Below are 57671 nucleotides of genomic sequence, written 5' to 3' on the forward strand. Positions count from 1 at the left end.
GGCATCACCTTTGACCGATCAGTAACCGTCACTGGCAAGGCCAGTCCCAATCAGAAAGTCCGCTTGCTTGATGGCACCACTTCACTGGGGGAGCCTACCACCAATGGTTCGGGCATCTGGACTCAGGTCGTGAATGCAATGACCGTCAAGGCTTACAGCCTCAAGGCTTTGGCGCTGTATGGCGAAGGCGAAGAGTCCGCTCCACCGTTCACGTTTACCGTGGCGGTGGCGGTCAAACCAACCATTGACTCGGTCACCGATTCCAAAGGCCCGGTCGCCCAGGGCGGCATCACCTTTGACCGATCAGTAACCGTCACTGGCAAGGCCAGTCCCAATCAGAAAGTCCGCTTGCTCGATGGCACTACTTCACTGGGGGAACCTACCGCCAATGGCAGCGGCATCTGGACTCAGGTGGTAAGTGCATTGACCGTCAAGGCTTACAGCCTCAAGGCGCTGGCGCTGTATGGCGAAGGCGAAGAGTCCGCTCCACCGTTCACGTTTACCGTGGCGGCGGCGCTCAAACCGGCCATTGACTCGGTCACCGATTCCAAAGGCCCGGTCGCCCAGGGTGGCATCACCTTTGACCGATCAGTAACCGTCACTGGCAAGGCCAGTCCCAATCAGAAAGTCCGCTTGCTTGATGGCACCACGTCACTGGGGGAACCTACCGCCAATGGTTCGGGTGTCTGGACTCAGGTGGTAAGTGCATTGACCGTCAAGGCTTACAGCCTCAAGGCGCTGGCGCTGTATGGCGAAGGCGAAGAGTCCGCTCCACCGTTCACGTTTACCGTGGCGGTGGAGGTCAAACCGACCATTGATTCAGTCAAAGGCTCGCCAAGCGGGGTCGAAATTCCCAATGGCGGTACAACATTGGAGACCAGTGTGTCGCTGACCGGCACGGCCAGCAAAGGTCAGAAGGTCCAGGTACTCGACGGCACCATATCGAAGGGGGAGCCCACCGCCAGTACAACGACGGGAATCTGGTACTTGCTGGTGACAGGGTTGAGTGTGGCGTCTCACAGCTTCACCGCTAAAGCGTTGTATGGCAGTGGACAGTCCTCCACGCCAGCGCGTAGCCTCACAGTAGCAACACCATTAACAATTAATACTAGTCAGATGAACCTAAATGGGCTCTCAGTAAAAATCCCAAATTGGCCGAAAACTGGACAAGATTCTATTGGCAATACTGATGTTCGCCTGGCTCAAGGTGGAAAGACTCCCTATTATTATTATTCAAGTAATGAGGCCGTTGCCTCCGTGACACAAACGGGCAAAGTCACTGGCAACAGTATCGGCAATGCCACAATTTTCGTTCGAGACGCATCGCTTCAATTGGTAAGTTATCCAATATCAGTGAGAAACATATATCAACTGCGATCTAATGATTCATATTTAACGCACGCTCAGGCCGTTTCCTGGATGAGCTCCTTCGGCAATGCATTGCCGGCTGGCCAAGCCCTCAATGACATGCAACGAGTGTATGGCCAAAAATTACCTACCGCCCGAAATTATTGGCTTTGTGAAGTGGGTGGATGCCTTCCGGTTCAGGGTTATCAAACATACGCTTTCTACAATATAGATCATATGGATCAACGTTGCGCATCCGACGTCGACCAACGCTGGCGATTCGGGGCATGGTGTATTCAACCTTTATAGTCTTATAAACCTGACGAGTACAAAAGCGCACCTCATTAACTTCTTCCATCATGGGAGAGCGAATAAGGTTTTGAATGTGATAAGCGAAGGGGAAATATTTATTTCCACAATCGTGATTAAAGACTAGTTAAAGCGCCGAATCTATTTACGCGCCTTCACCTGCATGACTGATGTGAACTTAACCAGGATCAGGCGCGACTGGTCCTGATGAACGCTGTGTCGGGTCACCGCCGTTTCCGGAGTCACCACTCGACTCGAACCATCGGGCGGCGCTTCTCGGGGTGTGGCATGACAAGGTGCGCAGTTACGATGGAAGCTGGTGCGGGGCGGGCAGTCGATTACCCTGGCGCTACCGTTGTTGCTGAAGGTGAAGCGGATTGAGGATGGAGATTCGTGGTTGCCGAGACAGGTGATTGCCGGTCAGACGGGTCAATAAAAAACGCCGCTTACCCAATAGGAGAAGCGGCGTTTCAGTCTTGCAAGACTACTATTCCCTTACCAGTTAACCCTCACCCCAAAGTTAACCCCCCACGGCTTCTCAATGTGCTCGCCCTTTTCATAATCAAAATCAACGTGCGCCTGCATCCCCTCGGAGAAAGCCACTGCCAACCCCGCCCCGAAATCGGTACGGTAGCCCGACAGGTCGTTGTTAAACACATTGCTGTTCACTTGCACTTTGTTATTTTTGGCGAACTCGTAACCCGCCGCGGCACTGATATAAGGCTGTACCACCTTGCCGTTGCCGAAGTCGAAATTGCGCCCGAAGGTGCTGCCGACCTTGCCCAGCATCGAGCGGGCCCGATCACCGTTGGCGTCCATGCCGTTGTCCAGGTTGTAATGCTTGCCCTGGATCACGACAGACGAGAATCGGGTAAACGGTTCGATGAAGTAGCCATCGCCGAACTTGATGTGTCGGCCGAATTCGGCCCAGCCGCCGAGGCCGGAGTTGTCGTAGTCGCCTTTGGCACGGGAACCGTCGCTCAGGCCGACTTTTGACTCGTTGCGGAAGTGGTTGAACTTGAGCGCGGCATCGAAGTAGTAACCGGAATCGGCATCGAGCCAAGTTGCGTAAGGCCCGACGTAGTAGCTGTCGACGGTGCCGGAAGTGCCGTAATCAAGATTCAGCCTGGAATTGCTGTACCCCGCCATCACCCCCATAAACCATTGGCTCTCACCCAGTCTCGCATCAGCGCCCAGGGAAAAACCTTGCTGGGTTTGCTGATAAGCCACACCCGAGCCGTCAGCCACATTGTATTGGCTGCCGTAAGTACGCACCCAGGCACCCGACTTGCCGCCGTTGAATCGAAGCTCACCCATGCGACTGCGTAGGGATGCGTCTTCGCCGGTGGCCACAGTGATCGCTGTATTGAACAGGGCCAATACCGAACGCGCGCCCGGGCTGACGGTTTCGGTAGCAGGGTCCAGATACCAGTCGGTAGCCCCGCTTTCGTCCATCGTGCTTTTCAGCGAATAGGACCAGGTTCCCAGGTCCGCCCTGCCACTGATCAGCGAGAATTGCGCATCACCCGCCGCCGTATGCACGAGGTTCAATTGCCCGGGAGACACGGCATCCAGCCCAGAGGCCGCAACCAACAGACCGAACTGCCCAGTGGCCACACCGGTCACGTTCAGGAAATCGTGATGGCCGGTGGCAAAGTTGCCTTTCATCGCAAATACATTGGCGCCGGTGCCTGAGGCCGCAAGTGTTCCGACGTTCAACTGGTAGAACGTGTCCGGGGCATCGGGCGAACCGAAGCTGACTGTACCGCCATTCATGGCCAATGCGCCGACGGTGTCGTTGCGGGTCAGGGTCCAGTTGGAGCCGCTGTTGATGGTCACACCGTCGACCTTATCCAGGCTGCCGGTGAACCGTGAATTGTTTTGCAGGTTGACCGTGGCCGAGGAGGCGTCATCGACGAGCACGACATCACCGGTGAAATGGCCCTGATCGAAGGTGAGGTTCGCTACGCTGCTGCCATCTATATTCACGTTGCCTTGAAGCGCACTGTTGGCGACGGTCATGGCGGCGGTAGAGGCGCCTTGCACATCAAGCAGGATGTTGTTTCCGGCAAGCAGACTGGCACCGTTCGAGAGACGGATAGTGGCATTTGTGCCTCTCTCGACCAGAACCGCGGAGCCGTTGACACCCTGTACGATGGCATTATCCAGTGTAAGGGCACGAGCACCTACATTGGCGGAATCGTTGACCATCCGCACACCTGTCGCCTGCCCGGTGATATGCGTCCCGGCAGAGGCATCCACTTCACCGCCCAGAATGTTCACACCAATGCCGTCGCCTGCCGAGCCGGTGACTTGCGTATTGATCAACGACAATTTGCTCAGCCCCGTGACCTGGGCACCAGCTACTTCACCCTTGATCTGGCTATTGGAAACGGTCACGTCCGATCCGCCGGCCGCGACACTGGAACGGTTTACGGCCAGCCCGATGTCTTCGCTGGTCACATTGGCCCGATCGATAGTGCCTCGACTGCTGGTGACTACAACGCCTTCAGCGCCGCTACTGCCGACAATGCTCGCGCCGTTGATATTCAACGTTGAGCCAGATTGCACAGTGATCGATCGGGTACTGGCGCCATTGACGTTCAACACGCCATTGTTACGCACCAGATAGTCGATCGACGTTGTCGATGAGTCGATATCCAGTGTCGTTCCGTCGACGATGGTTGCCGCCTGTGCACCCGTGCCGGACAAAGAAAAGACCGGCATGAACACCAGTACGCCCAGCGCGCGTTTTCGAATAACCCTGACGGGGAGCTCGCCAAATACTTTCATAATTTATCCACCTCCAACTCATAATAAAAAGTGCGCAAATACATTTGCGTGAAAAAATTGAGCGCGGAAGGTAAAGGAACGCCCCCTAAAAAAATGTAGGAAATATCCGAAATCACATAGCGAATATTTCCATAACTTCCCTCACTAAAAAAAACCGGAAGGTTTTTACACCTTCCGGGCTTTTTCACTTAAATCGGACAAGGCGTTCCAGTCCCCCCTACCATATGCACTCTAACGAAGTGACTGGAAGTTACGTCCCGCCCATCGATCTTGACGACGTAACTGATTTCCCCCCATGCGCTCTGTGTTGCAAGAAGCTCCTGGTAGCGGACTTTTATAATAAAACCGTCGTCAACCTCCTGATCGCTCGGAGAATAGTTAAATTCGTACTTGGTACCCGGCTTTACTGTAGTCCCCGCAGAATCGCTATACCCTTGATAAGTACAGGCCAATGTTTTCCCCTTCAATTCCGGCTCTCCACCTGCGACCAGTGCTTCAGCACATTTGCCAAGCACTGCATCGGCTCGCAAAGATTGGCAATTGAGTAGAGTCAAATCTGGATCCATATGTTGAAACCTTACTTCGGGCGCAACACCCGGACGAATATAAACATCAACGTCCTGAGGCAACGAAAACTCCTCATTTTCGTTAAGGTCCGGATTGGTTAGTTTGTAACTTACCGGAAGCGGATTGCCATTTCCTCCTTCATCCACAACTTCCCACTCAACAGTCCATTCCAAATCATCCGTTTCCGTTCCATCCAGTTCAATGACGCCCCCCTGTGCTGCTGTCACCTCAACACCCTTCCAGATCAGTGTCGCAACGTCTCCGTCCTTGACGCCATCAAAAACCTGCGCAGTGACTGAAACCGTCTGATCTTTGTCGTCTTCTGTCAGTACATTCGGGCCATTACCTCCTTGTCCTTGAACAGTCACCAGATCAAGGTCCGGATTGGGATTCTCCTCCCCTTCACCGGGCCCCGGTCTGCGGAGGTCGACAACAATATTTTTTGTAAGTGGCGTTAATGGGTGACGAACCGTGCCGCGCTTTATCTGATAACTGGTTGTTATTGTTTTTTCGCCAAGGCTATCTTTAGCCAGCGCGCTATAGGGAACATTCACGTAGAAGGGAAAGCCGTTGATCCGCTGTGCGGGCAATAGAATGCCATCTACCGTCACTTCGATCTCATCACGATCCGCGATGTAATTATCGTACTCAGCCAATATCCCGATGCCCAAAGGCATCCGCGCATCGGCCAGATCCACCAGTTTAGGTAGCGTATCATCATCAAACAGCGGAATGTTGGGTGGCAATAATCCCTCTGGCGGATCCGTCAGTGATACGTTCGTTTTCTTGTACGCTGAGGGGAGACTCTTATTACCTTTCCGATCCATCAACGTATACCAGAGTTCTTTTTCACCCTCTTCGGTGCCAACCTGGGCAGCAGTCAAGTTGAAAGTAACCGGCACGGCGGTATCTGTAACAGTCACATTCCCTATCGAAATAGCTCCTGGCAAAGATATGCCAAAGAAAGCTTCGATTACATCCCCGATTTTTTTTGTGGCGTATTGAGGGACGGTAACAAGAACAAAACCGTTGGCATCCAGGTAAGGTTTGGTAATGCCGTCTCGCTCAACTTCTGCAGGAAGGGTCACCTCACCGTTCGGCAAGGGAGCCTGCGTATCGATATTAATTACCTCGTGCGCAACTTCATCAGGATTGCCACCATGACTCAGTATATAACTTAACTCATGCGATCCCGATGCATTAGTGAGACCTGCTGGCAACAGCAATTCAAACTCAGTGATGGCGGGATCAATTGGAGTCGTATAATTATATCGGGTACCAACACGACTGCCATTCCAGGTCAAGTTCAAAAACCCTGGTATAGCGTTTTCATCGCCCGCCTGAGCAAATCGGGGGATCAGCACTTTTAGCTGTGCGCCTTGAAGACTGGAATGCAACTGATTTGGCAAATCGTCCGCGGTATCGGGCAACAGGGGATTATCAGCGTGCAGGTAGGGGGGCGCTGCGTCCTCTGTAGGCATACTCTGCCGAACGACAAGATAACGCGCGCGATTCTGTGCGGGATCCAATGGTTTGAAACTGGTCATCTGTATCTTCCTTTCAATTGCTTGATTATCTGACAAAGGACACTACCAGCCCCCGTCAGGACACTTGGAAACTGACCACCCACGCGCGGACTTTAATTCTGATAATCCGACTTAAACAGCGGACAGTATTGCGCTCTTTTAATCGATCAATGTTTAGGCACGTCACTCACGAATGATTCTTCGCAAATATCATTATTCGGCCCGCACAATTGACCACTGGGCATCGTTCTATTGATAATCACAAACTCAGACTTCGACTCACCTTGTCCGCCGTTGCTCTTTCTCAAAAAATATCGGCAAAGTGCTGATCCGCGATCAACCATCGGCGCAACTAACCTTTCATAGTCTGTCACCGATATATCAAAACCATTGCGTGCCTGCTCAAGACTGAGTGTTGTTTCAAATGACTCAGTGACCCCCGGGATGGGGGATGTGCCATTGGGGCCGTAACACCCTTGCCAATGAAGCTCGACAATATCGTCTTTGTCGAACGCGTCGTTACCCTCGATATGCACCCGCACCTGCTCCCACAATCGAGGTCTGGCACAGCAATCAAGCAGGCCTTTTAGCCCGCCATCAGGGAACGTCGGCTCCGGCAAATTCCTGATGATGATGATTGCCACGTTTACCGGAGTCGCTCGGGCCAACTGCACGTTTACCTGGTTGTCGGTGGTGTACCACACCGGTAACGCCGGATTTTCCATGTCTTGCTCGATAGCCGTCCAAGGAATACTGAACTCAATATTTTGCCCGGCGCTGTCGCCATCCTTGACCTCGTATTCAGCGACTGGCGTGCTGATGGCGCCCCAGTACAGGAAGATCTTTTCTCCAGGCTGTGGATTGTCGTACAAGCGCAAGTACCCGTCGGCGGGCTGACCATGATCTATCGTCTGCAGCGTGTTCAGTTGTTTCGAAACAGCGCCATAGATCTCCAGATTCGCCAGCGTGAGGTTCAACATAGCGGGAGCGTCAGCGTGATCTGGACCGGCGACCGTCAAATTGACCGGCACCTGCGTTTCTGGAGCAGGCGGCGTCGGTGTCCCGCCACGACTGATGCGGTAGTCAACACGCGCATCCATCGGCCCGAGCCCGTCAGCCGTCAGTGTCGACCACGGTACAGTTTGGCTGAGCGGAAATTGGGTTGGGTCAACGTCCAGGGGGGCGAGAGCATGACTATTCCACTGGATCAGAACTTTGTCGGAGGCGTCCGGATTGTCATAGGCATCGATTTCGACGGTGACCGCTTTCTGATCGACCGCCCCTTCGCGAGCGTGTTCGCGGTCGATCAACCCTCGCACCGACAATGGCACCCGAGCTGGATCGAGATTGCCAGGGGCCGGCGTCAAGTCGACAAAAACCGGTAACAGGGTCGAGCGTGGCCCACGGTTGCCGGCCCAATCACGTAGCCGGTAATAAAAGTAGCGTTGACCGTGCCCACGGCCACGAATATCCGCCGCGTACACGGTAATGATGAGACGACGCTGGTCAATGTCCTGTTGACTGAACTCCTGCTCACGAATGCCAGATTCGGTATCCAGAGGATTGGGGTTGTCCGTCAAATAATAGATTGCGCGATCCCGGGCCTTTAAATCGACATAGAGCGGGACTTGTAATCTGACCTCTCCAAATCGTGTGAGGTAGTCATCGGTGATATCGCCGGGAACATCCAGCATCACCAGCGGCTTTGGCTCCTGACCATCATCCGGCGGCACTCTATCGACCGTGACGCGCTTGGAGAAGGACAGTTCTGCGTTCCCGCCGTAACTGAGTTGGTACGACAGGGAATAAATACCGTGATCCAGCTTGTCCCGAGGGACTTTCAAGGTCTTCTCCCCTGGGTCGGTGAACTCCTCCCTGTACACTTCGGTGAACGAACTGCCTTCCTTTACCCAACTGATAGAGATGATGTAGGGAAACGGATCGACGAGTGCCGTTCTCCAGTTCGGAACGATGACGACCAGGTCATCACTCACTGCACTTCTCGGCAACAGCCCCTCCGGACTCTCTTCGCCGTTCTCGTCCTTGAGGATGGCAGGCACCCTCGGTTGTTCCAGGGTTGGATCCGTTGGATCAGCCCGGTTTTGAGAAATCGGCATTGCTGACTTCCTCTCAAGACTTTGTCGACGTTCTCTCACGCTCAGTACGTATTCAGCGTGTCAGGTATTTGTTGCTCTGAAGTGATTTAACGGCACTGCGTACAGACTGGCTACTGTCAGAAATAACAGGTTTTGCTACCGTTCGTCGGCGATTGACACCTCGTAGGGGGGGCGCAGCTATTTATTTGGAGGAGGAAATAAACGGCGGTGTTTAAAAGACATTTCAAGACACTCACTCTGCCTACACATCCTTGCGTAGCTGCCTACGACTGCGCCAGAATCCGCCGGCTTGTGTGCCTTGTCCCCTCGCCCTATCGTTTCCGTGTCGTTGCAAATGCAGCGATCGGGTTTAGCAGCTCGGTCAATATCAAGGCACGCAATGTCACCTCTTGATCAGTCGGCTTTTTTGCCTCCTGATTGGCGTTTTGGTGACTGTGCGTGGGGCACTTCGGTGCGCCGGGTTCCTTGATGCCTGGTCTGCTAACCCGCGCACAGCCGCCACCCTTTCCGTTTAGCAGCGAGGGGTGACGACTCCAATCATCAAGGAGTTTCACCATGTTCAAGATCACACCCAACCCACCCGAAACCGACGACGTTTCCCCCTACGAATCCACCGATTCCAAAAAACTCAACGAAGCCGCCGACCGCGCCCTCGACTACTACCTCAAACCGGTCATCCCCGCAGACACTCCGCGTAAACCGAGCACCATCTATTCCATCGCTCCCGACACCAATGACGAAACGCTGCTGGTCAACGCCTGCGAAACCCTGGCGTCGGCGAGTGTGATGTTGAGTAATTTCGCGGGGTTGATGGAGGGTTCGCATCGCAATACGGTACTGGGGATTCAGCAGGTGGTGATGCTGGGGGAATTGGCGGTGAATCGGATGCTGGATAACTTCGTTCCGCAGGGTTAGCGAAAATCCTGGTGCGAACACTTTCCTGTGGCGAGGGAGCTTGCTCCCGCTCGGCTGCGCAGCAGTCGTAAAACCAGCGAAACGCTGTTTATCAGACACAATCGCGGTGAATGGTTTTGGGGCTGCTTCGCAAGCCAGCGGGAGCAAGTTCCCTCGCCACAACAGCGTGTCAGGCTGTGAGTTTTGTGGCGGTCTTTTGGGCCTCTTCGCGAGCAGCCTCGCTCCTACAGTTGATCCGGGTTGTTCGCCTGTTTTGTGTTCACTGAAGATCAAAGTGTCGGAGCGGGCTTGTTCCGGGCGGCGATCCGACGAAAGCGATCTCACAGACAACAAAAACCCGCCATTCCTTACCCAGGAATGGCGGGTTTTGTCGTTTCAGAGGTCAGCCTTCAGATCACACGGTATCCACCTTCAACGAATGGTCATTCAACATGCCATTGATGATGGTCGCGGTATCGTGCCCGCCCGCCACCACCCCGCCCGCTCCCGGCGTGACGCCGTAGTGGCTGGCCAGGTTGACGCCGGCCAGGTCGATGGTCTGGTTCGGTGCCGCGCCGGCCATGGCGCTGACGTCGATGCTGGTCAGGACCGAGGCGCCGCTGCCGATGACTTTGAAGTGCAGGTAGTCATCCAGCGATGCCGCGGTGCCGTTTTCGCCTTGCAGCAGTTGCGACAAGTCGAGTTTGTCGGTGCCTGGGGTGAAGTCGGTGACGAGGTCGTGGCCGCTGTTGCCTTTGAGCCACTGGAAGGTGTCGGCCCCTGCCCCGCCGGTCAGGGTGTTGTTGCCCAGGCCGCCGATCAGGAAGTCGTCACCGCCGCCGCCCTTGAGGATGTCATCGCCCAAACCGCCGGTGATGACGTTGCTCAGGTTGTCGCCCGTGAGCGAGTCGTTGAAGTTGGAGCCGGTGAGGTTTTCGATCGCGGTCAGGGTGTCGGTGCCGGCGCCGCCAGTGTTTTGCGCGGTGGCCACGCTCAGGTCGACCGTGACCCCGGCGGTGGCGTGGGCGTAACTCACGGTGTCGGTGCCGGTGCCGCCGTCGAGCAGGTCGTTGCCGGTGCCGCTGAACAGCAAATCATTGCCGGCGCCGCCATGCAGTTCGTTGTTGCCGGAGCCAGCAGTGAGCACATCGTTGCCGTCGCCGGCATTGAGGACGTTATTGCCGGTGCCCGCCACCAGCACATCGTCGCCGGCCGTGCCGGTGAGGGTATGTCCGTCCTGATAGCTGATGGTCACGCCCGCGCTGTCGCTGCCGCCGTGGTTGTCGTTGGCGGTGTAGGTGCCGTGGGCATCCGGGGCGATGTCGTGGCCCCCGGCGTAATCGAGGGTCATGGTCAGCTTGTAGTATTCCGCGTTGTTCACGCCGCTGCCGCTGGTGTTGGTGATGTTGGTGACGTGGATCTGATAGGTCCCGTCCGCCGCCGCAGTGAGGGTTTGCCCGTCCGCGAGGGCGATCCATGCCCCACCGTTGAGCGAATACTCCATGGCGATGTGACCGCCCGCCAGGTTGTGGTCCAGGTTGAGGGTTTCTCCCTGTTTGAGGTTGACGGTGATCCGGTCCTCATCATTGGCGTTACCGGCGGTTACCCCGCCCAGATATCCACTGACCACCAGCACCGCCGTCATGGTCGTCGCGTTCGCCGCAAAGGCGTTGCGCACGTTCGCCAGGACCTGGTTGGCGTTGTTGTTGCCGGTCGAGGAGAAGCTGATCGCCCCGGTGCCGGTGAAGTCGGCGCCTTTGGAAATCCAGCCGGTGTTGAAGTTGGTGGGTGAAGCCGTCAGCGGATCGCCATCGGCATCGGTGTCGTTGGCCAGCAGCAACTCGCCCGGCACCACAATGTTGCCCGAGAGCACGTTGGTGATGATGTGGTCATCGACCGCCACCGGCGCCGCGTTCGGGATGACTTTGACCGTCAGCGTGGAGCTGGCCAGGTCGCCGTCGTTGTCGCTGGCGGTGAAGCCGATGTTTTCGGTAATCACCACTGCCGTGGTTTTTTGCGAGGTGTAGGTGTACTCGCCGGTGTCGAGGTTCACCACCAACGTGCCGCCATTGTTGGTGGCGATGCTGATGCTGTTGTTCACCGTGTTGAAGGTGCCGTGGTTGGCGCCGCCACTGAAGTTCAACGAACCCTGATTGCTGTTGCCTTTAGGGTCGTAGGTGTACGTCGTGCCGTCGACCACGAGGGTTTTGATGAAGCCGCCATCGGCGCCGAAGGTGCCGCCCTCCATCAAGGTGCCCGTCACCGGCGCGCCGACCACCGTGCCCGAAAGCACCGAGTTGAGCTGGTTGAGATCGGTCACCACAACAGCGTTGGTGTTGGTGTGGGTGCTGCCGTCATAAGCCAGCGGATCGAGGTAGGCGTTGCTCACGCCGCTGCCCAGGCCGATCGCGTAGTTCTTGATGCCGTTGGCGTCGAGGAAGGCTTTGAGCGCGGCCTCATCTGCGCTGCCGATGTCGCCTTCGTTGGGTTTGCCGTCGGAGAAGAAGTAGCCGACGTTCTGCGCCCCGGTCAGTTTGCCCGAGGTGTTGAACGCCGTTTGCATCGTCGCGACAGCGGCGTCGTAGTTGGTGCCACCGCCGGCAGTCAGGCCGGAGATGATCGACTTGGCGGTCGCCACATCCACCCAGATCGATGTCTTGTCGGTGGCGTTGCTGCTGAAGGTGACGATCTGCACTTTCACATCGCCCAGGTCGTCGTATTTGTCGAGCAAGGCACTGATCGCCTGCTTGGCCAGTTCGAGGCGCGATAGCCCCGGTACACCGGAGGGGTCGACCATGCTGCCGGAGACGTCGATCACCAGCAGCAGGTTGGAATCGATCTCCACAGCCGCCACCGAACGCTCCGCGCCGACGACCTTGGGCACGTCATCGACGATGTTCACCACGATGGTGCTGGTGGTGCTGTTGCCCAGCGCATCGGTGGCTTTGTAGGTGAAGCTTTCGGTCAGGGTATTCGGGCCGTCGTTGGTGTTCGGCGAGGTTTTCGGCGCCGACGTCAGGGTGTAGGTGTAGGTACCGTTGGGGTTGAGCAGCATTTGCCCGTAGGCCCCGGTGGCGCTGCCGACCAGGGTGTAGGTGATGGCGCCACTCGCGCCAGTAACGGAGCCGACCAGGGTGCCGGTGGCCGTTTCGCCGGTGTTGCCGGGCTCGCTGCCCGTGACAGTACCGGCCGCCAGGTCCAGCCCGTCCTTGGTCAGGTCCAGCGCTTTCTCATAGACGGTGACATCGGTGTCGCTGACCGCTTTGATGCAGCTGTTGTACACATCGATGGTGATAGTGGTGGTGCTTTCATCGCCGTCGGCATCACGCACGGTGTAGGTGAAGGTGTCCGTCGCGCCCGCACCGCTCACGGCGTTTGGATTGCTGTGATAGACCGCGTTGCCGTTGGCATCCAGCGTCAGGTATCCGTAAGTGCCGGTGATGTTCGAACCGAGGCCGCCGATGGCCGAGGACGAAGTGTCCGAGCCTGCGCGCACGCCAATCACTGCGCCGCTGAGTGCCGGGCCATCTGCACCGCCGATGTCGTTGTCCAGCACGTTGCCGCTGACCGTACCGCCTTCGACCACGCTCGCCGTGTCCGCTTTGGCCGTCGGCAAATCATCGACGATGTTGACGTTGATCTGACCCGTCGCGGTGCTGCCGTCGGTGTCCGTCGCCACCACGTTGAAGTTCTCGGTGAGGCTGTTGGCGCCGTTGGCGTTCGGATGAGTTTCGTTGTCCGCCAGGGTGTAGCTGTAACTGACCACGCCGGTGGCCGGGTTGTAGCCGGTGATGGTCAGCGTGCTGCCGAGCGGTGTGACGATCGATTGCGGGAAGCCTGCCGCCACGCCGCCAGTGACCAGTGCAATGCCGCCGACGGTCAGGGTTTGCAGCCCGTCCAGCGCGGTCACGGTGAAGGTGCCGCTCTGGGTCAGGGCGGGCGCGTTCGGGGTGGTGCCGTCGCTGAGGTTTTTCTCGTAGACGGTCAGTTCACCGCCGTACACGTCGAGGCCATTGAGCGTGACCGGGTCGTTGTTGTTCTGGATGTTCAGCACCAGGTTGGCGGTGCTGGTATCGCCGTCGGCATCGGTAATGGTGTAGGCGAAAGTTTCGGTGCCCGTGCCGCCGCCGTGCAGGTTTTTGAAGTCGGCATCATTGGTGTTCAGCGTGTAGGTGTACGTGCCGTTGGCGTTGAGCACCAGGGTGCCGTAAGTCCCGGTAAAGGTGCCTGGGGTCACAGGCCCGACGTTCGGGCCGGTGGCGACACGGTCCGCGCCCTGGACGTCGTTGCTCAGGACATTGCCATTGAGCGTCAGCGCGGCCTCCGACGCTGTGCCGGTGTTGCTGTCGTTGAAGGCTTTTGGCACGTCATCGACGATTTTTACCACGATGGTGCTGGTGGTGCTGTTACCCAGGGAATCGGTCGCCTGGTAGGTGAAACTTTCGGTCAGCGAATTCGCGCCATCGTTGGCAGGCGGCGTGGTGGTCGCAGGCGAGGTCAGGGTGTAGGTGTACGTGCCGTTGGGGTTGAGCTGGATCTGGCCATAGTTGCCCGTGGCGCTGCCCACCAGCGTGTAAGTGATCGCGCCGATCGCACCGGTGACCGAGCCGACCAGCGTGCCCTTGGCGGTTTCGCCGGTGCTGGTCGGGTCGCTGCCGATGACCGTGCCGGCCGCCAGGTCTTGCCCGTCCTTGGTCAGGTCGAGGGCATTTTCGTAGACGGTCACGTCGGCATCGGTGGACGCGACAATGCTGCTGTTGGACACGTCGATGGTGATGGTGGTGGTGCTTTCGTCACCATCGGCATCACGCACGGTATAGGTGAACACATCGGTCGCGCCGGGGCCGTTCACCGCGTTGGGATTGCTGTGGTAGGTCGCATTGCCGTTGGCATCCAGCGTCAGGTAACCGTAGGTGCCGTTGATGTTGGTGCCCAGTCCACCGATGGCCGAGGTCGAGGTGTCCGAGCCTGCGCGCACGCCAATCACGGCGCCGCTGAGCGCCGGGCCATCGGCACCGCCGATGTCGTTATCCAGCACGTTGCCCGAGACGGTCGCGCCCTCGTCTACCGAAGCGTAATCAGGGTTGGCGGTGGGCAGGTCGTCGACGATGTTGACGTTGATCTGGCCCGACGCGGTGCTGCCGTCGGTGTCCGTCGCCACCACGTTGAAGTTCTCGGTGAGGCTGTTGGCATCGTTGGCATTCGGATGAGTTTCGTTGTCCGCCAGGGTGTAGCTGTAGCTGATGACACCGGTGGTCGGGTTGTAGCCGGTGATGGTCAGCGTGCTGCCGAGCGGTGTGACGATCGATTGCGGGAAGCCTGCGGCCACGCCACCGCTGACCACCGAAATGCCGCCGACCGTCAGGGTTTGCAGGCCATCGAGGGCGGTCACGGTGAAGGTGCCGCTCTGGGTCAGCGCGGGCGCGTTCGGGCTGGTGCCGTCGCTGAGGTTTTTCTCGTAGACAGTCAGTTCACCACCGGCCACGTCGAGGCCGTTGAGGGTCACCGGGTCATCGTTGTTTTGGATGTTCAGCACCAGATTGGCGGTGCTGGTGTCGCCATCGGCATCCGTCAGGGTGTAGGTGAAGGTTTCCGTGCCGCTGCCATTGCCGTGCAACGCTTTGAAGTCGGCATCGCTGGTGTTCAGGGTGTAGGTGTACGTGCCGTTGGCGTTCAGCACTAACGTGCCGTAAGTCCCGATGAAAGTGCCGGGGGTGATCGGGCCGGCGTTTTCGCCGACGGTCACGCGGTCGGCGCCTTGGGTGTCGTTGGTCAGCACATTGCCGTTGAGGGTCAGCAGGGTTTCCGAAGCGGTGCCGGCGTTGCTGTCGTCTACGGCCTGAGGTAGGTCATCGACGATGTTGACGTCGAGATTGCCATTGGCGGTGGTGCCGTTGTCATCGACCACGGTGACGGCGAATTGCTCGGAGATCCCGTTGGCACCGTTGGCCGTCGGATGCGCTTCGTTGTCGGCCAGGGTGTAGCTGTAACTGACCACGCCGGTCGCGCTGTCGAACCCGGTGATGGTCAACGTGCTGCCGAGTGGTGTGACGATCGATTGCGGGAAGCCTGCGGACACGCCGCCGACCACCACGTTGATGCCACCGACGCTGAGGGTTTGCACACCGTCGAGCGCGGTGATGGTGAAGGTGCCGCTCTGTGTCAGCGCTGGCGCGTCGGGGCTGCTGCCGTCGCTGAGGTTTTTCTCGTAGACGACGAGTTCGCCGCCTTCGACGTTGAGGCCGCCGATCGTGACCGGGTCATCGTTGTTTTGGATTTGCAGCACCAGGTTGGCGGTGCTGGTGTCGCCGTCGGCATCCGTCAGGGTGTAGGTGAAGGTTTCGGTGCCGCTGCCGCCGCCGTGCAGCGCTTTGAAATCGGCGTCGCTGGTGTTCAGCGTGTAGGTGTAACTGCCGTTGGGATTGAGCACCAGCGTGCCGTAAGTCCCGGTGAAGGTGCCGCCGATGATCGGCCCGCTGTTGGGGCCTGTGGGAATGCGGTCAGCCCCCTGCGAGTCGTTGGGCAGCACGCTGCCGGTCAGGGTCAGCAGGGATTCCGAGGCGGTATTGGCGTTGCTGTCATCGACCGCTTTGGGCACGTCGTCGGTGATGTTGACGTCCAGCGTGCCGGTGGCGGTATCGCCGTTGGAATCATTAGCGACGACGATGAACTGTTCGCTGAGGTTGTTGGCACCCTCGCCGGCCGAATGGGTGTCGTTGCCGACCAGGGTGTAGCTGTAACTGACCACGCCGGTGGCCGGGTTGTAGCCGGTGATCGTCAGGGTGTTGCCCAGTTGTGTGGTGATCGACTGCGGGAAGCCGACAGGCACCCCACCCGTGATCACATTGATCCCGCCGATACTCAGGCTGGTCAGCCCGTCGGGCGCAGACACGGTGAAGGTGCCGTTCTGGATCAAGGCGCCAGGATTGCTGGCAGAACCGTCCGCGAGGTTAGCTTCGTTGAGGGTCAGTTCGCCGCCCGCCACCGACAGGCCCGCGAGGGTGACCGGGTTGTTCGGCGCGTCAGGAACGGGAATGACACCCGTGCCCCCTGAACCGGCACCGTTGTCGCCGTTGTCCGGATCACCGGCCAGGCGTTCCAGAGGAAATTCGGGAATGCCGTTAAAGCCCGCGGTGGGGAAGCCAATGGTGGGGTCGACCCGCCCGCCCACTTCTTCGAGCATGACGAAACTGTGGCCGCCGCCCGCCGCCCCGCCGGGTGCGCCGGTCGAAGCAGGTCCGGCCGCTGTGGCTTCAGCGGTTTGAGTCGGGTCATCGCCGGCCGCGATGGCTTTTTGCAGTTGCTCGACATCGGTCAGTTGCGCTTGAGTCGGCGTCACCGCTTCAGCGGTTTCCACATGGGCCGCTTGATTCGCCAGTAGCTGGGAGTTCATTTGCAGGCTGCTGCCACGCCCGAGGGTCAGTTCCTGGCCATTTTTCAGATGCACGGCCACCGCGCCATCGGCGCCGGTGATCAATTGGTCGCCGGCGAACAATCGATCGCCCTCGGCCAGCACACGCCGGGTACCGCCGCTTTCCGCGAACACCTGACCAATGATTTTACTGACGGTACCGATGAGCGTTGCCATGTGCATTTCCTCCGCTGCCAACCGCTGTCGGCACCCTGTTTGTGCGAAGAACGTGCTCATGGTTGAAGCAGGTTGCCTGGCGGATCGCCTGCGGGGTGCGTTTATCCGAGTAAACCGCTGCCCCGGCGATAGTCTCGCCAAGCATGTCGCTCATGGGCAATGAGTCCGTTTTTGGCAAAACCCCAATGCAATCAACAACCTTGGGATTCCAATCGCAGCCACATTGCCTTTTGTGCGATGCGTAACGATTTTGAACCTGTAGAGCGACAAAAAACTGTCGCCTCAAAACCGTTTCGCTTCCCTCCCCTCCAGCACTTCTCCGCCCTATGTCGATAAGTGGATGGAACTTTCCTTAAACCCTCGAATGCTCCCTAGAGCTTCTAAAACAAGGGCTTTCAGAGTGAACAATGTGCTGGATTTTGCAGAGCGCATAAGTTTTTTTTGGAATAACCCCTATGAAAAAAATTTCTTAGCTACGCTCTAGAATGTTCTTAGCTACGTTGTTACAAGCATGAAACGGTTTTGCCTATAAATGTCGTCAAATATTTGGCGACTGATAAAGAACCATCAGGAATCAGGGAGATGTACCCATGCGCGTTTTAACCCCCCTTTGCAGCGCAATTCTGCTGGCCATGGCCTGCACATCCCAGGCTCAAGCCATGTCAGTGACCGAGGCGATCCAGAGCACCATCGCAACCCACCCGGAACTGGCCTCGCGCGTCGACTCGCGGCTGTCCGCGGATGAGCAAGTCAAAGTCGCCAAGGGGGGCTTTTATCCATCAGTTGATCTGAACGCCGCCTACGGGCGCGGGTACAGCGATAACACCAACACCCGGGCGTTCGGCAATCACAACACCGAAATCCTCACCTACACCCAATCGGAGCTGCGCCTGCGGCAGATGCTGTTCGACGGTTTCAACACCGCGAACGAAGTCGAACGCACCAAAGGGGTCGTCAACTCCCGGGCCTATTACGCTCAAGGCACCGCCCAGGACCTGGCATTGCGCACCATCGAGGTCTACCTCGAAGTGCTCAAGCGCCGTGAACTGGTGACCCTGGCCACGAACAACCTGCAGGCTCACTTGCGGGTCAACGACCAGATCGGCCTGCGCACCCAGCGTGGCGTTGGCAGCAACGCCGACTCCGACCAGTCCAGCGCTCGCCGGGCACTGGCGCAAAACAACCTCGACACCGCCGAGGTCGATCTGGCGGATGCCGAGTCGAATTTCGCCGCCGTTGTAGGGCGCCTGCCCGATGAACTGGAAACGCCGCCGTCTATCCGCGGCGAACTGCCTGCCTCCCTGCCGGAAGCCCAGCAGAGCATGGTGGAAAACAACCCGTACCTGAAATCGGCCCAGGCTGACGTGCAATCGGCCGAGAGCCAGTACGAAGTCTCAAAGTCGCCGTTCTACCCGCGTTTCGATGCCGAAGCGGCAGTGGGCGCAAACAACAACGTGCAGGGCGATGAAGGCCACGACAACGAGTGGCGCGTGGGCGTGGTGATGAACTACAACCTGTTCCGCGGCGGCAGCGACAAGGCGCGCCTGGCCTCCAATGCGCATCAGATCAACCAGGCGATGGACATCCGCAACAACGCCTTGCGCCAACTCAACGAGAACATCCACCTGGCCTGGAACGCCATGGTCAATGCCAAGAAACAAACCCCGACTGCCCGCGAATACGCGGACACCAGCCGTCGTGTGCGCCTGGCATATCAGGACCAGTTCGGCCTCGGCCAACGCACCCTGCTCGACTTGCTCGACAGTGAAAACGAGCTCTACAACGCCAATCGCCGCTACACCGAAGTGCGCTACACCGAGGAGTATTCGATGTACCGCGTGCTGGCGAACATGGGCCAGTTGCTGAGCAAACAACGGGTGGTGCTACCCGCCGATGCGATCGCCCAGGCCGAAGTGAAAAACGAAGCGCGTTTGCCTGAACTGAAGTAGCTCACTGGGGGCGATCAATTTGACCAGCATGGAACCCGGCAACATCGGTGTCGATCCGCGCCTGAGCTTCGATGACCCGCTACTGGACGGTCTGTTGATCCTCTGCAAACTCCACGGCGCGACGGTCAGTCGCGCCAGCCTGAGTGCCGGGCTGCCACTGAACAAACAACGCTTGAGCCTGGACCTGCTGCCCCGTGCAGCAGCCCGGGCCAGCTTGCAGGCGCGGGTGCTGCGCCGTGAACTGGCGGACATTTCCGCGCTCAACCTGCCTGTGATGCTGATCCTGAACAACGGCCGCACCGCCATCCTGCGACGCTATGGCGATGACGGCCGCTTGCTGATCCTGCCCAGCGAAGCGGACGGTGGCGAACAATGGGTCAGCCGTGAAGAACTGGCTGAAAATTACAGCGGCCAGGCCTTGTTCGCCCGGCCCCGCCATGAACTCGAAGACCTGCGCTCGCCGCTGGTGCCGCGTGTGGAAGCGTGGTTTCGCGACACCTTGAAGCTGTCGAAATGGCTGTACAGCGATGCGATTCTGGCGAGTTTCCTGATCAACCTCCTGGGGCTGATGGTGCCGCTGTTCGTGATGCAAACCTACGACCGCGTGGTGCCGAACCAGGCCACGTCGACCTTGTGGGTGCTGTCGATCGGCTTGCTGATCGGCACCGGTTTCGAACTGGTGCTGCGGGTGGTGCGCGCGCACTTGCTGGACACCGCCGGGAAGAAAACCGACGTGATTCTTTCCGCGACCTTGTTCGAACGCATCACTGGCATGGCGATGAAAGCGCGGCCGGCGACCATCGGCGGTTTCGCCCAGAGCATCCACGACTTCCAGGGCCTGCGTGAATTCCTCACTGCCGTCACGCTGACCAGCCTGATCGACCTGCCCTTTGCCGTGTTGATGCTGGTGGTGATCGGCCTGCTCGGCGGCTGGCTGGTGGTGATTCCATTGTTGGCGTTTCCGATTACGATCATTTTCGCGATGGTCATTCAGGTGCGCCTGCGCGACACCGTGCAGAAAAGCCTGAGCCTCGGCGCCGAGCGCCAGGCCCTGTTGATCGAAACCCTTGGCGGCCTGGAAACCCTGAAAGCGTGCAGCGCCGAAAGCGAGCGCCAGCACAAATGGGAAAGCACCCACGGCGCCCTCACCCGCCTCGACAGCCATGCGCGCAATCTGTCGGCGCTGGCCACCAACGGCACGCTGTTCATCCAGCAATTCTCCGGCATGGCGACCATTGTCGCCGGCGTCTACAGCATCATCGCCGGCAACCTCAGCGTTGGTGCGCTGGTGGCGACCTACATGCTCGGCAGCCGCGTACTCGCACCCTTGGGGCAGATCGCCGGTTTGATCACCCGCTACCAGCAAGCGCAACTGACCATGAAAAGCACCGATGCGCTGATGTCCTTGCCGCAAGAGCGCGACGCCCACCAGCGGCCGCTGGAGCGCACTCAGTTGCAAGGCGCGATGGATGTCAGTGGCGTGACCTTCCACTACAACGGCCAGAACGCCCCTGCCCTGGCCAACATCAGTTTCAGTGTCAAACCCGGCGAACGGATCGGCATCATCGGTCGCAGCGGCTCGGGTAAAAGCACCCTGACACGATTGGTGATGGGGTTCTATGCGCCGGAAGAAGGCCAGTTGCTGCTCGATGGCCTGGACCTGCGGCAACTCGATGTCGCCGACCTGCGCCAGCAAATCGGTTACGTCGCCCATGACCTGCCGCTGCTGGCCGGCAGCCTGCGCGACAACCTGACCCTGGGCGCACGTTACATCAGCGATTCACGGATGCTCGAAGTCGCCGAACTGACCGGTGTCACCGAGCTGGCGCGTCAGCATCCGCAAGGTTTTGACCGGCCCGTGGGCGAACGCGGGCAGTTGCTGTCCGGCGGTCAACGCCAGGCAGTGCTGCTGGCCCGGGCCTTGTTGCTGGATCCGCCGATCATGCTGCTCGACGAACCCACCAGCGCCATGGACAACAGCAGCGAAGATGTCTTGCGGCAAAAACTCCACGGCTGGGTGCAGGGCAAGACCTTGCTGCTGGTGACCCACCGCACCTCGATGCTCAGCCTGGTGGATCGGCTGCTGGTGCTGGATAACGGGCGGATCGTTGCCGACGGTCCGAAAGAAGCGGTCATCGATGCACTGCGCAAGGGCCGTGTCGGCTCTGCGGCTGTCTAGGAGCTACCCATGGCCCGTTCATCATCCGACACGCCACAAGACCGAGGCTACTTCGGCAGCTTCGGCAAAACCGCCGAGAGCGAATTCATGCCGGAAACCGCCGGCGCTTCGCTACAGGATTCGCCGCGCTGGTCGCGGATTACCGTGTGGCTGGCCGCGGCGCTGCTGATTACCGCGCTGGTCTGGGCCAAGTTTGCAGTGCTGCAAGAAGTCACCATGGGTGAAGGCAAGGCGATCCCGTCGAGCAAGGTCCAGGTGATCCAGAACCTGGAGGGCGGCATCGTCACCGAGATCTTCGTGCGCGAAGGGCAAATGGTGAACAAGGGCGACACCTTGCTGCGCCTGGATGACACGCGGTTTCTGTCAAACAAGGGCGAGAGCGAGGCGGATCGTTATGCGTTGACCGCGCAGGTCGAACGTCTGTCGGCCGAAGCGGAAGGCCGGCCGTTCAAGCTGTCGCCTGAGGTGATCGCCAAGGCTCCGCAAGTGGCCGAAGACGAGCGCTCGTTATACGAACAACGCCAGCGTCGACTGGCCAGTGAGCAACGGACGCTAACCGAACAACTGCGGCAAAAGACTCAGGAACTGGCGGAATTTCGCTCCAAGCAGGGGCAGTTCAGTTCGAGCCTGGCCTTGCTGCAACAAGAGATGAACATGTCCGCGCCGCTGGTGGGCACCGGGGCGGTTTCACCGGTGGAAATCCTGCGGCTCAAACGCAGCGCCGTGGAGATTCGCGGCTCTTTGAATGCGACGACGCTGGCAATTCCCCGGGCGGAATCGGCGATCAACGAGATCAAAAGCAAGATCGATGAATCGGAGCAATCCTTCCGCTCGGACGCGGCGAAAGAGCTGAATGAAAAACGCACCGACCTGTCGAAAATCACAGCGTCGAGCATCGCCATCGATGACCGCGTGACCCGCACCACCGTGGTGTCGCCGGTGCACGGAATCATCAAGGTGCTGAAGGTCAATACCATCGGCGGCGTGGTCCAGCCGGGCAGCGACATGGTGGAGATCGTCCCCATTGAAGACAACTTGCTGATCGAAGCCAAGGTGCGGCCACAGGACGTGGCGTTCCTGCATCCGGGGCAGAAAGCGATGGTCAAGTTCAGTGCTTACGACTACACGATTTATGGCGGGTTGACTGCCAAGCTGGAACTGATTGGTGCGGACACCATTACCGATGACAAGGGCAACAGCTTTTATCTGATTCAGGTGAGGACCGACAAGAATCACTTGGGCGGCGATGTGAAACCGCTGCTGATTATTCCGGGGATGGTGGCGACGGTGGATATCATCACGGGCGAGAAAAGCGTGCTGGATTACCTGTTGAAACCGGTGTTGAAAGCGCGGACCGAGGCGATGCGGGAGCGATAGGTTTGACTCATTCTCTGTGGCGAGGGAGCTTGCTCCCGCTGGGCTGCGCAGCAGACCCAAAATCATTCAACCAGGCGCAACAGGTGTACTGGGTCGACAAATTGGGAGCGCTTCGCACTCCAGCGGGAGCAAGCTCCCTCGCCACAAGTAATCACCTGCCGTGGTTACGCTGGTAAGTCTCCTCCCCCATCGCCGCAATCTGGCCTTCGATCAACGCCTCGAACGGTTTCAACAAGGGTTCAAAAGAGCTCGGCGCTTCCAGCGTCTGCAACGCCTGGACAATCGCTTCCACCGTCGACAACGCCCCCGGCCCCGGTGCCTTGCGCAGTCGATATCGAGACACTCCGCCATCCACCAACGTCACCCTCGGCAACGCCGCCAGTAACGGATTGAGGTGCAACATCTTGCGCGCCTTGCGCCAGGTGCCATCCGGGACGACCAGCAACAGCGGGTCTTCATTCGTGGTGTACGCCTGCAATGGCTGCGCATCGTCGGCCGGAAACAACAACCGCGCTTGATACCCCGGAGGATTCAGCAGCACCGGCAAATCCTCAAACACCTCACCGACAATCAACTCGGCATTCTTCAAGCCCAACGCGGCCAGTCGCGCCGTGTTCAGCGCATGGTTCACTTCGCTGGGATGCTGCAACAACAGCACTCGGGTGCGGCTGTCGAGGCTCGGGATCAGCGGGCACAGGCAATGGGTTTGTGGGCGCAGGCAGCGTGGACACTGGATTCTGGACATGTTCTCAGGCCTGGTTCAGTTGTGCTTTGAGCAAATCGCGAAAGGTCTGTATCAGCGGCTCGCGGCTGCGGCCACGACGCACGATCATCGAAAACGGCGCCTGATAACCAAACGTCGCCGGCAGCAGGACGCGCAAATCGCCCTTGTCCGCCCAAGCCTGGGCGTAGTGCTCCGGCAGGTAACCGATGTAGGCGCCCGACAGCACCAGAATCAGCTGCGCCTCCATACTTTCCACGGTGGCGGCGCTGTGCTTGAAACCGTGGCGCGCCAGTTCGGCCTGGCTCCAGTAACCACGGCCGACCATGCGTTGCTGAGTGATGACTTGCTCAGGAATGCGCCGCTCGGTGAACAGCGGATGACGGCTGCTGCAATACAACCAGTGTTGCTCGCGGTACAGCGGCATGTAAACCAGGCCGCTCATGCGCGTGGAAAACGCACCGATGGCCAGGTCGAGACGGTTGTCCTGCACGCCGAGCTGCAATTCGTAGGGGCTCATGACCGACAGGTGCAAATGCACGGCCGGGTGTTCCTGGCTGTAGGCGCCGATGGCTTCGGCGAACGGCAAGGCCTTGTCGCTGACGGTGGAGTCGATGACGCCGAGGTTGAGAGTGCCGCGCAGTTCGCCCTTCAACGCCGCCGCGTACTGTTCGAAGCCTTCAAGCTCGCCCAACAGACGCAGGGTTTCCTGATGGAACAGCTCGCCCTTGCTGGTCAGGCTGAAACCGCCGCGACCGCGATGGCAGAGCACCAGGCCGAGGGCGGCTTCGAGCTGGCTCATGTAGGTGCTGATGGCCGAAGTCGAGAGGTTGAGCTCTTGCTGCGCGTTGGCAAACCCCTGATGACGCACCACGCTGACGAAGATGCGTAACAGTTTCAGGTCGGGTAAAGCGTTGGCCATGGGGGCTCCGTTTGCAAGGTCATGCGTGTTGCGCTTTTGTGGCGAGGGAGCTTGCTCCCGCTGGGTTGCGAAGCGGCCCTACAACCATTCACCTCGTAGTGTCAGACGGACCGCATCAGCCGATTTTACGACTGCTGCGCAGCCGAGCGGGAGCAAGCTCCCTCGCCACAGGAGTGCGGCACATGGCCGCAAGTCTATCGTCGTGCCAACCATTAGTTTAGAAAAATCTGAACTAAGTATTTGCCCATAGCGATTCTTCCCGGCCACTACATTTCGCAGAATCGGCCCCTAACGGTGCCCGAACCTCCCCGGAGCGGCGCAACCGACATAAATAAAACAACGACGATGAGGCCTTACCCGTGGAAAAGATTCTTCACCAACCACTGGGCGGCAATGAAATGCCGCGCTTCGGCGGCATCGCCACCATGATGCGACTCCCCCATTTGCCTACCGCTGCCGGTCTGGATGCTGCCTTTGTTGGCGTCCCGCTGGACATCGGCACCTCGCTGCGCCCCGGCACCCGCTTCGGACCTCGCGAAATCCGCGCTGAATCGGTGATGATCCGCCCGTACAACATGGCGACCGGCGCTGCACCGTTCGATTCGCTGTCGGTGGCCGACATCGGCGACGTGGCGATCAATACGTTCAATCTGCTGGACGCGGTGCGGATCATCGAAGAATCCTACGACGCTATCCTCGAACATAATGTGATCCCGCTGACCCTGGGCGGCGACCACACCATCACCCTGCCAATCCTGCGTGCCATTCACAAGAAGCACGGCAAGGTCGGCCTGGTGCACATCGACGCTCACGCCGATGTGAACGATCACATGTTTGGCGAGAAAGTCGCCCACGGCACCACCTTCCGTCGCGCGGCCGAAGAAGGCCTGATCGACTGCGATCGCGTGGTGCAAATCGGCTTGCGCGCTCAGGGCTACACCTCCGAAGACTTCAACTGGAGCCGTAAACAGGGCTTCCGTGTGGTTCAGGCTGAAGAGTGCTGGCACAAATCCCTGGCACCGCTGATGGCCGAAGTGCGCGAAAAAGTCGGCGGCGGTCCGGTGTACCTGACTTTCGACATCGACGGCATCGACCCGGCTTGGGCGCCAGGCACCGGCACCCCGGAAATCGGTGGTCTGACGACCATTCAGGCAATTGAAATCATTCGCGGCTGCCAAGGCCTCGACCTGATCGGCTGCGATCTGGTAGAAGTCTCGCCCGCTTATGACACCACCGGTAACACCTCGCTGCTGGCCGCCAACCTGCTGTACGAAATGCTCTGCGTACTGCCTGGCGTGGCCCACCGCTGAGGATCGGTCATGAACGAACGTGATCAGGTGTTGAAAGCTGCCGCCGATCTGGTGACGGCTTTTGCCCGCAACGATCGCGAAGCCTACTTCGACGCGTTCAGCGCCGACGCCAGCTTCGTGTTCTACACCCTCGAACAGCCCCTGCTGTCGCGCGATGCCTATCAGGCGTTGTGGGACACCTGGCGCGCCGAGGATGGCTTCGAGGTGCTTGCGTGCACGTCGAGCAACGCCTTCGTCAGCCTGCAGGGTGACGTGGCGGTTTTCATCCATGACGTGGCCACCGAGCTGCGCATGCAAGGGGAGCAACACTTCAGCCAGGAGCGCGAGACGATTGTGTTTCGCCGACAACAACAAGGCCTATGGCTGGCCTGCCATGAACATTTGTCCGCGATGCCGGAAGGGCTGCCACCCCCTTAGCCAAACAGGTGACGCTCACACACGATGAGCGCGCCTTTATGATCGGAGCTGATCATGAATAACAACAACAAAGACCAAAGCCTTACGCAGATTGAAACCCACGGGGTCGAACAGATCCCGGACAGCGAACGCACCGCAGGCCCGACGGACTTGTTCCGGATGATCTTCGGCGGTTCCAACACTTTTGCCACCGCCGTGCTCGGCAGTTTCCCGGTGCTGTTCGGCCTGTCTTTTCAGGCCGGTGTCTGGGCGATTGTGCTGGGCGTGCTGCTGGGCTCGCTGATCCTCGCGCCGATGGGCCTGTTCGGGCCACTCAATGGCACCAACAACGCCGTGTCTTCCGGTGCGCATTTCGGCGTGCACGGGCGGATCGTCGGTTCGTTCCTGTCGCTGCTGACCGCCATCGCCTTCTTCTCGCTCTCGGTGTGGAGTTCGGGTGATGCGCTGATCGGTGGCGCCAAACGCCTGATCGGTCTGCCGGAAACCGACCTGACCCTGGGCCTGGCCTACGGGCTGTTCGCGATCCTGGTGCTGACGGTTTGCATCTATGGCTTTCGCTTTCTGCTGTGGGTCAACAAAATCGCGGTATGGAGCGCCAGCCTGTTGTTCCTGCTGGGCATCTTCGCCTTCGCCGGGCCGTTCGATGTGAATTACGCCGGCACCGTCAATATGGGTCAGCCAGGTTTCTGGGCGGCCTTCATCGGTGCTGCACTGGTGGCGATGAGCAACCCGATTTCCTTCGGCGCGTTCCTCGGCGACTGGTCGCGCTACATCCCGCGTGAGACCTCCAAGCGCCGGATCATGGCCGCCGTGGTGATCTCGCAGATCGCGACGTTCATTCCGTTCCTGTTCGGCCTGGCCACCGCCACCATCGTAGCGATCAAGGCACCGGACTACATCGCGGCCAACAACTACGTCGGCGGTTTGCTGGCGGTCTCGCCGAGCTGGTTCTTCCTGCCTGTGTGCCTGATCGCGGTGATCGGCGGCATGTCCACCGGCACTACTTCGCTGTATGGCACCGGGCTGGACATGTCCAGCGTGTTCCCTCGGGTGCTGTCGCGGGTCAAGGCGACGTTGCTGATCGGTGTGATGTCGATTGCCTTCATCTTCATCGGGCGCTTCGCCGCGAACCTGGTGCAGAGCGTGTCGACCTTCGCCGTGCTGATCATCACCTGCACCACCCCGTGGATGGTGATCATGATCATCGGCCTGGTGGTGCGTCGCGGCTTCTACTGCCCGGATGACCTGCAAGTGTTCACCCGCGGCGAGAAAGGTGGCCGCTACTGGTTCACCCACGGCTGGAACTGGCGTGGCCTGGGAGCCTGGATCCCGAGTGCGCTGGTGGGTTTGTGCTTTGTGAACCTGCCGGGGCAGTTTGTGGGTGTGCTGGGCGATCTGGCCGGCGGCATCGACATCAGCCTGCCGGTCACCCTCGGCCTGGCCTCGCTGGTGTACCTGACGCTGCTGAGCCTGTTTCCGGAACCGGCTGCGGTGTTCGGGCCGAATGATGCACGCAGCAAGGGCACGGATGCGCTCAGTAAGCCGGCGATGCGACAAGCCGCCTGATTCAACACAAACGATGGTCAACGGACCTCTGTGGCGAGGGAGCTTGCTCCCGCTCGACTGCGCAGCAGTCGCAAAACAGGCGAATGGTGTTTCCCCTGAAGAAACGCGGTTGCAGGATTTGGGGCTGCTTCGCAGCCCAGCGGGAGCAAGCTCCCTCGCCACAAAAAGCGGACTGATTGCCACATTGATTTTCGCCTCACCATAAAAAAGACAATCGGAGACACGCCATCATGGCTTTGGATTTATTCGTCGTACTCATCTACGCCGCCGCGATGCTGATACTCGGCTACTTCGGCATGCGCAAGGCCAAGACCAACGAAGACTACTTGGTCGCCGGTCGCAACCTCGGCCCGAGCCTGTACATGGGCACCATGGCCGCCACCGTTCTGGGCGGCGCGTCCACCGTGGGCACCGTGCGCCTGGGCTACGTTCATGGCATCTCGGGTTTCTGGCTCTGTGCTGCACTGGGTTGCGGGATCGTGGCGCTGAACCTGTTCCTCGCCAAACCGCTGCTGAAGCTGAAGGTTTTCACCGTCACTCAAGTGCTGGAAAAGCGCTATAACCCAATGGCTCGTACCGCAAGCGCGAGCATCATGCTGGCCTATGCGCTGATGATCGGCGTGACCTCGATCCTGGCGATCGGCACCGTGTTGCAAGTGCTGTTCGGCCTTCCGTTCTGGATGTCGGTAATTCTCGGCGGTGGCGTGGTGGTGATCTACTCGGCCATCGGCGGAATGTGGTCGCTGACCCTGACCGACATCGTCCAGTTCGGTATCCAGACCGTAGGCCTGATGTTCCTGCTGCTGCCAATCTGCTTGTACCGAGTGGGTGGCTGGGATCAACTGGTTGCACAATTGCCGGCTGCCAGCTTCAGCTTCACCAGCATTGGCTGGGACACCATCATCACCTACTTCATGATTTACTTCTTCGGCATCCTGATAGGCCAGGATATCTGGCAACGGGTGTTCACCGCACGAAGCGAGAAAGTTGCGAAGTATGCCGGTACCACCGCGGGCATCTACTGCATCATCTACGGCCTGGTCTGTGCATTGATCGGCATGGCCGCTCACGTACTGATCCCGGATCTGGACAACGTCAATAACGCTTTTGCCGCTATCGTCAAAGTCTCGCTGCCGGACGGCATCCGTGGCTTGGTGATCGCGGCTGCCCTGGCAGCAATGATGTCCACCGCCAGCGCCGGCCTGCTCGCCGCCGCCACCACTCTGACCGAAGACCTGCTGCCGAAACTGCGCGGCGGCAAACAGTCGAGCCTGGGCATCAACCGCCTGTTCACCCTGCTGACCGGCATCGTGGTGCTGGGTATCGCGCTGGTGGTAAACGATGTGATCAGTGCCTTGACCCTGGCTTACAACCTGTTGGTGGGCGGCATGCTGATTCCGCTGATGGGCGCGATCTTCTGGAAACGCGCAACCACCGCCGGCGCTATCGCCAGCATGGGCATGGGCTTTGCCACTGCGCTGCTGTTCATGTTCAAGGACGGTATGGACGCCAACACTCCGATCTACTACAGCCTCGGCGTGGGCCTGGTGAGCTTCGTGGTGGTCAGCTTGCTGTCCCCTCGTCCGGCAACGATGGCCAGCGCCGCCTAAGCTGAACCTAACGACTTGATGCTTTCTTCGACGGGTGTGGCGTCGGTTGCCACACCCGTTTTTTTTCGTCTGGAGAAAACCTTTGATGAAGATTGTTTCGCGCGATCAGTGGTTCGAGGTCAAACAGCTCAGTGACGGCATTCGGCTGATTCACGAGCCTTACATCCGGCCCTTCTATCGCTGCAACCTCTGGCACATTCAGGGCCGCGACAAGGACTTGCTGCTGGACAGCGGTTCCGGGTTGGTGAGCCTGCGCGAGCAGTTGCCGTGGATCACCGAGCGGCCGCTGGTGGCAGTGGCCAGTCATTGCCATTTCGACCACATTGCCGGTCATCACGAATTTCCCGAGCGCCTGGTGCATCCGGCCGAGGCCGACATCCTGGCGGCACCCGACGGCGAAAACGATTTGAGCCGGGCGTTTGTCGGCGACGAGATGTTCGAGGCGCACCCGGACTGCCCGTTGTGCTATGCCGAATATCGGGTCAAAGCCGCGCCGGCCACGGGGATGATTGAAGAAGGCGACGTGCTGGATCTGGGCAATCGCGTACTGCAGGTGCTGCATACGCCGGGGCATTCACCGGGCGGCATCAGCCTGTACGAAGCGGCAACCGAGACGCTGTTCAGCGGCGACATCATCTACGACGGCCCGCTGATCGAAGACGCCTACCACTCCAATCTCGACGACTACGCTCGCAGCCTGCAGCGCTTGCGCACGTTGCCGATCCGTACGGTGCACGGCGGGCATTTCGGGAGTTTTTCCGGGGAGCATTTGCGCACGATGATTGACGAGTGGCAGCGCTCACACACCTGAAGCCTGCTGTACTCAAGCTCAGGAACAACAATAACGCCCTCGAAGAACCACCATGAAAAGAGCTGCCGTTCGTGCCGCCGTGCATCGTTTCATCAGCCGCCTGCTGGAGGGTCAGGATGACTTCGACGACAACGCCAGCCTGGCGCAGTTGGGATTGGATAAACAGGATATCGAAGAGCTGATCTTCCATCTGGAGGATGAGCTGGGGTTGACGGCGTTTACGGCGGAAGAAGACCGTATGCTCAAGGATGCCAGGACGGCGAATGATTTGAGTCGGTTTTTGGTGGAGATTGGACGGCATTGAGTCCGAATGCCAAACGCACGCTAGTGGTGAACTGTGGCGAGGGAGCTTGCTCCCGTTCGGCTGCGCAGCAGTCGCCAATCCTGTCCGAGTATTCCCTGACAACTCTGAGGCTACCAAGGGGCGCTACGCGCCCCAGCGAGAGCAAGCTCCCTCGCCACAGAGGATTTGCCAGGTTTGAGCCAGTGCGGGTCAGACTTACCGACGGCGCGGCTGGCGTCGACGCTGTTCGTCGTCGGTGCGAATAGGAACAGGTTGCAGAGGCGGTTCGATCAAACCGAGTGCAACACCCAGATCGTGCAGCCAGTTTTGAATTTTCTCTTTCATGGTGCCCCCTTCAGGGTAGTGCCGAGCGGCTGAAATTCTGTAGCCCCTTCGCACTGATAATAGTCTGAAGTCCTACGCAATGCTCGGCCAAATCCGCAATGATCTGTTACTGAATTGATCAAAATACCTGACCGATAGTTCAAGCAATCGCCGAAGCCTGCATCGGCGCCGATGGATAGACCGCTTGTTGCTGTTCAATCCACGCGTTGAGGTTGGCCCCGACCATGCCTTTGCGCCACATCAACCAGGTCGTCGCGTGGGCAAACGGCTCCGCCAGCGGGTGCACCGCCACGCTTTCACGGCCCGGCAGGCTTGCCAGCATCGACTCCGACATCAGCGCCACGCCCGAGCCAGCAATCACACACGCCAGCATGCCCGGGTAAGACTCGATCTCCATCGCCCGGCCCATGGCCGCGTGGTCATGGGCAAACCAGGCTTCAAGACGCATGCGGTAGGAGCAGCCCTGACGAAAGGTAAACACCGAGCGCCCTTCCACGTCCATGGCGCTGCGGACCGGCGGGTGATCGGCCTCGCTGATCAGCACCAGCCGCTCGTCGCATAACGGCACACCGTCCAGACCGGCCAGCTCCAGCGGGCCATCCACCAAGGCTGCATCGAGACGACCGGTGAGCAAACCCTCAAGCAATTCACCGCTGGGCCCGGACTGCACTTGCAGGTTCACCGCCGGATACGTGCGGTGATAACGCGCCAGTAGTCCCGGCAAATGAATCGCCGCCGTGCTGTACATGGTGCCCAACACGAAGTCCCCGGCCGGTTGCCCGCCCTGCACCGCCGCCTGAGCTTCGTCGCGCAAGTTAAAAAGCATGGCGGTGTAGTCCAGCAGGACTTTTCCCGCAGGTGACAGTTGCAAACGCTGACGCTCGCGGACGAAAAGCTCTACACCGAGCTGCTCTTCAAGTTGCTTGAGCCGCGTTGACAGATTAGACGGCACCCGGTGCAACCGTTCGGCAGCACGGGTGATCGAGCCCTCTTGCGCCACGGCCTGGAAGATTCGTAACTGGCTGAACTCCACGATCTTCTCCAAATCAGAACAAGTTACTCACTATTATTCATTTTTAAAGAAAGTCAATCAGTCCTAGCCTGACGGTCATTGATCCTTTGCCGGAATCCAGACCATGTCTCCCTTGATTCGCTTACTCGCCAGTTTTATTGCCCTGATGATTGCCATGGGCATCGGGCGTTTCGCCCTCACGCCGCAAATGCCGCACTTGCTCAGCGAAGGTCAGATCGACCTGACTGCCGCCGGTCTGATTGCCGCCGCCAACTACCTCGGCTACTTCGTCGGCGCCGTGGACGCCATGTTCTCTCGCCGTCCCGAACAAGTTCGTCGGCGCCTGCTCGGTGGGTTGTGGCTGTGTGTGCTGCTGACGCTGGCGTCGTTCTGGGCCAACGGGTTCTGGTCGCACCTGGTGCTGCGATTCGGTACCGGCGTGGCCAGCGCCTGGGTGCTGGTGATGATCACGGCGTTGAGCCAGCCACTGGCAGCGGCAGCCGGCCGCCCACGACTGGGCGCCCAGGTATTTGCCGGACCTGGTTTGGGGATTTTTCTCACAGGAATGTTGGCGTTGGGCTCGCACCTGCTGGGGCAGACGTCTGCCACCTTGTGGCTGGTTTATGCCGGTGTCGCCCTGGCGATGTTGCTGGGAATTCTGCCGTTTCTGCCGCAATCGACCGCCGCAGTGGTTGCCGCACCGAGCGCGGGCACTTCGAGTCAGCAAGGCATTGGCCGCCTAGGTGTGATCTACGGGTTGTACGGCTTGGGCTACATCATCCCCGCCACGTTCCTTTCGCAAATGGCCAGCGCACAGTTCCATGGCCAATGGCAGGCCGACCTGTTCTGGCCGTGCTTCGGTCTGGCGTCGGCTATCGGGGTGGTGCTGGTCAGCCTGCGTCGACAAACCCCGAATGGCACCCGCCACTGGCTGATGGTGACGTTGTGGCTGCAAGCCGCTGGTGTCTTTGCCTGCCTGTTGGGCAGCGGCTCGGGCCTGGCGCTGGGGGTGATTCTTTGCGGCACGCCGTTCCTGGCCTGCATGCAATTGGTGATGCAACGTTCCCGGGAACTGGCGCCCCACGCTACTCAACGCAACGCCGGGATGCTAACGGCCTGCTTTGCGGTGGGTCAACTCGCCGGGCCGTTGCTGGCGGCGCTGAGCAGCCATTTCAGCGGCGGTTTGCAGCCAGCACTGGTGGTTGCCGGTAGCGGCTTGCTTGTCGCTGGTGGTCTGCTGTTGCGTCCGGTCACTGCTGCCCAAGGGCTTTGCGCAAACGACGGCGAACCCACTGCTCAGCGCTGACAAACGTGATGCCCAACAACACCAGCACGGCACCGATGACGAAGTTCAGGCTCAACTCTTCACCCAGCAACACCACGCCGAATGTGACACCGAACAGCGGTGTCATGAACGAAAACACCGCCAGGTTCGCGGCCAGGTAACGGCGCAACAGCCAGAACCACGTCAGGTAGCTGAAGAACGACACGACCAATCCCTGGAACAGCACGCTCGCCACCGCCACGGTGGTCAGGCTGACGTGGGTCACCTGACCGCTGAGGATCGCGATCAGCAGCAGCCCAACGAAACCGACGATCAGTTGGTAAAACAGGGTCAGCGTGACCGGGGCTTCCGACAGTCGCGAGGCACGCACCACCACCGTGGTCGCGCCCCAGGATGCCCCGGCCAGTACGCCCAACGCATCGCCCATCAACATGCGGTGGTCGAGGTTGTCCCAGGACACGCCGCCGGCAAACGCGATGGCGATCCCGACGAAGGCGAGGAAAATCCCCAGCCATTGCACCGGCCTCAGACGTTCGCTCGGCAGCAGCCAGTGCACGCCCAACGCGGTAAAAATCGGCGCGGTGTAAAGGAACACCGACATATGCGCTGCCGTGGTCAGTTGCAAACCTTCGGAAATGAAAAAGAACTCCAGACCAAACAACGCACCGGCCAACAAGCCACCGCGCCAGGTGCTGCTGACCTGGTCCCAGCCACCCTTCCAGCAGATCAACAGTCCTACAAGCAACGCGGAAATACCCGACCGCCCCGCCGCTTGCATGACCGGAGCGATGTCGGGCGCCGCCCATTTGATCATCACCTGCTGCACGCCCCAGATCAGGCACAACCCGACCATCACTTGCAGGGCAAATCCATCGGCGCTACGCCGGCTGGCGCTCACCGGAACACCTCGACAACAACAAACATGGCAGTGACTCGACAGTAAAAACAAAGCCCCGGCCTGCTTGCTGAACAAACGGTGTCGGGGCGAAAAGTTATGCTGTCGATTATTAACCAAACGGCCAGAAAATGCCGCCTGGACGGGACCTTTAAATTCCCGATTGCGTCATTGCAGGCAACGAGGATCACTGCACTTTTCGCGCAACCCAATACCCGACCGTGCAGGCAATGCAGGTGGCCAACGTGCCCCAGGCCATGTCCGTCAACGCCAACTGCGCCGACCATCCGTTCAAGGTTGCCCAGTTACTCAGGTCATACGTGCCGTAAGCCACCAGACCCAATAGCGCGCCCAGCACCGAAGCTCGTCGCCAGGTCTTCGCCGGCAACACCACGAACACCACGCAACCCAAGACATAAAGAAGATAGAACACCGCTGCCGGGGCCAGCAGCGGTTGGTCGAGCATCAGCGGACCGAGCAGCGCCCGATAAGTCGGCGCCATCAGCACGCCCAGCCATAGGCCGTCGAGCACAAGAAACGCGAGCAAGGTGCCCGCGTAGGCAAACAGCCCTTTTTTCATAACCCGCCCCTCTGTAATCGTTCTATATGGGGCCGGAGCGAGGTCAGCTTAGTTCAATGCGATCCGCATGAATGACGATCTGGCCATTTTTGTACAGCGCACCGATAGCCTTCTTGAAGTTGCCTTTGCTGACACCAAACAGGCTGGTGATCACGGTCGGGTCGCTCTTGTCGCTGACCGGCAGGGTGCCGTTGTTTTCACGCAACTTGGCGAGGATCTTCGAGTTGAGGCTGGTGGCGGCTTCTTCGCCCACCGGTTGCAGGCTCAGGCTGATCTTGCCGTCGGCACGGACTTCTTTGATAAAGCCCTTCTCTTCCTTGCCGGCGCGCATGAACTTGAAGATTTCGTTCTTGTGAATCAGGCCCCAGTGCTTGTTGTTGATGATTGCCTTGAAGCCCATGTCGGTCGCTTCGGCCACCAGCAAATCAACTTCCTGGCCAGGCGTGTAGCTGGCGGGAGTCTTGTCGAGGTAGCGGTCCAGGCGAGCCGTCGCGGTGATGCGGCGGGTGTGCTTGTCGAGGTAGACGTGCACCACGACATATTCACCGGCGGTCATCTGACGTTTTTCTTCGGAGTACGGCAGCAGCAAATCCTTCGGCAGGCCCCAATCCAGGAAAACACCGATGCTGTTGACTTCAACGACTTTCAAACTGGCGAATTCACCGACCTGAACTTTCGGCTTTTCGGTAGTTGCGATGAGTTTGTCATCGCTGTCCAGATAAACAAAAACGTTGAGCCAATCTTCATCTTCGCTGGGAATATCTTTGGGAATATAACGATTAGGCAGGAGGATTTCGCCATCCGCGCCACCGTCAAGATATAAACCGAAGTTAGTGTGTTTAACCACTTGCAAACTGTTGTAGCGCCCGACTAAAGCCATTTCCAATACCCTCATTGCGTGGGCGGCATTCTACCCGTTTTTCCGTGCGGCGTTCCCGTGGCCAGCCCGGTGACACCAGAAATTCTTCTGAAGGCCTTAATTTTCCTGGGTTCTGCCTTGAGTGTTTGGCCGCTCGTCAGGCCGAACGGGCGATCGTCACCCTCGCCAGCGGATCTGAAACCTGTGTTTTTCTACTGTCGTTCTTATTTAAAACAGCAGCTTAGGAACGTATTTCGAATAATAGCTTGTGATTAATGACGCCCCTGCGATGTGTATTTTGAGGGGATATTAGCCAAGCAATTGTCAAGTATTTCCTGTACGATGCCTGGCCAAGTTAATTTTCTACAGGTTAATGGCCGCCATGCGTGTAAAAGCATCCAACAGCAAAGCAAAGCCAGCTCCAGCCGTTGAAACCAGCGAATCGATCAACAACCAGATCGCTGCGTTCCTCAAGTCCGGCGGCGAGATCCAGCAAATTGCCAAAGGCGTGAGCGGCCAGACGTTCGGCCCGTCCAAGCAGATCACTTTGGGCAAGAAGTAACACTCACCCAAAGATCCGCCGCGTCACCTGGTCCGTAAGCGCTTTGAGCTTCGAAGCGCTTGGACTGGAACCTCCCCGCAACACCCCGCCAAACACATCAATATTTCAAAAATCGACGAACGGCCTTCAATGCCGAGCATTCGCCGGTATGCTTGCACACGTCTAGATCAAGCGTTTCAGTAGGTTTTTGTTCCTGCTCCTCGCGGTCATGGAGTGACGCATGCTCAAACCCTCCCATTTATTGCTCGGCACCCTGCTGTCGTGTTCGGTCGCCAACGCGCAAATCTTCCAGCGTGAATTGGGCGATTTCGATCTCAAACTCGGCACCACCCCCAGCCGCAGCATGGCCCAAGGGCTGGTCAAGCCCGCCAGCACCGGTTCGTTCCACGGTGGTCTCGACCTGAGCCATGACAGTGGCTTTTACGCGGGGCAATGGGCGCCGAGCATGGGTTTATCCCCTGGGGCCAACCTTGAAGTCGACTCCTACCTGGGCTTTAAACAGCCTTTCGATAATACCCTCGGGTACGAAGTCGGCATGATCCATTACAGCTACCCGAAAGTGGACACCCTCGACAGCCAGGAGTTTTTCGGCGGCCTGACCTTTCTCGGCAGCCGTTTCGGCGCCGCGTTCAGCAACGACCCGGACAAACAGAACAGCACCGTCTTCGCCGACCTGGGCGGCAATCAGCCGTTCGGCATCGGGATCAGCATGAAATACACCACCCACCAACTCAACACGCCAGCGTCCGTCGACGGCGGCTATATCGGCAGTTTCACCGATTGGTCGGTGCAACTTTCCCGGCCGTTCATGGGTGTCGACCTCAACCTGATCTACAGCGATTCAAGCCTCAGCGGCAGCGACTGTTCCGCCTACTCCGGGCACAACAGCCAGTGCGACGGGTTGGTCACCCTCAAGGCCGAGCGCCCCTTCTATTGATCGGCTGAACTGCCGGGCCCATTCTGCGTTCACATAAGAATCCACTAAAGAAGCCAGATCTTCGCAAGGATTCGCCCATGTCGCGCTGGTTAAAGTATCTCGCCCTCATCATCACGCTCAGCCTGGCCCTTGGCGCCTGTAGCCGCGTGGGCCTGGCCTATCGCAACCTCGACGTGATCATTCCGTGGACGCTCAGCGATTACCTGGACATGAACGGCGAACAAAAAGGCTGGTTCAACGAGCGCCTCAAGGAACACCTGAGCTGGCACTGCACCACGCAACTGCCGGGCTACCTTGACTGGCTGGACCGCTTGCAGGCGATGGTCGAGACCAACCAGGTCACCGACGACGCGCTGCAAACCCGCACTCAGGAAGCCAAGGACGCCATCGCACAGACCGCCCGGGAAATCACCCCTTCGGCCATCGAATTGTTACAGGGGCTGGATGACAAGCAAGTCGCTGAAATGAACGACGCCTTCGCCAAGGATCAGCGCAAGCGCCAAGACGATTACGTCAAACCGACGCTCGATCAGCAGATCAAGGAACGTAGCGAGCGCATGCAAAAACGCCTGAATGACTGGCTGGGCCCGCTCAGCCCGACTCAGAGACAACGGGTGGAGACATGGTCGAACGCCTTGGGTGACCAGAACACGCAATGGATCGCCAACCGAGCGCATTGGCAGAAGCAATTCAGTGCGGCCGTTGCGCAGCGTCAGAGTCCGGAATTCCCACAGAGAATCGAGACGCTTCTGGTGAATCGTGAGAGTTTATGGACGCCGGCGTACCGTCAGGCCTATGCCAACACTGAAGCGCAAGCACGAGGATTGTTTGTGGATTTGATGGCCGAGAGTACGCCGCCTCAACGTCAGCGGCTGTTGAAAAAGATTGGAGGGGTGCGCAAGGACTTCAACGATTTGAAATGCCTGAAAGCCGCGCAACAAGGCTAAGCCCAACACAGGTCAAAATGTGGGAGTGAGCCTGCTCGCGATGATGGAGTGTCAGTCGACATCGTCGTTGTCTGATACTCCATCATCGCGAGCAGGCTCACTCCCACATTGGTTTCAGGTGGTCTTCAGGCAATCTGCGCCTTCGACGCCACCTCATCAAACGTCAGCGCATCCAGAGCATCTTCCTGCTCATCCAATACCTGCCGCGGATGGTCATTACCCGGAATGCTGCTGTCGATCAGGCTCAACAAGCTCGAGCCACGCGGCGTCAAAATGTAATTGGAGCCGGTGCCGCCCTGCTCTTCGGGTCGAGACTCGATATAGCCGCGCTCCAGCAGTAATTTTTCATACTCGCCGGCCACCGCTTTCAGGTGATCCAGATTTTCAGTCTGTTCGCCTTCCGACGCTTTCTCCGCCGCATGCTGCTCGGCATACGGGCGCGGCGTGAAACTGGCCTCACCGCGTTGCACTTCGTGCAGCAAGCGTTCAATCAAATCCCAGTTGTAAGTGGTCATCCTGATTCAACCTCCAAAGCCTGTGAGAGAGGGCCTTCTTAAGTTGTGACCTACACGCTGCGCAGCCGTTCAGCCGAGTTTTTTGCGGCTGCCGACCGACGGCATGTCGAATTGGACGCAAGTCAAACGACTAGGCTCTGTAAGTCACCTCCCAGCCTTGCGAAGGAGAAAACCTGATGAACGTTCAGAATCATCCCGTCGTGTCCCGCGATGAATGGCTCGCCGCACGCAAACAACACCTGGCCCACGAAAAAGCCTTCACAAAGGAGCGGGACAAACTCAGCGCCGAACGCCGCGCCCTGCCCTGGGTGAAAATCGACAAGGACTACCACTTCCAGGGCCCGAACGGCGAACTGAAACTCGCCGACCTGTTTGGCGGCCGCAGCCAACTGGTCATCTACCACTTCATGTTCGCCGCTGGATGGGACGAAGGTTGCCCCGGCTGCTCGTTCCTGTCCGACCACATCGACGGCGCCAACCAGCATCTGGCCCATCATGACGTGGCAGTGGTCGCGGTTTCTCACGCACCGTTCGCCGAATTCCAGGCTTTCAAACGGCGCATGGGCTGGAAGTTTGATTGGGTGTCGTCAGAAGGCTGCGATTTCAACTACGACTTTGGCGTCTCTGCCCGGGCCGAAGATGTCGCTGCCGGCAGAGCCACCTACAACTACGAAAAATCCGACGGTGCCGAGGAAGAACTCCCCGGCCTCAGCGTGTTTTATCGCAATGAAGCGGGCGAAATTTTTCATACCTACTCCACTTATGCCCGTGGTCTCGACATGTTGGTCGGCACCTACAATTACCTCGACCTGACGCCGAAGGGCCGTAATGAAGAAGAAATCATGGAGTGGGTGCAGCACCACGACAAATACGACGACAAGACGTCATCCAGCTGCTGCCACGGGGGATAGTGCGCTAGAACACATAACAACTTTCAGGCCGCGATGTCTCGAACCGCCACGACCGGATCACACCATCGGCCGTGGTGTACACCGAGTAACTGCAATCGAATAGCCAGTTGAAGTAGTAACGATTGCCATCGCCCTCGACCACTCGTTCATAGCGGTGTTCGTGATTGTTTGGGGACCACAGCATGAGCTGACAGCGAGCATCGCAAGGTTTGTTTTCGAGATCGGGCATCGGCTGCCCGACCAGGCTGTTGGCGCTGTCGATCCATGCTGAACGAGAAGGTCCGCAAGCTGATAGCGACAGGAAAAGTACCATCAACACTACTTTTGGAAGCATGTTCGATCCTTGGGCACAGGAAAAAGGGGAGGAAGGCTAAGCATCCACGAAATCCCGGTCGATCCACCACTGCGCCGCTGAACTTTTGCCGTACTTCGGCCCTCAACCGGTTAACCCGTCTTAACCCGGACTGAGGCGTGGGTCAGGGCCGCGACTTGTTCGGAGGTCAGGCTGACGCGGAGCGACAGGTTGAGTTCCTGTTTGCTGGCGACCGCGTTGTTCATCAGGTACTTGAACATGCTCTCGTCGGAGGTCTAACGAGTGCGCGAGAGCTGGTCGGCGGTTGCGGGCTGAATGAAAACAGGCGACCTTTTGGGTCGCCCGTTTTATGTAGCGAGCAATAGATCTCCTTTTCACACAGCCGGTGCACTCATCACGGGAACACGCTGCTGAGGCAGGGTCACATCGTAAACATGCTGTTCACAGCCCTGCCCGACAAACTGGAACTCCACCAAATAGACCTTACTTCGCTCTGGCGTAAAAGTGTTCTTCAGCGGGCCGCAACTATAATTGCCGCCGGCGCCCCTGCCATTCGAATATCCCGACACCTCAAAAGGCTTGTCGGCATCAGCCTGTACTTCCAACTGCGGGAAGCGTTTAACCGTGGCGCTATTGGCCACTTCGTTAAGTTTGGCGATCCAGCCGAACACCTTGCCCTGGCCGGAATCCACCACGGTCCCTAGCACTTCCATTCTCTGGTCAGTGTCGGCTGCACGGCGGACCGAAAACTCGACTGGAAATGTGTTGCCCGACGCTTTCATGATGACCTTGGCGTGCTGCGCATCGACAGCTACCGTGTTTTGGTGCAACTGGATACCGTCTTTCAGCAGGCTGGGGGAAGAGTCTCTGATGTTGGAGTGGCAGCCTGACAATGTGGAAATCAGGGTCAGCAGCAATGCGGTTTTGTTCACGTAGAATGTCCTTTTATTTCCATTAAATATCGAGTGTGAGCATACAAGATTCCAATATGCGTCCATTTTGGTGCTTATCACTCTTCATCCCAAAAATCCCCTGACGGAGCATATTCATCATTTTCTAATATTGAGCAACAACCCAATCCACCCATTTTATTGCATGCCCGAACAAGTAAATCGCTCCGCCTTACCGCTACAAATAGCCTGCCTACTTCAACATCGTTAACAGCTCAGCGTTTAGTGATTCGTCACTTATTCCTTCAGTTTTTTCTGCCCCCCGCCAATGCCAGATAAGGCGCAGGGCCAAGCTATCCAACTCGACAAACTGAAAAGAACGTCCATTTTTTGTTTCCAAATCCTCAGGAAGTCCATTGCGCTTTATCAGGAAAGCTTCCATTTTTCCAAAGGCGGGCCAACTTCATACCCGCTCTTTTCGACCATACCCCATTAACATCCAGAGGACATTCTCTCAACACGCGAATAGCTTCACCATTTTTCTCTAGCTGTATCAACCCAACTTCCAAATTCCGGCCGAACGTGCACACAACATACTCTTCAGTTTCTGCGACCTTATCCATCTCTATATAAAATGCCATACAACCCTTCTCAGTTACCTAATGGACTTGGGTATCTAATCTGGGGACAAAAGGGGACAGATTTATTTTCCGGTCACACAGCTGTCTAGTCCTGAAACGGGTGTAAACCTATTTCAGGACGGGACAAGATAGACAAATAGACAAATAGACAAATAGACAAATAGACAAATAGACAAATAGACAAATAGACAAATAGACAAATAGACAAATAGACAAATAGACAAATAGATCTGTCCCCTTTTCTATAGTCCCCTTTTCTATACCATCTACATAGCTTTAACCTCTGAAATCAGAGCCAAAAACTCTGACTCAGTTAACTCAAATTCCTCGCCCTCCTCCATTGCCATCAATGTGAGGAGTGCTCGTTCCATGGGGGCAGTAATTTCTAAGCCATGGTCTTGGTAGATTTCAAACGCCACTTTAGAGATCCTAAAAACATCGAAACCTCTAGCCAGTGTTCTTTCTAGATCCATAGCAAGATCAGCTTGTGAGTACATTATTTCCAGCTCTCCAACTCTGCACCTGAAGGAGGATAGTGCTGCGCACTAACCGGCTGTCCATTAATGCTTTTAGGGTGAACCCGTATGATATTCCCTGAATGGTCATAGCTTTCCATCCACTGTCTAGTGGAGCCGGTCGTAGGATTGTACTCGTGGCAAACGAAGCGCCACGAGTAACACCTTCAGTTCGAGCAGGGGCTTCCTGTGTGTAATATCGAATCCGTCCATCAGGAAGTGTTTTCGTAACAACTGCGTTCTCTTGTGCTTTCTGCAAGCCTGAAAGCTTTGCCCTCAAAGCAGCTTGAGCGTTAACACTTGCTGCTTCACTAGATATTGCTGCGGTTTCTTTTGCCCCATCACGCTAGTTTTTTACAAAGCTCATAGAGCTGAATTCTTAGCGTTTCAAATTCGTTATTTTCTGCGATCAATGGCTGACCTTTTTTATAGAATACGACATCATTCAGAGACCCCATCCCTCCATATAAGGACAACAATTTAGACGATTTAGATTTTGGGTCTCCGTCAAAATTCATCGTGATTTTTTCAAGCTCTACCGCCCAATCATCAAACGCCCCTATACGAAGCAGTTCAATCATTCGTTTCAGTACCGCGTCAGTATCATCTAGCTTTGTCATTTGATTGGGCTCGAGTTAATTACTTGAATCCCGTCAATTAACCAAGGCTTCTGGACCACAATTTGCTGCGTTCCACCGACGTAGAACCCACCTTGGGACCCAACCTCGCCAACATACACCTTGGTACCTGCGGGTATTTTTATCTCAAAAGCAGTGTCGATTGGAGACTTTGCACCACCTGGCCACTCCGGTAGAACAGCCTTGTCGATCCTTGTCTGTAAAATGCCAGATGGCGGTTCACTACTAAAAAACTGTCCAAGGGGCTTATCAGCGGTGCCAGCGCGGTAAAGAACAGTATCCTTCTCAAGGGTGACGACAGAGTACCGTCCGCCAGAAAAAGTTTCAGCAATGCTATCGGCCAATGGTCCAGGTTTGATTGCCGAATAGGCACCTTCAATTTGCCCAAAACCTTTTGCACCCGCCGTAGAAATAAGGTCTTTCGCAACCTGCCTCTTTGCCAGCACCTCCAGAACCGCATCGATAACTACCTTGCCACCTCGAAGCCCTGTCATCGAAAGGAGCACATCGTCGATAGCACTGACCGACAATATCCCTTTGCCCGCAATTGTCGACAATCGATCCGCTGCGTCCGCCACGCCAGACGCGTAAGTGGAAATATTGGACAACTCATTTCCATACTGAGCCGTCTGGTCTTTACCGAATTGACTCCACTGTTGGTAGACCGCTCCTGGACCATAAGTCCCTGCGGCGTTGAAGAGTGTAGAGTCGTCGAATTGTTCCTGCGTCGCATTGAACGCGTATGCCGGTGCGCCGTTAGCGATGATCGGTCGACCATCGCTCCAGGTTAGCGGGATTTTCTGAGCGGACAACTGGTTGATTGCGTCATACGCGTTGCCCATATCTCGAGCGAAGTTCTCGGACTCTGGATCATTGCCGACCGCCTTCTGCATCACGCTTTTCAGATTTTCCAGACCGGCAGCATCTACTTGAGCGCCAGCGGCGAGCATCAGCAGGTCTTCCCAGCGGGCGCTTGAGCGCGGGTTTCCAAGTGTTTTTTCAAGCTCATCCGCTTTCTTCTTAAGCAGCGGGATTTCCTGCTGCTTGTGCAATTGACGGTTGAACATTTCCACGCCGGATGCACTGTTGATCGCGGTGGTCGCCCCCGTTGCTCCACCAGACCCCGCTGCCGCGCCAAGACCGGAAGCAATCAAGGTCCCCAACGCATTCTGCTGCTGCTCACTCAACCCACTATTGCGCAGGGCCTCAGCAATCATTGGCATCAGAGCGGCGGAGACGCCGGCGCCCAATGCGCCAGCGGCTACACTGCTGCCCGACAACCCCATTACCGCGCCAACCAGCGAGTGCAGCATTACACGTGCGGCCCCACTTTCGGCCCACGCCGCTCGAGTCACGCTGTCGGTAGCATCGCGTGCTTGCTGGTCGGCGTAATCACCGATTTTTTTGAAAGCATCGTTAGCGGTGGCGTTGGCGACGACACCAATTGCAGTTGCACCACCCACTCCACCAAGGCCTACAGCAATCAAGCCCGAAGCAACATCCGCCATGATGTGTTTGTCACCGCCAACCGCCCAGCTGTTGTACTCATTGATCGCGGCCTGACGCTCCTCCTCCGTCTTCGCTGTTTTGACTTTGTCAGCGGCAGCTTGCTGCTGAGCGTTAGCCACTTTGCCGATAATGTTTCGCGACAGCGAAACCGTGCTCTGGATCAGATCAATCCGCTCTTGAATGGCTTTTTGATCAGGTTTGTCCAGTGCCTCATTCGCGTTTGCGGTATCGCGATTCAGCCCAACCAGATCATTCACGCCTGTAGTATTACGGACGATGATGGTGCCTTCGCTGACAGCGCTGCGCGTACTGCTGTGATCCGAATCTTCAAGCGCTAGCGGAATGCTTCCGCCGACACTCGTGCCGGACTTGCCGCCATAAGACAGCGAAATACCGGCCGATTGAGCACTGATCTCGCTGGTGTTCTTGATGTCACTGACGAACAGGCGATCGGTACTGAGCAGGTTCTTGTCTGGCGTTGCTTCACTTGCAATGACCGCACCTTGCAGGCTGGTGTTTTTGCCAACGGTGATGTCGTAACCGCCCTTGCCGGCGAACAGACCGCTCTGATCTGTCACCGCCTTGTAGTCGCTGTTCATGTTGCCAGCGGCAAGGCTTGCAGAACCGGTGACGGTTGCTCCGTAGCAAAATGGCGGAATACAGATACTGGCGCCGATACCGGCACTCCCCTGTTTGCTGCTCTGGGTCTCGGTGTCCTGACGCGAGGTAATGTTGAGGTTGCCGTCGATCAACGCCTTGATACTGTCGGCTCGCACTTGTGCGCCTGCCAGCGTCGTGTCATTACCGCTGTGCAAGGAGAGAGAGCCAGTATCCAGGGTTGTATTGACCTGGGTGACCGAGCTGCCGGTGCCTTTGTTTTTGGCAACAGACGCTCCGAGATCAAGGGTGAAGCCGTTCTGCTCGCCCAGGTTGAAGCTGGCCCCGATAGCAGTTTTGTTATTGCTGCCGTTGTTGGCCCAGTCAGCAGTGTTCTGTGCGCTTTCCAGGACGATGTTATTCTTTGCAATCAGCGCAGTGTCGGCGGCTTTCAAGCTGCTTCCGACGACATGAATATCACCGACAGCTCCCGGCGCACCGCCATCAGCGATGATCAACAGGCTCTGGCCCGCATTGATCGTGCTCTGTTTGGCGGTCTGACTGGAGTATTCGCTGGTGCTCTTGCTATGGGTGTTCGCCAGCTCAGTACCGATCTTTATCAAAGAGCCATTGCTGGCGGAACCTTGTTTTTTGCCATAATCGGAGCCCGCGCCTTCGGCGCTACCCGCCATACCGCCGAGGTCGTTCAACGCCATAGCTGCCTGAGCGTATTTGACTACTTTAAGTCGTGGATCATCGGCGTTTTTGGCAGCTTCGACCGAATTGTGAATCGTATTAACCGTATCAACGATCATGCCGCCAATGACCCGACCAACCCCCAGGCTGCTGGACTTGTCGGTACTGCTTTGGCTCGAGCTTTCCATACCCGCTGCGATGGTCACCTTGGAGCCAATCAGGCTCATGTTCTTGGTGCTGACCAGATCACTGGCGATCACATTCAGTTCACGACCACTGGAAAGAGTGACGTTGCCTGCGCCGGAGCCAATAGTGCTGCCAGTCAATGTAGTCTGGAATGACTTGCCCGTATGACTCCCGCTGCTGACCGACAAATGCTGATTGCCGGTGATGTCATCGACGCCAAGGTTGTTGGCGGTCAGTACACCGGTCAGATCACGGTTCTTTTCCTTGTATAGCTCATTGCGAGCAAAGGTGTTTTCCGCTGCGTTGATGGTCAGGTCACGGCCAGCCTGCACTGTCAGATCATCTGTACTTACCAGAGCTGAACCAGTGATCGTGACGTCGCGATTGGCGACCACATCTACGGTGTTACCGGAGATCATACTGCCCACTGCAGTGGTTTGTTTCTCTGAAACCTGATCTTTTACCTTGCTCGACTTCAAGCCACCCCAGCTACTTTTGCTGGAGCTGCTTTCATGACGGACACTTTGCGAGTCAGTAACTGCAACGATTTGTATGTCGTTGTTTGCAACCAGCTTCACACCACCTTTATCAGACGCAACTTCGCTACCTTTGATGAGCATGTCGTTGTTGGCTAGCAGGGTAATGTCGCCACCCGAAGTTACCGAACTGGCGATATTGGTGGTGCTGGCTACCTCATCGAGACGGCTCTTCTTGCCTGATGAACTTTTCTTGGTCTTGCTGTAGAAGCTGTAATCGCTATCTTCCGCCGACTGAAGTGCCAGATTGGCACCAGCAGTCAAATAAGCCTCATCCCCGGCGCTTACCCGGCTGGCAATAAGGCTCAAATCTTTACCTGCGTTCAGCGAGACGGTACCACCTGCATTAACGCTGGTAGACACCTGACTGACGTGATCTTCCTGACTGACAAACTTCTTGTTCGCGCCATAGGCATGCTGTTCATCCGCCGCAGAAGCCAGTGTCAAATCACCGACCGCACTCATGGTCACATCGCGCTTGGCGTCGATCTGGCTGGCGATAACGGTAAGGTCGCGCCCGGCATTGACCTTCAGGCTCTGCCCCACATCCACTTCTGAGCCGTATTGGGTCACGGTTTCATTGCGATGCAGTCCCCGCTCGCTGCTGACAACCTGTTCAGCGGAGACAAGGTTGACGTCACGACCGGCGTTGATCGTGGTATCGGCGCCGCTTTTCAGTACGCCCCCGGTGTTGTTGATATCGCGGCCGGCATTGAGGGTCAGGGCATTGGCGGCTTCGATACGGGCGGCGCTGTTGACGAAGTCCTTGCGCTCGTTGATGTTGCCCGTGCCACTTTCATGGGTGGTGATGCTGCGTTCGTTGATGACATCGCCACGGGTGGCGGTGAGGGTGACGTCACGGCCCGCGATGATGCCGCCGGCCTTGTTAACGAGGTTGTTCCCCGCCAGCAGGTCGAGGCGATTGCCGGCCTCCACCAGTCCGCTAGTGACCAGGTCGTTGCCCGCGGTGGCGGACAGGTTGTTCGAGGCGCGCAATGTCCCGGCGTTGTTCAAATCCTGACCGGCGATCAGGGTCACGTCGCGGCCCTGGATCAGGGCACCGTTGGCGGCGAGGCGGTTGTTGGCGTTGGCCAGGTACAGCACCGGTACCAGCACTTGCTCGCCGTTCACCACGGCGTTTTCCATCCAGACAATATCGTGGGTCAGGGCCGCGACTTGCTCAGAAGTCAGGGAGACGCCCAACGCAAGGTTGAGCTCGTTTTTGCTGGCGATGGCGTTGTTCATCAAGTATTTGAACAGCGCCTCATCGGAAGTCTGACCATCGATAAAGCGCTGACCGGTACGCGACACGACCGCTTGCTGTATCAGGCGCTGTTCATAGAGGCCATCACCCAGTCGCTTGGCGCTGTTGTCCGGGTCGTAACCGAGGTTGGACAGCAGGTAATCCGAGCTCATGAATTGCTTGAGGTCGGTGAGTACCGGGTTGGTTTCTATCAAGTATTTGTGCGGCTTGGACTGGCTGCTGGCCGGCAAACCTTGCACGCGATTGACCGTCAATGCCGTTGCACGTCCCGGTAGTGCGGCATTGGTCGAGTCGGCAAGCGGTGTGCTGACATCTATTGCGCTGGCCCCTGCAAACACGTTGGGTGCTTGACGATCAACCGGGTTCAGGTCAGCGGTGGTCGCTGAAACCTGAGCGTTGCCGGCCAGTTGAATATCCCGAGCCTTGGCATCAGGCAATGGTTGCTGACGCTGGATCGGGCTGACGGTGGCACCGCCCATTGTCCAGCTCTGCGGACCGCTGGCCACCGGGGTGCTGCTGTCTTGCCCGCTCAAGCGGAACAAGCCGTTCTGGCCCGTGGGCAGGCTGAAACCGGGAAGCGCCAACGGGTTGACTTGTTGCTGCGCCAGGTTGGGCGGGAGTTGCGCGTTGATGTAGATCGGCGTCGAGTAAGCGCTGCCTGCTCCGGTGTCAGCTTTGCTACGACCCGCCGCGACATAGGCGTAGTACGGACGCACCACGCTGTTATTGATGTTCTGTGCAGCGTTTAGGGATACGTTTCCGCCGGCCTGGATAATTGCATCCAGAGACTCACCATTAATGACGCGACTGTTGGCGGGCAGTGTTTCTCCCATCCATTTCAGAAAATTACTCATGTCCTGTTCGACCGTGGCCGAAGGCGTCGGGTTGTTTCGTTGGGTGAAGATGCCAGCCATGCTGATGGCCGAGGCTGTTTCATTGACCCAGCTCACGTACCTTCGAGTGGACAGGATTTCCTGCTCTTGCAGACCTTTGTTGTTGATCGTCGAAGCCGTGATCGCCAAATCACCAGAGGCCGTCACGTTGCTGCTAATGTTGTTCACTTCTCCTGCATTAATTGTCAGGTCCGAGCCGCTGTTGATCGAGGCAGCTTCAGAATGAAGCGTGACCTTCAAACGATCGGTTTCTGCAATTTCCCAAAGACCGTTTATGCGGCCACCGCCACGACTGTCACATCCGTACGCGATCAGTGCGCACGGCAGAGAGGTGATAGTGGCAACACTTTTCTCATGTTCCGTGTACTGCAAGACATCCATGACGTTGTTAACCGTCGTGGCTGCAATCGTCAGATCGCCCGTGCTATCAATCCCTGCGGACCTGTTGTCCAGCAGATCAGCCTTGGTCCCGTTTTTGTCCCGGGCAATCAGCGTACTGCCCAGGCTGTACACCTGCCCGTAGCTGTTAGTGAAGCTGGGGCTCAGGAGCTGCATGTCGCCGCCGCTGAAGATCAGCCCACGATTGTTGACCAACGTCCCCGTAGTGACCGTCAGCTTTTGAGCACCGGCCAGCGTTCCGAAGTTATTGATCCCGCCTGAGTTGACCGTCAGGTGCGCTGCAGATGTCAATCGACCGGCATTGTCCAATTGGCCGCTGACATTGAGCGTTGTGTTACCACCACCGGCAATGCTCGACGTGGCGGCATTGAGGCTCACTTGCGCGGCGCTCAGGCCAAGAGTTCCAAGACTGCTGAGACGCCCGCCGCCCCAGTAAGCACCGCTCAGACCCATGCTCAGGCTGCCATCACTGGCAATCAGGCCTTCGTTGAACCAATTGACGCCGGTCCCGACGAGGCTGTCGGAAGCCAGCAACTGGCCGCTTGCGGTCTGGGTGAAGTTGTTGACGTTGACGGTCAGGCGTCCGGCCTGAATGACGTTGCTGTTGCTCCAAGTATCGGCGTTAAGTGTCAGGCCGCCGCGAGTAACGATGGTGCCGCCGGCACCAGTAACGTTCGCAGTGGAGATGTCGAAGGTGCCGTTGCCCACGTGCAGCAGGCTGCCGCCGCCGTTGAGGAAACTGCCCACGGCCATGCCCAGGTCGGTGTTGGCGCTTTCCAGCGTACCGTTGCGGTTATCGAAGAGACCGCCAATCTGAAAGCTGGTTTTACCGCTGGTGCCCAAGGCGCGCAGTTGACCGGTCTGGTTGTCGAGGCTGGCGGCCTTGATCGCCAGGGTGCTGTCGCTCTCGATGATGCCCAGGCGGTTGTTCAGCGTGCCGGTGAGGTTGAGGTCGACTTGTTGACCGGCGATTTGGCCATCGTTGTCGCCGCTGTTGTCAAAATTGCTGCCCGTGACATTGATCTTGCCTTTGGCATACAGACCGCCGTTGCGGTTGTCGAAGTTGCCGGTGGCGATGATCGCGTCACCGCTTTGCGCAGAAATGCGCCCGCCATAGTTGTCGATTCCGCCCAGGGCGGTCAGATTCAGGCGTTGGGCCTGGGTGATGCCGCCCTGACGGTTGTTGTTCAGGTCATAGCCGTTTTTCAGCACGCCAGTCAGTTGGGTGGTGAACGCGGCTTGCAGGCTGGAGAGCACGCCGCCCCGGTTGTCGAGGTTGCCGGCAGTGATGCTCAGGTCTCCGGCCTTGGCGACGATCCGGCCGCTTTGGTTGTCGATATCGCTAGCTGCAATGAGGTTTAGCGTCCCGCCACTTTGCAGGGTGCCCTTGGCGTTGGCGAGGCTGGCGGCCTGGATTTTCAGGTCGCCATTCTGGCTGTAGATCAGGCCGTCGGCGTTGTTCTGAACGGTGCCCGGCGTGGTGATGGTCAGCAGGTTGTTGGCCGCGACGGTACCGCGATTGCGGTTGTCGAGGCCACCCGTGAGCAGCGTCATCAAGCCTTGGCTGGCGAGTTGGCCGCCCTGGTTATTGATCTGAGTGGAGCGCTGGATCAGCAGCGACCCGCCGCTCGCCAGTTTGCCATTGGTGTTGGTCAGGGCGCCGAGCAGATCCACGGTGACCGCGGCGTTGCCGGCCAGATTGCCTCCGATGTTATCCAGCGTGGTGCCGGTGAAACTCAGGGCCTGCTCTGCGTTGACTGTGCCGCTGGCGTTGCCCAGGGTCATGGCTTGCACGGCCAGGGTTGCGCCACTGGAAATCAGACCACCTTGGGCGTTGTTCAACAGACCGCTGAGGGTCAGGGTCTGGGCCCCGGCGCTGGAAAGGATGCCCGTGCTGCTGTTTTCCAGGTTCGCCGCGTTGACGCTCAGGTTCCCCAGGCTGACCAACGCACCGTTCGCGCTGTTGAGCAGGTCACCGCTGACCGTGACGGCCATGTCACCGGGAACGTTTATGCCGCTGTCGACATGACCACTCGACAGCGTGCCTTTATTGCGGTTATCCAGGCTGTTGCTGATCAGGCTCAGACCTTTCCAGCCGGAGATCAGCCCGCCCTGGTTGTTCACGGTATCGGCGTTTACCGTCAGCAGGTTTTTGCTGATCAGTCGGCCGCTGCCGTTATCCAGCGCACGGGTTTTCAGGTCGATACTCTGGCTGCTGGAGATTTCGCCGCTGCGGTTATTCAGGTCACGCAGGTGCTGGATGCTCAGGGCACCGGTCGTGGTGATCAACCCGCCACTGCTGTTGTTAAGGTCACCGGTGGCAGCGCCGAAATCGATGGCAATCGCACTGCCCAGCAGCGAACCATTCTGGTTATCGATACCGCTGCTGTTGATGGTCAGGCCGCTGGTGCCGTTGATCAGCCCCAGGTCCCGGTTTTTCAGTTGTCCGTCGAGGTTCAGGTCGAGACTGGCGAGACTGGTCAGCGTGCCGCCGCTGTTGTCCAGGCTGGCCGCTTTGACGTCGAGTGCCGCGGCGGCAATCATGCCTTTGATGCTGGTCAGCGCCTGCTCGATGCGCAGGGTCAGGCTTTGATTGCTCAGCACCTTGCCGGTGCTGTTGTCCAGGCTGCGCGCCGCCAATGTGAAGGCCTGGGCGCTGGAGATTTCACCGTTGCCGGTGTTGTTGACGTCCGCCAGGTTCTTGAGCATCAGCAAGGGTGCGCTGATCAACCCGTTTTGATTGTTCAACTGGCCATGGTTCAAATCCAGTTCCAGGGACGTGTTGCTGAACAGCTGCCCGCCTTGTTGATCCAGGCCCGTGACGCTGGCAGTCAGCGCACCGACACTGGCGATACGGCCTTTGTCCTGGTTGGTCAGTTGGGTGGCCGTCAGGCTCAGGCTGGCGCCGCTGTTCAGGCGTCCGTCGTGGCTGTTGTCGAGCGACCCAGTGTTGACGACGACGGCACCTTTGCCGCTGATGCTGCCCTTGTTGCGGTTGTCGAGGCTGGCGCTTTTTAGCGTGAGCCCGGCGTCCGTGACAATTTCGCCGCCCTGGTTGAGCACCACGCCTGTGGTGGTCAGGGTCAACGGCCCGGCAGCGGACAGGGTCCCGAGTGTGTTGGTCAGGCTGGCGGCCGTGACACTCAATGAGCCTTCGGCGCTCAGCACGCCCTGGCTGTTATCCAGATCACCCGTGAGATCGACCTTCAGGTTTTTCTGGCTCAACAGAGTACCGCCGCTGTTATCCAGAACCCGGCCGGTCAGTGTCAGGTCCGTCTTGCCGGACAGCAGGCCCTTGGCGCGGTTGATCACCTGATCCATCGTCAGGGACAGCGCGCCTTCAGCAAACACCCGGCCGCCATCGCTGTTGTTCAGCGTGGTGCCAACCAACGTTACGTCCGACTTGCTCGACAACTCGCCACCGCGGTTGTCGACGGATCCGATGTTCAGCTGCAGCGCATTGTTCGCGCCGACGAGACCGCCATCGCGGTTATCGAGGTGAGTGCCCGTCAGCGTCAAGGCACCGGTTGCGACCAGTTGGCCGCCGTGGTTGTCGAGCGTCGTGACGTTGGCCGTGACATCGGTTTTACCGGCGATCTGGCCACGGGTGTTGTCGAGGTTGTCGGCGCTGAGGTGCACATCACCGTCGGCGATCAGTGTGCCGTCCTGGTTGACGAGCTGACCCTCCACCGTCAGCCCGAGCGTGCCGCGACTGCTGATCAGCCCGCCGCTGGTGTCCAGACGCGCACTGTGCACATCCACAGTCTGGGCAGCGATCAGGCCTTTGATGCTGGCAAGCAGTTGTTCGATGCGCAGGGTCAGGCCCTGGTTGCTGATCAACCTGCCGTTGCTGTTGTCCAAGTTGCGAGCGGTCAGCGTGAAGGCCTGTGCGCTGGAGATTTCACCGTCCTGGTTGTTGACGTCCTTGAGGTTCTTCAACATCAGCAACGGTGCGTTGATCAGGCCGTTCAGGTTGTTCAGTTGCCCGTTATTCACATCCAGGCTCAGGGAGGTTTTGCTGAAAAGCTGACCGCCCTGTTGATCGAAACCGGTGAAACTGGCGGTCAACGCCTTTTCGCTGGCGATCCGGCTGCCCACGCCATTGCTGACTTGAGTCGCGGTCAGGTCGAGGGTGTCGCCGCTGATCAAGTGGCCGCCCTGGGTGTTATCGAACGCGCCGGTCGTTACGGTGATCGCGCCTTTGCCACTGAGCAGGCCGTTCTGGCTGTTGTTCAGGTTTTGGCTCTTGAGCGTCAGACCGCTGTTGGTGGTGATGGAACCACCCTGGCTGATCAAGGCGCCGGTCGTGGTCACTGCCAACGCGCCAGCGCTCGACAGGCTACCGCGCGTGTTGTCGAGACTGGCGGCATTGACCGTCAGCGTGCCTTCGCTGCTGATCAGCCCATCGATATTGCTCAAGGCATTGTCGAGACGAATGTCCAGACCTGACTGAGTGACCAGGCTGCCACCGCTGTTGTCCAGGCTCTGGCCCGCAACCGTAGTGATGCCTTTGGCGAATAACAGCCCTTTGGTCTGATTGATGATCTGCGCCACTTTCAGGCCCAGATCGGTGCCGGCCAGAATCTTGCCGTTGTCGCTGTTGTTCAGGTGCAGGCCTTGCAGACTCACATCAACGGCACTGGAGATTTCACCACCACGGTTGTCCATCTCATCAACGTTGAGTTTCAGCGCTTTTGTCGCGCCCACCAAACCGCCGTTGCGGTTATCGAGGCCCTCGCCGCTGAGCGTCAGCATCCCTTGGGCAACCAGTTCACCGGTCTGGTTGGTGAACTGTCCAACGTTCACCGTCAGATCGGTTTTGCTGGAGATGCGGCCACTGCTGTTGTCGACGCTGGCCGCGTCCAGACGCACCGGGCCTGCCGCACTGAGCAAGCCACCACGGTTGTCCAGATGAGAGCCGGTGAAGTTGATAGCCGCCTGACTGTTGAGCAGGCCTTGCAGGCGGTTATCCAATTGCCCGACGTTCAGTTGCAGGTCGTTGCTGGCGCGCACTTTGCCAGTGCGGTTGTCCAGCGAATCGCTGCGCAGGGTCAGACGGTCCTTGCCGGTCAGGTTGCCATTACGGTTGTCGAGGCTGCCGGTCTGCAGGTCGACCGCGCCTTTGGCACTCAGATCACCGTTCTGGTTATCGAACAAACCCGTGATGCGCGCCGTCAGGGTGCCATCGCTGACCAGGCTGCCGCCATGACTGTTGTCCAGGCTGGCCGCGTGGATGCTCACGCTCTGCCCCGAACCCAGTACCCCATTGCGGTTATTCAAGGCACCGATCAGGCCGATGTTCAGCGCAACGTCACCCGTCACCTGACCGTCACTGTTGTCTAGGGTGGTGGCGGATACGCTGTTATTGCCCGCGCTAGAGACTTCGCCATTGTTGTTATTCAAGTGCCCGAGGGTGGCGGTGAGGTTGCCGTTGCTGGTGATCACCCCCTGGGTATTAAAGACCTGAGCAGCGTTCAAATTCACGGCACCGCTGCCCTGCACCCGCCCATTGTTCTGGTTGTCCAGCGTGGCCGCTGTGAGGTGGGCATTTTGCCCGGCGCTCAACGTACCGCCCTGGTTATTCAGGGCCTGAGCGGTGGTCACCGTCAGATTACGGCTGGCAACCACACTTTTGCCGCTGTTGTTGAGATTCTGCGCGCTCAGGCTCACATCACCCGTGGCGTTACGACTGGTGTCAGCATTGACCCCGGCTTCGATGATGCCGTTGTTGGTCAGCACACCGCCGGCGCTCAGGGTGATGTTGTCCCGAGCGGCGAGGGTTTGCTGGTTGGTGAGGTTGCCTTGGGTTTGCACATTGACAGAGCTGCCGGCATAGACCGGACCCTGCGCGTCGAGGCTCGTGGCTTTGACGTTTACCGCGCCGGCGGCAGAAGTTTGCGCCATGCTCAAATGGCCATTCGCATCGATCTGGATATCACCGCCACTGGCGGCCAGGTTGCCGGCCAGCTTCACCCCGACGCCGGCCTCGGTACCAACCAGTTTGATCGCCCCGGCATACATCCCGCCCAACGCCGACGAGTCGATGGCCAGCTGCGGTTTCGCGCTGCCGTCATCGGCGCGTGCGGTGGCATTGAGGCTTTGCGCATTGACGTCATTGCGACCAGCCACAATCGTCAGGTTCTTCGCCTGAATCTCGGCATTGATCTTCGCGCTGCGGGTGATGATTTCGAAGCTGTCGACGTTGTTGGCATTCAGCCCGGCGCCGTCGATGGAGACGCTGCCCTGATCGACCTGAAAGCGATCCAGACGCCCGTTGTCCAGCACCGGTTTGCCGGTGGTCAACGTCACACGCGGGGTATTGATGAAACCGCACCCGTTGCAGCTGATGCCATAAGGGTTCGCCACGATGACCCGCGCCGATTGCCCCGCCACTTCCGTATAACCGCGCAACTGGCTCGGGCTGCCGCCGACCACTTCGTTGAGGATGGTTTGCGCGGCGACCCGGTTGGTGAGGTTGGGGTTGCCGACGATGATGCCGCCCAATTGCGTCGCGCCGGTCTGGTTGGCGACGTTGTTGAGGATGACGCCTTGGGTGCCGACGTTGTAATCGTGAAACTGGTTATGCGACAGGCCGGTGCCATTGGGCGTGGCGATGTTGACGATCGGCACGCCATTGCCCGCCTGGCCGAGGCTGGTGCCCGGCGAGGCCACGACGATCCCTTCCGCCTGCGCCCACATCGGTTGCCAGAACATCACGTTGGCCAACAGGAACGCCAGTCCGCGCTTGGGCATGCCCCAAAAGTGCTCTCGGGTTTTCACGGCAGAAGAAGGCTGACGGCTCAGGAAGGCGAATTGACGGGCGTCCATGTCGATGGTCTCGATGCAGCGAAATTAGAGGAAGAAATCCATGCGGAAATAGATCGGCGCTTCGCGCTCGGTCAGGGTGTCCGGACGTTCCAGGGAATGAGCAAAGGTCACACTGGCGGCCAGGTGTTGACCGCGAGCGAACACCTCCACCGAGTTGCTGGACAGGCGTCCGTGCTGGTCGCCGTTGTAGCGATCGCCACGGATCACGCCCTGGTCGTAACCGAGGCTGGTGCCGTACTCGGCGAACACCGGGCGCAGCCATTCCAGCGTTACCGGACGGCTCCAGCGCAGGTCGTTGCGCCAGTAACCACCGCTGTCGCCGGACAAGGATTGATCCTTGTAACCGCGGATCGATGACTGCCCGCCGAGGCTGGTGCGCTGCGGGCTGAACAGCACGTCTTCACTTCGCTGGCCGGTCATCAGGCTGCTGAAACTGAACGACTCGCCCCACAGCTTGAACGGCTGCAAATAACTCGCGGTGGCGGTGTATTTGCGGTAGCGCGCGTCCGGTTCGCCGGGGCCAGGGTGACCGTTGCCCTGGGCATCGAACGCGCCGATGCCTTGCTGCATGCCGAGGTCAAGGTTGACGAAGGCACTGCCGACTCGCCGACCGTGGTTGATGCCGAACTGCGCTTCGCTGAGGCGGTTGCTGCTCAGCTTGAGTTTGCTGTCTTCGATGAAATTGTTGGTGCGCAGGTAAGAGAGGCCGGTGCTGAGGGAGGTCTTGCTCACAGCGTCGCGATGGATCACCCGCTCAGCGCGCAGCTGGTGGTTTTCGCTGTCGCCGGTCTGCTTGAAGTTGAAACCGTTGGCTTGCGCCTGTGAGCGGTATTCACTCTGGCTGTAGGTGTAATTGAAGTTCCACCAGCCCCACGGCAGGTTGTAATTGAGCAGCGCATTGTTGGAGGTGTGCTGGTGATCGGTCATCGCATCGTGACCGCCGCGCAGATTCAACTGATCGGCCAGGCCCAGCGGACTGTCCCAATCAAACGTGGTGCCCCACTGCTGCTCACCAGTGCTGCGCTGGCCGTCGTTGCTGCGGGACAACCCGGCACGCCAGGGCTTTTGCGGGGTGTTTTTGACCAGCACTTCGCTGCCGCCGACGTTCTTGCCCGGCGCCAATTCCATCTGCGCCTGATTCGAGGGCAAACGGTTGAGCTGATCGACCAGTTGCTCGATTTCCCGCAGATTGACCAGCTCGCCGGACTTGCCGGGAAAAGCCATGCCCAGTTCGCGGTCCGACAGCTTACTGCCGTCGGCACCTTTCAACCCTTCGAGCCTGCCTTCGACCACCAACACCTTCAGATGCCCGCCGGACAAATCCTGCTGCGGCAAGTAGGCACGGCTGGTGACCATGCCTTTTTCGATGTAGTGATCGGTGATGACTTTCAGCAGTTCGTTGAGCTGCGTGACGCCCAGGCATTGACCGATGTAAGGCTTGAGCAAGCGGTTTTTCTCGCGCTCGGAAAGACTGTCGGCGCCTTTGAGCTCGATGTCCTTGATCGGAAAACAACGGGTATCGGCGGGCGTCGTCGGGGCGGCGGGTTTGACTTCTTTGCCGGGTAATTCCTTGAGCTCTTCGAGACGCCGACGTTGCTCTTCGAGCAGGCGGTCCTGGCGTTCACGGATGAGGTCGGTTTCCCCGGGAGTCGGGGCGGCATGAGCAAGATTCAGCGGAGAAAGGCACAGCAAAGCCAGGCACAACCTCGCCACGAGGGCGGGTGGGTACATATTTCGATCCCTCGAATGGAGACTGATAGCACAATAGTGGCGCGATACTAGAGTGCCATCATTCTGACGTCAATTCTTGGATCCAGAGGAGATAAAAAGTCGACGAACGGTAATGTCTACCCGACTAAAGGATGATGAGTGAACTTTCATAGCCCAACAGCCTCAACCGTTTAACCGCCCGAAACGGAACCGAGGCTCACAATGAAAACCCTGCTGAAACTCACCCTCGTCACCACTCTCGCCTGCGCCCTCCCTGCCTGGGCCTGCACTCCCGAAGAAGCCACCGCCAAGCGCGAACAACTGGCCAAGGAAGTGACCAAACTCACCGAGCAGAACCCGGCCAAGGCCAAAGAGATCAACGCCGAACTGCAGAAGATGGATTTGGGCACCGCCAGCGCGGATCTTCCCGACAAATGCCAGCTGATTGATCAGCGGCTGAAAGAGCTGAAGACGGCGGACAAAAAGGCCGAGAGCTGAAACCAGGGATTGCAGCCTTCGGTCACTCCTACGCAAAAATGACGCTTCTTCCGGCGCTGCCAAAGGCGCCGTCCTTTCGATCTGGAATTTGCACTAGTGCATTTAATTATTTGCACAGACGCATATATCTGCCTAAGGTTACCCCGAGCCCGAATCGGAGCCGGCCATCCAACATGGCAAACCGCATACGCCGATCGCTCAGCCACACCGCTACATACCCACTAGCTGGACGCTAGTTTTCACTCATGGAGGATTGAAAATGTTAACCACTGAAGCCACGTCATTCACCGGCGAAACCCTGCCAAGGTGCCTGACCGGTCATCTGCTCAACCCGCAACTGTCCGATGTCGAATCGGCTGCCCCCCTCAGCGCACTGGCTGCTGCCAGCCTCAACTTCACAATGCAGAAGCAAACCCAGACCAAC

At 58.3% G+C, this 57671-nt stretch carries 38 protein-coding genes (1 of these 38 running past the window's edge); 18 read left to right on the forward strand and 20 right to left on the reverse strand.

Annotation, left to right across the window (positions count from 1 at the left end; genetic code table 11):
* On the forward strand, nt 1-1656 hold a 1656-nt coding region (locus tag FHL16_RS20360; RefSeq protein ID WP_077749125.1), incomplete at its 5' end, for an Ig-like domain-containing protein.
* Between the two features lie 495 nt (nt 1657-2151).
* Here FHL16_RS20360 and FHL16_RS20365 read toward each other — a convergent pair.
* The 3 genes from FHL16_RS20365 to FHL16_RS20375 all read right to left on the reverse strand — a co-directional run bounded on the left by FHL16_RS20365 (nt 2152) and on the right by FHL16_RS20375 (nt 8659).
* Complete coding sequence (locus tag FHL16_RS20365) at nt 2152-4449, reverse strand: autotransporter outer membrane beta-barrel domain-containing protein (RefSeq protein WP_077749126.1); 2298 nt, start codon at nt 4447-4449, stop codon at nt 2152-2154.
* A gap of 188 nt (nt 4450-4637) precedes the next feature.
* Nucleotides 4638-6563, reverse strand: coding sequence for a hypothetical protein (locus FHL16_RS20370; RefSeq protein ID WP_077749127.1), 1926 nt, complete (start codon nt 6561-6563; stop codon nt 4638-4640).
* Between the two features lie 146 nt (nt 6564-6709).
* The gene (locus FHL16_RS20375; RefSeq protein WP_077749128.1) at nt 6710-8659 is read right to left on the reverse strand and encodes a hypothetical protein; all 1950 of its coding nucleotides are present in this window, start codon (nt 8657-8659) and stop codon (nt 6710-6712) included.
* A gap of 555 nt (nt 8660-9214) precedes the next feature.
* On the opposite strand from FHL16_RS20375, the gene FHL16_RS20380 reads away from it, so the two are divergent.
* A complete protein-coding gene (locus FHL16_RS20380; RefSeq protein WP_010461993.1) occupies nt 9215-9574 on the forward strand; it encodes a DUF6124 family protein in 360 nt (119 codons plus the stop codon).
* A 394-nt stretch (nt 9575-9968) separates the two neighbouring features.
* On the opposite strand, the gene FHL16_RS20390 is transcribed toward FHL16_RS20380, so the two are convergent.
* Complete coding sequence (locus FHL16_RS20390) at nt 9969-17141, reverse strand: retention module-containing protein (RefSeq protein WP_077749129.1); 7173 nt, start codon at nt 17139-17141, stop codon at nt 9969-9971.
* Between the two features lie 590 nt (nt 17142-17731).
* On the opposite strand from FHL16_RS20390, the gene FHL16_RS20395 reads away from it, so the two are divergent.
* From FHL16_RS20395 to FHL16_RS20405, 3 genes are read left to right on the forward strand one after another with little or no spacing between them, the layout of a single operon-like run.
* Nucleotides 17732-19090 (forward strand): TolC family outer membrane protein, encoded by a 1359-nt coding sequence (locus FHL16_RS20395; protein WP_010461997.1) that lies wholly within the window; start codon nt 17732-17734, stop codon nt 19088-19090.
* Nucleotides 19091-19109: 19 nt separating this feature from the next.
* On the forward strand, nt 19110-21269 hold the full coding sequence (locus tag FHL16_RS20400) for a type I secretion system permease/ATPase (protein WP_077749130.1): 2160 nt from the start codon (nt 19110-19112) through the stop codon (nt 21267-21269).
* Between the two features lie 9 nt (nt 21270-21278).
* The gene (locus FHL16_RS20405; protein ID WP_010462001.1) at nt 21279-22646 is read left to right on the forward strand and encodes an HlyD family type I secretion periplasmic adaptor subunit; all 1368 of its coding nucleotides are present in this window, start codon (nt 21279-21281) and stop codon (nt 22644-22646) included.
* Nucleotides 22647-22797: 151 nt separating this feature from the next.
* On the opposite strand, the gene FHL16_RS20410 is transcribed toward FHL16_RS20405, so the two are convergent.
* Nucleotides 22798-23391, reverse strand: a complete 594-nt coding sequence (locus FHL16_RS20410; protein WP_077749131.1) for a tRNA-uridine aminocarboxypropyltransferase — start codon at nt 23389-23391, stop codon at nt 22798-22800.
* Nucleotides 23392-23395: 4 nt separating this feature from the next.
* Complete coding sequence (locus FHL16_RS20415) at nt 23396-24289, reverse strand: LysR family transcriptional regulator (protein ID WP_007945995.1); 894 nt, start codon at nt 24287-24289, stop codon at nt 23396-23398.
* Nucleotides 24290-24648: 359 nt separating this feature from the next.
* Here FHL16_RS20415 and speB point away from each other — a divergent pair, with 359 nt between their 5' ends.
* From speB to FHL16_RS20445, 6 genes are all read left to right on the forward strand, one after another.
* A complete protein-coding gene (speB, locus tag FHL16_RS20420) occupies nt 24649-25599 on the forward strand; it encodes an agmatinase (protein WP_077749132.1) in 951 nt (316 codons plus the stop codon).
* A 9-nt stretch (nt 25600-25608) separates the two neighbouring features.
* Nucleotides 25609-26016: a YybH family protein gene (locus tag FHL16_RS20425; protein WP_077749133.1), complete on the forward strand. Its 408-nt coding sequence runs from the start codon at nt 25609-25611 to the stop codon at nt 26014-26016.
* Between the two features lie 54 nt (nt 26017-26070).
* Nucleotides 26071-27582, forward strand: coding sequence for a purine-cytosine permease family protein (locus FHL16_RS20430; protein WP_077749134.1), 1512 nt, complete (start codon nt 26071-26073; stop codon nt 27580-27582).
* A 230-nt stretch (nt 27583-27812) separates the two neighbouring features.
* The gene (locus FHL16_RS20435) at nt 27813-29192 is read left to right on the forward strand and encodes a sodium:solute symporter (RefSeq protein ID WP_077749135.1); all 1380 of its coding nucleotides are present in this window, start codon (nt 27813-27815) and stop codon (nt 29190-29192) included.
* An 85-nt stretch (nt 29193-29277) separates the two neighbouring features.
* Nucleotides 29278-30003, forward strand: coding sequence for an MBL fold metallo-hydrolase (locus tag FHL16_RS20440; protein WP_010462010.1), 726 nt, complete (start codon nt 29278-29280; stop codon nt 30001-30003).
* 52 nt (nt 30004-30055) lie between these two features.
* A complete protein-coding gene (locus FHL16_RS20445; protein ID WP_010462011.1) occupies nt 30056-30307 on the forward strand; it encodes a hypothetical protein in 252 nt (83 codons plus the stop codon).
* Between the two features lie 195 nt (nt 30308-30502).
* Here FHL16_RS20445 and FHL16_RS34725 read toward each other — a convergent pair whose 3' ends face one another.
* Together FHL16_RS34725 and ptrR are read right to left on the reverse strand one after the other, a co-directional pair.
* Complete coding sequence (locus tag FHL16_RS34725) at nt 30503-30631, reverse strand: PA1414 family protein (RefSeq protein ID WP_003184145.1); 129 nt, start codon at nt 30629-30631, stop codon at nt 30503-30505.
* 139 nt (nt 30632-30770) lie between these two features.
* Nucleotides 30771-31664, reverse strand: a complete 894-nt coding sequence (ptrR, locus tag FHL16_RS20450) for a putrescine utilization regulator PtrR (RefSeq protein ID WP_077749136.1) — start codon at nt 31662-31664, stop codon at nt 30771-30773.
* 103 nt (nt 31665-31767) lie between these two features.
* On the opposite strand from ptrR, the gene FHL16_RS20455 reads away from it, so the two are divergent.
* Nucleotides 31768-32949: an MFS transporter gene (locus tag FHL16_RS20455; RefSeq protein WP_077749137.1), complete on the forward strand. Its 1182-nt coding sequence runs from the start codon at nt 31768-31770 to the stop codon at nt 32947-32949.
* On the opposite strand, the gene FHL16_RS20460 is transcribed toward FHL16_RS20455, so the two are convergent.
* From FHL16_RS20460 to FHL16_RS20470, 3 genes are all read right to left on the reverse strand, one after another.
* Nucleotides 32894-33826: a DMT family transporter gene (locus FHL16_RS20460; protein ID WP_010462021.1), complete on the reverse strand. Its 933-nt coding sequence runs from the start codon at nt 33824-33826 to the stop codon at nt 32894-32896. The two genes, FHL16_RS20455 and FHL16_RS20460, sit on opposite strands and share 56 nt — an antisense overlap.
* A gap of 184 nt (nt 33827-34010) precedes the next feature.
* Nucleotides 34011-34403, reverse strand: a complete 393-nt coding sequence (locus FHL16_RS20465; RefSeq protein ID WP_077749138.1) for a DUF2177 family protein — start codon at nt 34401-34403, stop codon at nt 34011-34013.
* 43 nt (nt 34404-34446) lie between these two features.
* A complete protein-coding gene (locus tag FHL16_RS20470) occupies nt 34447-35283 on the reverse strand; it encodes a CvfB family protein (protein ID WP_010462025.1) in 837 nt (278 codons plus the stop codon).
* A 352-nt stretch (nt 35284-35635) separates the two neighbouring features.
* Between FHL16_RS20470 and FHL16_RS20475 the strand changes: the two genes are divergently transcribed.
* From FHL16_RS20475 to FHL16_RS20485, 3 genes are all read left to right on the forward strand, one after another.
* Nucleotides 35636-35824: a hypothetical protein gene (locus FHL16_RS20475; RefSeq protein WP_017337097.1), complete on the forward strand. Its 189-nt coding sequence runs from the start codon at nt 35636-35638 to the stop codon at nt 35822-35824.
* 220 nt (nt 35825-36044) lie between these two features.
* A complete protein-coding gene (locus tag FHL16_RS20480; protein WP_010462029.1) occupies nt 36045-36761 on the forward strand; it encodes a TorF family putative porin in 717 nt (238 codons plus the stop codon).
* A 77-nt stretch (nt 36762-36838) separates the two neighbouring features.
* Nucleotides 36839-37708 carry a DUF6279 family lipoprotein gene (locus FHL16_RS20485; RefSeq protein WP_077749139.1) on the forward strand — a complete coding sequence of 290 codons (870 nt, stop codon included), beginning with the start codon at nt 36839-36841 and terminating at the stop codon, nt 37706-37708.
* Nucleotides 37709-37833: 125 nt separating this feature from the next.
* Here the strand turns inward: FHL16_RS20485 and FHL16_RS20495 are convergent, their stop codons facing one another.
* The gene (locus tag FHL16_RS20495; protein WP_077749140.1) at nt 37834-38223 is read right to left on the reverse strand and encodes a transcriptional regulator; all 390 of its coding nucleotides are present in this window, start codon (nt 38221-38223) and stop codon (nt 37834-37836) included.
* 176 nt (nt 38224-38399) lie between these two features.
* Here FHL16_RS20495 and FHL16_RS20500 point away from each other — a divergent pair, with 176 nt between their 5' ends.
* Nucleotides 38400-39134 (forward strand): DUF899 domain-containing protein, encoded by a 735-nt coding sequence (locus tag FHL16_RS20500; RefSeq protein WP_077749141.1) that lies wholly within the window; start codon nt 38400-38402, stop codon nt 39132-39134.
* 4 nt (nt 39135-39138) lie between these two features.
* Here the strand turns inward: FHL16_RS20500 and FHL16_RS20505 are convergent, their stop codons facing one another.
* The 8 genes from FHL16_RS20505 to FHL16_RS20540 form a co-directional block, all read right to left on the reverse strand.
* Nucleotides 39139-39468 carry a hypothetical protein gene (locus FHL16_RS20505; RefSeq protein WP_077749142.1) on the reverse strand — a complete coding sequence of 110 codons (330 nt, stop codon included), beginning with the start codon at nt 39466-39468 and terminating at the stop codon, nt 39139-39141.
* A gap of 110 nt (nt 39469-39578) precedes the next feature.
* Nucleotides 39579-39707: a hypothetical protein gene (locus FHL16_RS34730; RefSeq protein WP_256577996.1), complete on the reverse strand. Its 129-nt coding sequence runs from the start codon at nt 39705-39707 to the stop codon at nt 39579-39581.
* Between the two features lie 114 nt (nt 39708-39821).
* Complete coding sequence (locus tag FHL16_RS20510) at nt 39822-40379, reverse strand: hypothetical protein (protein WP_077749143.1); 558 nt, start codon at nt 40377-40379, stop codon at nt 39822-39824.
* Nucleotides 40380-40741: 362 nt separating this feature from the next.
* On the reverse strand, nt 40742-40978 hold the full coding sequence (locus FHL16_RS20515; RefSeq protein WP_077749144.1) for a hypothetical protein: 237 nt from the start codon (nt 40976-40978) through the stop codon (nt 40742-40744).
* A gap of 266 nt (nt 40979-41244) precedes the next feature.
* Complete coding sequence (locus FHL16_RS20520; RefSeq protein ID WP_077749145.1) at nt 41245-41475, reverse strand: hypothetical protein; 231 nt, start codon at nt 41473-41475, stop codon at nt 41245-41247.
* Nucleotides 41476-41834: 359 nt separating this feature from the next.
* Nucleotides 41835-42113, reverse strand: coding sequence for a DUF6966 domain-containing protein (locus tag FHL16_RS20530; RefSeq protein WP_077749146.1), 279 nt, complete (start codon nt 42111-42113; stop codon nt 41835-41837).
* The gene (locus FHL16_RS20535; protein WP_238706187.1) at nt 42110-55039 is read right to left on the reverse strand and encodes a two-partner secretion domain-containing protein; all 12930 of its coding nucleotides are present in this window, start codon (nt 55037-55039) and stop codon (nt 42110-42112) included. The genes FHL16_RS20530 and FHL16_RS20535 overlap by 4 nt, the downstream gene beginning before the upstream one ends.
* Nucleotides 55040-55063: 24 nt before the next feature.
* Nucleotides 55064-56770: a ShlB/FhaC/HecB family hemolysin secretion/activation protein gene (locus tag FHL16_RS20540; RefSeq protein ID WP_077749147.1), complete on the reverse strand. Its 1707-nt coding sequence runs from the start codon at nt 56768-56770 to the stop codon at nt 55064-55066.
* A gap of 201 nt (nt 56771-56971) precedes the next feature.
* Between FHL16_RS20540 and FHL16_RS20545 the strand changes: the two genes are divergently transcribed.
* Complete coding sequence (locus tag FHL16_RS20545; RefSeq protein ID WP_010462036.1) at nt 56972-57247, forward strand: hypothetical protein; 276 nt, start codon at nt 56972-56974, stop codon at nt 57245-57247.
* 259 nt (nt 57248-57506) lie between these two features.
* Nucleotides 57507-57671: the 5' end (the start) of a papain-like cysteine protease family protein gene (locus FHL16_RS20550; RefSeq protein ID WP_077749148.1), read on the forward strand. The gene runs 420 nt beyond the window's last position; only the first 165 of its 585 coding nucleotides appear in the window; its start codon is at nt 57507-57509; the stop codon falls past the right edge of the window.

This window comes from Pseudomonas sp. FSL W5-0299 (genome assembly GCF_005930655.1).
Lineage (GTDB): Bacteria > Pseudomonadota > Gammaproteobacteria > Pseudomonadales > Pseudomonadaceae > Aquipseudomonas > Aquipseudomonas mandelii.

Bases quoted from the DNA above. Each gene is read 5' to 3' on its own strand.
- FHL16_RS20365 (WP_077749126.1), bottom strand. From the start codon at position 4,449: ATGAAAGTATTTGGCGAGCTCCCCGTCAGGGTTATTCGAAAACGCGCG.
- FHL16_RS20370 (WP_077749127.1), bottom strand. From the start codon at position 6,563: ATGACCAGTTTCAAACCATTGGATCCCGCACAGAATCGCGCGCGTTAT.
- FHL16_RS20375 (WP_077749128.1), bottom strand. From the start codon at position 8,659: ATGCCGATTTCTCAAAACCGGGCTGATCCAACGGATCCAACCCTGGAA.
- FHL16_RS20380 (WP_010461993.1), top strand. From the start codon at position 9,215: ATGTTCAAGATCACACCCAACCCACCCGAAACCGACGACGTTTCCCCC.
- FHL16_RS20390 (WP_077749129.1), bottom strand. From the start codon at position 17,141: ATGGCAACGCTCATCGGTACCGTCAGTAAAATCATTGGTCAGGTGTTC.
- FHL16_RS20395 (WP_010461997.1), top strand. From the start codon at position 17,732: ATGCGCGTTTTAACCCCCCTTTGCAGCGCAATTCTGCTGGCCATGGCC.
- FHL16_RS20405 (WP_010462001.1), top strand. From the start codon at position 21,279: ATGGCCCGTTCATCATCCGACACGCCACAAGACCGAGGCTACTTCGGC.
- FHL16_RS20410 (WP_077749131.1), bottom strand. From the start codon at position 23,391: ATGTCCAGAATCCAGTGTCCACGCTGCCTGCGCCCACAAACCCATTGC.
- FHL16_RS20415 (WP_007945995.1), bottom strand. From the start codon at position 24,289: ATGGCCAACGCTTTACCCGACCTGAAACTGTTACGCATCTTCGTCAGC.
- FHL16_RS20425 (WP_077749133.1), top strand. From the start codon at position 25,609: ATGAACGAACGTGATCAGGTGTTGAAAGCTGCCGCCGATCTGGTGACG.
- FHL16_RS20430 (WP_077749134.1), top strand. From the start codon at position 26,071: ATGAATAACAACAACAAAGACCAAAGCCTTACGCAGATTGAAACCCAC.
- FHL16_RS20435 (WP_077749135.1), top strand. From the start codon at position 27,813: ATGGCTTTGGATTTATTCGTCGTACTCATCTACGCCGCCGCGATGCTG.
- FHL16_RS20440 (WP_010462010.1), top strand. From the start codon at position 29,278: ATGAAGATTGTTTCGCGCGATCAGTGGTTCGAGGTCAAACAGCTCAGT.
- FHL16_RS20445 (WP_010462011.1), top strand. From the start codon at position 30,056: ATGAAAAGAGCTGCCGTTCGTGCCGCCGTGCATCGTTTCATCAGCCGC.
- FHL16_RS34725 (WP_003184145.1), bottom strand. From the start codon at position 30,631: ATGAAAGAGAAAATTCAAAACTGGCTGCACGATCTGGGTGTTGCACTC.
- FHL16_RS20455 (WP_077749137.1), top strand. From the start codon at position 31,768: ATGTCTCCCTTGATTCGCTTACTCGCCAGTTTTATTGCCCTGATGATT.
- FHL16_RS20465 (WP_077749138.1), bottom strand. From the start codon at position 34,403: ATGAAAAAAGGGCTGTTTGCCTACGCGGGCACCTTGCTCGCGTTTCTT.
- FHL16_RS20470 (WP_010462025.1), bottom strand. From the start codon at position 35,283: ATGGCTTTAGTCGGGCGCTACAACAGTTTGCAAGTGGTTAAACACACT.
- FHL16_RS20475 (WP_017337097.1), top strand. From the start codon at position 35,636: ATGGCCGCCATGCGTGTAAAAGCATCCAACAGCAAAGCAAAGCCAGCT.
- FHL16_RS20480 (WP_010462029.1), top strand. From the start codon at position 36,045: ATGCTCAAACCCTCCCATTTATTGCTCGGCACCCTGCTGTCGTGTTCG.
- FHL16_RS20485 (WP_077749139.1), top strand. From the start codon at position 36,839: ATGTCGCGCTGGTTAAAGTATCTCGCCCTCATCATCACGCTCAGCCTG.
- FHL16_RS20495 (WP_077749140.1), bottom strand. From the start codon at position 38,223: ATGACCACTTACAACTGGGATTTGATTGAACGCTTGCTGCACGAAGTG.
- FHL16_RS20500 (WP_077749141.1), top strand. From the start codon at position 38,400: ATGAACGTTCAGAATCATCCCGTCGTGTCCCGCGATGAATGGCTCGCC.
- FHL16_RS20505 (WP_077749142.1), bottom strand. From the start codon at position 39,468: ATGCTTCCAAAAGTAGTGTTGATGGTACTTTTCCTGTCGCTATCAGCT.
- FHL16_RS34730 (WP_256577996.1), bottom strand. From the start codon at position 39,707: ATGTTCAAGTACCTGATGAACAACGCGGTCGCCAGCAAACAGGAACTC.
- FHL16_RS20515 (WP_077749144.1), bottom strand. From the start codon at position 40,978: ATGGCATTTTATATAGAGATGGATAAGGTCGCAGAAACTGAAGAGTAT.
- FHL16_RS20520 (WP_077749145.1), bottom strand. From the start codon at position 41,475: ATGTACTCACAAGCTGATCTTGCTATGGATCTAGAAAGAACACTGGCT.
- FHL16_RS20530 (WP_077749146.1), bottom strand. From the start codon at position 42,113: ATGACAAAGCTAGATGATACTGACGCGGTACTGAAACGAATGATTGAA.
- FHL16_RS20535 (WP_238706187.1), bottom strand. From the start codon at position 55,039: ATGGACGCCCGTCAATTCGCCTTCCTGAGCCGTCAGCCTTCTTCTGCC.
- FHL16_RS20540 (WP_077749147.1), bottom strand. From the start codon at position 56,770: ATGTACCCACCCGCCCTCGTGGCGAGGTTGTGCCTGGCTTTGCTGTGC.
- FHL16_RS20545 (WP_010462036.1), top strand. From the start codon at position 56,972: ATGAAAACCCTGCTGAAACTCACCCTCGTCACCACTCTCGCCTGCGCC.